Genomic DNA, 57,671 nt, shown 5'->3' on the forward strand with positions numbered 1-57,671 from the left:
CGTAACATGATCTACCGGTTCACATTCGCCGCCTCACTCCTGCTGCCCACAATGGCCATTGCTGCCCACGAACTCGAAGATCGTGATCTTGCACGGGGTCAGACGCTTTACGCGGAACAGTGCGCGTCGTGTCACGGTGCAGCGCTTCAGGGCCAGCCGAACTGGCAGCAACAAAACGATGACGGGACGATGCCCGCCCCTCCTCATGACGAGACGGGGCACACCTGGCACCACGATAACCAACTGCTGTTCACCTACACGAAGCTGGGCGGACAAGGAGCACTGGCGGAGCGAGGCATTACCAACTTCAAGAGTGGAATGCCGGGGTTTGCGGAAGTTATCTCCGATGAAGGAATCTGGGATATACTGGCCTACATTCGCTCAACCTGGCCTGAACGTGTCCAGGAAATTCAAGCCGGACGAAACCCGCCACATCAGTGATGGTTATTTCGGGAGTCTGTATTGGCCTCGGCTCGGGTTTTCCAACCGTCCCTGGCTGACCAGTGTTCGCAGAGCCCTATAGGTCGCCTCGTGGGTCAGCGCGATGCGCTGCGAGAGGTTCATGACCGAGGCGTCCAGCAAACCAGCGACCACCGCCGCATATACTCTTTCCGCTGCGGACCGTATCGACATGACTTCAACGATTTGCCGATAAGCCTGAACCTGACGAGACATGATGCGGTTATACGCAGTGGAAAATTCAGGATCGGCAAACCCAGCCAAGACGACGGACTTGGGGATGCGAATGACCTCACCTTCTACGAGGGCAACCGCGTTGCAATGGTATCTGTCAGCGAACACAGAAGCTTCGGCAAATGACTGACCTTCTTGAACCGTGTGAATTGTCACAGGCTCACCATCCGGGCCGATGCGCTCCATCCTGATCATCGCCGTCAAACTCAAGAACAGACCTTTCGTGGGATCACCTTCTCGGAACAAAACCATCCTTTTGGGGGTAGTGATTTTCTTCAGCCGGTCTGACGGCAGCATATCAAAGGGTGCTGGGATCATATGATCTTGATCATATGTCTTTCGTTTCAGGGGTTGTAGAGAAAAAGAGACAATTGGAGACCCAGATGCTCAGATTTACCCTTGTCACCGCGCTTATTTTTGGAAGCCCCGCGTTGGCGCAACACTCTCATAACCATGCCCACCCAACAGAGGTCGGCCAATCTGCATTCGCCGCTCTGGCTGAAATCGTGGACATGCTTCGACAGAACCCTCACACAGACTGGACAACTGTAGATATCCCCGCCCTACAGAGACATCTGGTCGATATGGAGCTTCTCGCCACCCAATCGGTAGCTGGGCAAAAGGAAGTCGAAGGAGCAGTCCAGTTCAATGTGACCGGAAGCCCAGATGTGATCGAGGCTCTGCATGGAATGGTCCCCGCACATGCTCCGTTTCTTGACGCCGAGACCGGGTGGAGAACGGAAGTCGAACGCCACAAGGCGGGCGTGATCGTCCGAGTGGAAGGCGAACAGCAAATGATCAATGCTCTGGGGTTCCACGGCTTGATGACGATTGGTGCCCACCACCAGGAGCATCACCTTGGCATCGCAACCGGTACGATGACCCATCATTGATCCCACTTGTTGAACTAGGAGACCAGGATGACCAGTAGCGGACCAGTCCTAAGAATATTCGAAGTTCAGGTCAAAGACGGCCATGTCGAAGAACTGCTTGAGAACTTCGCAACCACTTCTTCGAAAGTCGTGGAAGGGCATCCTGGAAATCGAGGATACTTCTTCGGTCGTTGCATCCAGGGCGGCGATAATATGGTGATGTTTGTGTCCATTTGGGACGATCTGGATGCTGTTAAGAAGCGGTTCGGAGACGACTGGCTGGTGTCCTATTTGCCGGATGGCTATGAAGACCTCATCGACTCGTGCTCGATACGACATGTCGATGTCGGTTCTGGATGGAACATCTAGACCCGACATGTGAGGACGAGCGGCCCTTACCGGTCATCTGGGGCCTGGTCGTATTAGCGGGTCAGCTTCCCGGAAGCTGCCACTCGCGCTTTGTTCAGTATTTAGGACCGATATATCGAAGCGTAGTGATCAAGCACAACTTGGTTTGCGCTCAATGCTGGTAACCTTAGAAAGGTCCGTCCCAACTTTTTGTGAAATGAATTCAGAGTTCTTGGTCCACGCTCCAGATTTGACACGCGCACCCAATGCAACCACTCTACCTGAAACAGGGGAGGAAAGCGTGCCAGAAATTCTGTCTAGCGCTCAGATCGCATCGTATAAACAGAACGGATATCTAGTTCTGGAGCGCCATCTCCCAGATGACATCATGGAGAATATCCGGTCTGAAATCGCTCGGTTCGAAGATGAGGCTCGCGGGATCACAGAATCTAACGACAGGCTGGACCTGGAAGATAGTCACACCAAAAAGACCCCGCGTTTGCGCCGCATCAAGCTTCCCCACAAAATTAGCAATATGATACGCGACCTTATGTATTCAGATCATATCCTTGCGCCTGCGCGCGATCTTATTGGGCCAGATCTCCGGCTGCATACGTCTAAGCTCAACATGAAATCGGCTGGTTATGGCGCGGCTGTAGAATGGCATCAAGACTATGCATTTTACCCACATACTAATGACGATATTTTAGCTATCGGAGTAATCATCGACGACATGGAGAGTGAAAACGGCCCTCTGATGGTTTATCCCGGCAGCCATAGAGGCCCCGTCTATGATCACCATGTTGATGGTGTGTTTGCCGGCGCATTCATCCCGGAGGAAGTCGGTTTAGACCCAAAGGATGCTGTTGAGTTGAAGGGACCAGCCGGCTCTGTCTCGATCCATCACGGTCGGATAGTCCACGGATCGGCACTCAACACATCTGATCAGTCACGCCGCATTTTGTTTTACGAAATGATGGCTGCTGATGCCTTCCCGATTATGGGTTCAATGACGGTGTGGGACGGGATCGAAGATTACGATACCCGTATGCTGTGCGGCGAACCTACCATTACGCCAAGGCTGAAAGATATCCCAATCAGGATACCTCAACCGCAACCCGATGTTCCGATCTCAATTTATGAAATCCAAAAGGGACTGAAGAAAAGATCCTTCGGGACGACCATGTAGACGATTTTCACGACCTGGATGAGCTCCAGTACGGCCCATAGCTGCCGTTGATCAACTAGACCTGGTGCTGCGGTGCGGGCCGTGATTCCGGACTTTCGCTACAAATGCGAAATTGTGGCTGCAACCAACTGGCGGACTGCGGACGGAGCCGACCTTTGATTTTCAACCTTCGCTGGCGCAGCACTCATTCGCAGATGCGGCGCGTCCATTGTTGCGGCGCAGCACTCGCCACCAATCCGGTCATTCAGAGGCCAGGATTTGGCGTAACTGAAACTGTACTTTCGCCGCTACCGGGTCAGACCAGCGAGAAGCAGGACTTCGCGGATGACACTACAGTCGGCTATGCATTACCCTTCGCCTACGAGCTAAGGAGTAGTTGCGATGGGCACCTTGGTTGTCACCGAAGCCGAGTTGCGAAATTGTCTTCCGATCGACAACGGATCGCTTGTTGCAACCGAGCGGTCCTTTTCGTGGATTTCGGAAGGGCGTGTTTCAATGCCGCCAGTTATGCATATCGACATTGATGAGGAGAGCGCTGTCGACACGAAGGGCGCTTTTGTGAATGGCCTCGAGCATCTTGCTGTCAAAATTGCCACCGGCTTCTTTCGGAACCCGCAGATCGGACTGCCCAGTTGCAGTAGTATCATTGCTTTGATGAGCGCAAAGACAGGTGCCTTTGATTGTATTTTCCTAGACAACGGATATTTGATGAACTTGCGCACCGGGCTTGCCGGTGCAGTGGCTGCAAAGCACTTGGCACCCCAAGAAATAAAAACTGTCGGCGTGGTAGGCACTGGCGTACAGGCCCGATATCAGATTGAAAGCCTCGCCCTTGTGCGTAGGTTCGAACGCCTTCTGGTTTTTGGGCGCAACGCGGCATCTGTTTCGAGCTACTGTGCTGAAATGGCAAATCTGCTTGGAATTCCCGTGGAACCTTGCCAGTCCCTCGCGGAGTTGGTGACGTCTGCGCAAGTTGTCGTCACGACGACCCCGGCGACGGAGCCAATCATCATGGCCGAATGGCTTCACACCGACTTACACATCACTGCCATGGGGTCGGATTTACCAGGCAAACAAGAACTACATTCGAATGTACTCGAGCGCGCAGACGTCGTGGTTTGTGATGTGATTGATCAGTGCGTTATCGGCGGCGAGCTTCAGAGTTTGGGCGAAGGCAGCAGAAAAGTATTGGAACTCGGTTCAATCATTTCAGGAGCGGACCAATTCTCGCGCCCAGCTGGTGCCGTGACGATCTGCGATTTGACGGGAACCGGCGCACAGGACACCGCGATCGCAGTGGAAGCCTTTTGCCGTGTGAAGGCTACTAAATTGGGAACTTCACTCTGAAAAGAGTTAGAAGCTGACATCCACTTCCACGTGCTGGACGGCAGCTTCCGTCCGCATGCCCGATGTTAACAGATTTCACTGAATGACCGTTCCGGAGCCCCAGGCAGTCCTTCAAATGCTATGTGACGTGTCTGGAATTCAGGCAGAAGCATAGTCACTGCAACCAACGACGCAGACTATGCGCGCTGGTTAAACTGCCGTAACTTAACCACATGCCAAAGCCAAAGATCAGAAAACTTGCTGCTATCGTTTCGATCGATGTCGTAGGTTACTCGGGCCTTATGCAAAGAGACGAAGCAGACACTCTGGCGCGGCTCGGCACGTACTTTGACGGCATCGTTTCACGTCTGGTCTCGACTCATAACGGGCGTGTAGTCAAATCGATGGGCGACGGCCTACTGATTGAGTTTCCTACTGCTGTTGACGCGGTCGCTTGCGCGCTGGAAGTCCAGACAGTTATGGCTGAACGTGAAGCCAATAACGCGGGTAAACAAAAAATCACCTTTCGCATTGGCGTGAATCTTGGTGATATTGTTGTCATAGGCGACGATATCTTTGGAGACGGTGTCAATCAGGCGTCCCGACTTCAAGAAATTGCCAGACCCGGTGAGCTCTGCATCTCCGGGAGCGTCTTGGACCAAGTCAAAGATAAGATTGAGCATTCGTTTGTAGATATTGGCCATAGAAAGCTTAAAAACATCGTTCAGCCTGTTCGCGCCTACCGTTCGACTTTGACAGCTTCCGGTGAAGAGGCAAAGCCAATTGGGTGGCCTTTCCTCACAGCGGCGAAAAGTGAACCGGTCACTGCAGGTGGATGTCTGTGCGGCGCAATTCGGTATCAGGTCTGGTCTCGGATCTGTCGCAAAGTTTCTCCCTGGTTCCGAAACGAATGCTGGAACTTATCGAATTGGGCGAGATTCCCATCGGCAGCTGCTCCGATTTGATCGGAGCAGCTGGTCGAGATGACCAGTTTTCAAACTTTGCGACAGATCCAGTCTGTGTTGTTACGGTTCGACAATCTCTCGGCTTCGCGCCTGTGGCGAAGGTCCGCAATGCGGGCTGCAGACGCAGTATACCAGACTCATGACGTGCGACCGGTTTGGGCCGCGAGCACAAGCCGACTATAGTGCGCAGTGATATGATGCTGCGCTGCCTTCGAGGTCTGCGGCGAGCCCAATCTGTTCCTCGGATGAGTTGCGGCGAACGGCGCCTCTTAAAATCGAGGCTCAAAAAACGGCTCATTACCTAGGAAGCTATGACCTAGATTATTGAGCCGCTGCAGAGTGTGGATTCGGTAGCATCCGGTTGGTCATTCCGACGACATCCGGCCACTTGTACCGGGGTAGAGCCGGTGCTTAAGCTCAGTGTCGCACAGATCATATGGCAATGGCCAGAACAACCAGCCGTGTCAGCTCGCCGACGGTATTTGAGCAACTGGATGAATTCGCTCACAGCGAGTTGTTCGTCCGCTTCACCAATCCGCAGAACTGATTTAAGCCTTCAACTAGAACCAATGCACGTGACAGTGTACAATTGCCATCGGCTGGTTCGCTTCGACAAACTAAGCTCATGTGTGTCGCTCGGTAAATGTTAAGTGAAAGGGTTTGGGAAGTTCTCGAAGAATGCTTTGATCCACTCAACTAGCAACTTTCCTGCGGCACTGACGGTTGCCTTGACTCCCTTTTTTACATCGTCTTTAACCTGTTCTTCGACGCTATTGAGGATTTGTTCCTTGATCGTTGGGTCATCCTCAGAGCCCTGTTCGATGATGACTGTGGCGACCTGTGTGATGTCCCGCCCATCTTTTGTGTAGACGACGATGGTGCGAATACCATCGTCAGGATCAATCTTGTTTTCGATTAGCATCCCGTGTTCGGAAGCGAATGCTCGAAGAGCGTCTACAAAGTCACGCATAGGTGCCTTCCTCCATCAGCCGGTCAGGCATTTGCCATGTGATCACTATAGAAATTATATCATTTATGATATATTGTCAAACATGATATCACCTGCTAAGGACCGGCTATGAAGGAGATAGATATGAACTTGGCATTTGGATTTTCAATCAGGAGGGTCGGGGACAAGGATATGTTCAAATTCCCAAGCTTTCCGGAAATTGTTGTCGCGGTCGACAAAGATGAGATGTCAGAAGCGGACATAATTGCGCGGGCAGAACGACTGGTGAAACACGCGTTGCAAGTGCGACTCGACTATAACCGAGATATCCCATCCGGCGATTGTAGCAAGGCAAAGGATATTGAATACTGCGTCAGGATGAGTCCTCTAGTAACCACAAAAGTGCTGCTATATCTTGAATGCAGGAAGAACGGGTGGTCGAAAGCCCAGATAGCGCGGCACCTAGATGTAACTCCGACCACCGCCGCTAGAATATTGGACTTGTTCCACGAATCCAGAACGGAGGTACTGGCTTACGCCGCTAGTCGTATGGGAAAAGCTCTCGACGCAACTATCTCGTTGGTTCCAGCGGTTGAACACGCTGAGAAGTAGGAACACATCCGCCTCTCTTCCACACGCTATATGTCGACGAGAGGCGGACAAAAGCATCTGGTGCTATGCGATCCGCAGCGCCCTCTGAGTATTCGGATTCCAATTCGCCATCTACATCAATCTGGGCGTCCAACGCCTTGTTCAAGCCAGCTTCGTCCACGATGCCGGCAATAGACCTGGATACTGACTCATGCATGGAATCGAAAACGCGAAGTTCAGGGTTTGCAACCTGTTGCGAAGGCGCGTTTTGCTCCACGTGCCTGAGATAACACAGTAAAATAAAGACATTGTTTAGTGATCTAGCTGCCCAGCTTTCCGCGCCAACCTTATCTTTCGGCTTATCAGATATATGTTGAATTAGTTTCTTTGGGAACTTTGTCTTATGAAAGATGTGCTCCAAGTATGCCATATTTTGAATAAGAGATGACATAATCAATTTACTTCTTACAGTACTTGAATACAAAAAATCGTATATATCCTCATCTTCTGGGTCTGCCGTGATTTCGGCAGCAATCAGATTACTCTTTGTCAGGAACATTAGTAGCGAATAAATGTCTTGGGGCAGGTATCCAAAATTGTTTTTTAGAGCATCTTCAAGCTCCGCTTGAGTCATATTAGCGTTCTCAAGGCACTGAACGACACGGATTTTTTCCAGCAGCGAGTGAGTGTCCAGATTCATCATAGGGCCTTGCTCGTGGTAGTTAAAAATGTTGTCGACAAACCCTTTTGCTCTTCGGTTTTTCCTCACCCTCATTTGCGTTCTGCGAATACCACCTAGCTTTAGTTGGTTCTCGAAGCTGGGTCCCTCAAACAGCAACATTTCTACGATTCGATAGGATTTTCGCCGAAGATAGCCTGTACACTCTCGCTCCACTTCTTCTACGAAAGTGGCTGTATCTCCAAATAGGATTTCACCATCTAAATCTTTCAATGCGATGACTTCATCAATATATCGAGACAAGGAACGCGATATGAAGTCAAACAATTCCCTTAGATTGCCGTCAAAAACACCATAGATGATTGATGCGGCAACTCGCGGCCCGTGACCTCTCGCTATCGCAATAAATATTCGCTGCGAAATACTGACCACTGCCTGAACGAATTTTTTCTTCTCATCTTCGCTAAGGTCCTTCGCGTCACCAATAAATCGTGTTGAACGGGAAACCACTGACACTATGGCTGAGAGTCCATCGATATTTTCAACCTTGTAAACTCTGGTGATGCCGATTGGGTCTTCAAGCTCAGGGTCATTCCGAAGAAAAGCCATCGTGTTTCTACGCATTATGACAATGCTGTCAGCCTTAACCGCAACGCCCATCTGACGAAAACTCTCAGGAACTGATAGGTCCTTTCTTCGTAAAATAATTTCCTTTATGGCAGTCCACTTCTGGGTGTTTTGAACCGCGTCTTCAACGTTCAAAGCATCCATACCATCGAACACAGTCACAAGTGTTCGTCGCTCCCATAGGACTTCAATCAGGCTCTTTCGTTTGGAGTGACGCAGTCCTTGCAAGTAGTCCTTCAAGTGCGCGTTACCCTGCTGGGCGCTCGAAACAACGTGATGTAAAAGTAAATATTCGGGACTACTTTTCACTTTTCTATCGCGATCTCGGTCAGTATCGCCCCCTATTATACCTTCTGTGTCCCTTCCGCTGTTTATGACCATTTCGCGAGCTAGATGGATTAGACATTGTTCGAGGTCGACTTGTTGCTCGAAATTTCTTTTTAATCGGAATCCATTACCTCCAACGAACTGGAAAAAATAACTCAATACAAGATCGCGACAATGAATAAATGACATATAATGTCGAAGTGAAACCGTGATATCACCGCCTTCAACATGCCAGTGATCCCAAAACTTTAAAAACTCAAATCTAGAAAACACTATGTTGCGATGTTCGAGGTCGGCGGAGAATGCCGACATCGCATACTTGACTAACGAAGATTTGCCACAGCCGGGTGCTCCGGTAATCGCTACTTTGTGTCGCCGTGTTCCATCCTGTATCCGGTCCAGAAGAGTGTTTGCAAACCAGTCCTCAAAGGCTGAGGAAGAGCGATTGATCGGATCACCTTCGCTCCAAAACGGCTCACCTTTCGAGCTACGGCTGTTAGGAGACTTGCGTGTTACCGTATCGCGGGAAAACAATATGGTATCGCGCCATTCTTCATTTGCAGTTGCGCCGAAACGCAATTTGTTAGACGCCTGCTCAAGCCCGTCTTTCAATCTTAAAACTGGACTGTTTAGTTTACCCTTTGGCTCACTCTTCTTTGTTTCGGAGTGTTCTTCTTTGTCGCTCTCATCGTCAAGATTTCTCTGATCATCTAAGGTGAGCTTCGGAAATGCTAAGTTCTGAACCTCGTCAATCTCTAATTTTATAAAAGGAAGATATCGAAATATCTCTAAAATTCGTTGTCTTGCTTCTTCTGGTTTCATCATCACACCTATTCTCAAGGTGAAAGATCACAAGTGATATTTTTTTTCAAGCTTGGTGACATAAAATCGTAAAAAAGTTGTCTTCCCTTCTACTTCGAAATCTCTCTTCAAAGGTCAGAACACTAAGAGGGCGCTGCGGATCGCATGGCACTTGATACAATGCAGGCACCGCGCTAGCGGACCTTGGCCGAAGGTCCGCAAAGTCCCGCCATCTGTCAGTTCACCAAAGTCTAGATCTCGCTGGCGCGGCGAATGTCGGCAATGCGGGCTGCGACCGCAGCATTTCGGTTGGCTGCTGGATGTCAGCTCAGGGCCGGTTGGATATGTCGTGGAGAATGGGGCAGGGACTTGTGCTGCTTCTGCACCGAGGTCTGCAGTGGGCTTTGTCAGGTTGTTATTGGCACCCGATCGGGTTAGCGCAGGTCCGTGTTGAATATATCCGATCTTTCCCGCATCAAGGGTTTCCGTTTTCCGCGCTCCGTGATTGGTTATGCTGTCTGGGCATATCATCGGTTTGCCCTCAGTCTTAGAGATGTCGAGGACCTTCTTGCATCGCGAGGGATCCGAGTTTCTCACGAAACCATACGGGCTTGGGTCGCGCGCTTCGGCCGGCAGTTTGCTGCAAAGATACGCCGCGATCGGCCCAAGCCAGCAGATAAATGGCACCTGGACGAGGTGGTGATCCTGATCAAGGGCAGGAAACACTGGCTCTGGCGGGCAATTGATGCACATGGCGATGTGCTCGATATCCTGGTTCAGCCACGCCGAAACAAGCGTGCTGCCAAGCGGTTCTTCCGAAAGCTGTTCCGCCGTTGGGGCCAACCGAGGGTGTTGGTCACAGACAAGCTTCGGTCATACGCGGCAGCCAGGGCCGAGATCGCCCCTAGGATAGAGCATCGCCAGCACAAGGGGTTGAATAATCGGGCTGAAGCCTCGCACCGGCATACCGGCCGGCGAGAAAAGATCATGGGGCGCTTCAGGTCTCCAAGGCAGGCGCAACAGTTTCTCTCCGCCCATGATCAAACCGCCTCATTGTTTCGCCCCAAACGCCACCGCCTTTCGGCCATTTCATACCGCCACGCACGTACGGATGCTTTCAAACTCTGGAGCGAGTATACCCTCGAACTGACCGTATGACTTCTGCACAAACCACACTTCTCAGCTTCGGCAAACTAACCTGACAAAGCCTCCCGAGGCGTTGATGCGAGGCAGGCCATAGGACAGGGTCGCATCCATATGAAAATGCGGATCAACAAAGGGCGGGCTGACCAAATCGCCGGTTGCATCAATGATCTGCCCTGCTTTGGCAGTGCCGAGTTGATCTATGGCGGTGATCTTACTGCCTGAGATGCCGATATCAGCGACGCTGCCGTTCGGCAGAAAGCCACCTTTTACAATCAGGTCAAACATCACCGCTCCCCCTTGTTGAATGGCACCATAAGTGCGGCGGGTACTTCAGCCCGGCGTGACGTTACTACCAATGCCAGAATGGAAAGGATGTAGGGCATCATCAAGAATATCTGATAGGGGACCTGCGCCCCAAGACTTGTCTGCTGAACCCGGATTTGCAGCGCATCGAAGGCAGCAAACAACACTGCCCCAAGCATTGCCTTGCCCGGCCGCCAGGACCCGAAGACAACCAGAGCAATGCAGATCCAGCCGCGCCCATTGACCATCTCAAAAAAGAAGCTGTCAAAGGCGGACATTGTTAGAAACGCGCCACCGACGGCCATCAGCCCGCTGCCAATGATAACGGCCCCCATGCGGATGGCGGTCACCGAAAGGCCTTGTGAGGCGACCGCAGCCGGGTTTTCACCTGCGGCACGCACGGCCAAACCCAAGGGCGTTCGGTAGAGAACCAACCCGACAACTGCAACAAGTACAAAGGCCAGATAGGTCAGCGGCGTTTGCGAGAAAAGAGCGGGCCCAAGCAGTGGAATGTCCGATAGCAATGGGATTTCATAGGGCTGAAACGCGACGATCTTGGGTGGGCTGGTGACCTCTGGCAGCGCCAGCCGATAGGCATAGTAGGTTGACGAAGTCGCCAGAAGTGTTACGCCCAGTCCAACTACATGCTGGGACAGGCCAAAGGGCACTGTCAGCGTGCTGTGCAACAGTCCAAACAACATCCCAACAGCCATTGCAACGCCGACACCAATCCAAAGCCCGGTGCCCGAATAGACCGCCATCCAACCCGCAAATGCACCGGAAACCATGATACCCTCGATGCCAAGGTTCAGGACACCGGCGCGTTCACAGATCAATTCGCCCAGGGTCGCAAAAATCAGTGGGCTGGCGATACGGATCGCTGCGGCCCAGAAACTAGCGGTGAAGAGGATTTCGATGATGTCCATGGCGCTAGTCCCTCACCACGCGAAACCGGGTCAGCATGATTGCCAGAACCATCAGCAAAAGGGAGATAGCCTGCATGATATCGGCTAGGTAGGTTGGTACGTCTGCGGCCCGGCTCATGCTGTCAGCTCCGACAAAAATGCCAGCCACAAACAGAGCTGCGATCACCACACCCAGAGGATTGAGCAGGGCGAGCATCGCCACGATGATGCCGGTGTAACCAAATCCGGGCGACAGATCGAGAGTCAGGCTCCCCTTCAGCCCGGCGACCTCGGAAAAGCCTCCCAAGGCGGCAAGTCCGCCAGACAACAGCGCGGTTTTGACCAACACTAAATTCACCGGAATGCCCGCGAAACCTGCGGCCTGTTTGTTCAGGCCCACGGCTCGCATCTCATAGCCTAAGGTACTGCGGGTCTGGATCAACCAGACGCAAAGCGCCGATATGATCGCCAGGGCGAAACCCCAGTGCAAACGCAGCCCGTCGACGATCCGTGGTAGGCGGGCCTCGGGGATCAGTCGGGCCGATTTTGGCCAGCCCATCCCCATCGGATCTTTCAATGGCCCCTCCAAAAGCATTGAAATAAACAGTAGGAAGATGAAGTTGAAAAGCAGAGTCGTCACCACCTCATCCACCCCAAACCGGGTTTTCAGAAGCGCCGGTACCAGCAGCAAAATCGCACCCGCAAACACGGCAATCAACGCAATTACAGGAAGGATCAGGCCACTTGGCCACGCCAAGGCTCCGGTTCCCAATAAAACCGTGATCAGAGCTCCGGCGTATAGCTGCGCTTCGGCCCCAATGTTCCAGAATTTGGCCCGAAAGGCCACGGCAACGGCAAGCCCCGTAAAAATCAGCGGCGTCGCCCGGTTGAGCGTTTCAAGAAGCGCGAATTTCGACCCAAATGCGCCCTTGATGATCAGGCCCAGAACCGAAAAAGGGTTTGCGCCTGCGATCATTGCCAAAAGCGATGCGATCACAATTGTCGCAGACAACGCCAATGCAGGTGGGACCAGTTTGCGCCCAAAGCTGGGGTTGTTTACCGGTTCAAGGCGCATGCGCATTCTCGTTTTCAAACCCTTGTCCGGCCATCCATAGGCCCAGTTCCGTGGGTGTCATACTGCCCCGGCCGAATCCGGGTGAGAGCTGTCCGTCAGCAATCACATGGATGACATCGGACATGGCCATAACCTCATCCAGATCTTCCGAGATCAGCAGGATCGCGGCCCCTCTGGCGCGGGCTTCCAGCAACTGGCCGTGCACATAATTGACTGCGCCGACATCCAGCCCGCGCACGGGTTGATTGGCCAGAATAACCTGCGGTGCGGCCTCAAGCACGCGCCCCAGGATCAGCTTTTGCATGTTCCCACCGGACAAAAGCCGGATCGGCGTGTCCGGGCCCGGACAACGCACATCGTATTTATTGATGATGGCCTCGGCAAAGGCCCGTGAACTGCGCCAATTCAGCCAACCAGCCTTGCTGAACCCCGCTGAGCGGTATCGTTCAAGAATTGCATTCTCGGTCAGGTCAAAATCCGCAATCGTTCCGGTTTTTTGCCGGTCTTCGGGAATGCGAGCGATGCCACTTTTTACTGCTTCGCGCGGGGTCCAGCGGTCGATGTCAGATCCGCCCCTCTCGATCCGCCCCTCGGCAGGTTTCACCAGCCCGCCAACAACATCTGCGATCGCGGCCTGGCCATTGCCGGAAACGCCAGCCAGGCCGATGATTTGCCCGGCATGCAAAGATAGAGACACCGACTTGAGCCCCGGAGCGTTGCCGACATCCGGTGTTGCGACGCGATCCAGTTTCAATAAAGCAGGCCCGGGCGTCGATTGGGGTACCTTGGGTGGTGTCGCCTCTGTGCCCATCATCAGGGTCGCCAGCGCGTGTTTGTCGGTATCTGCGGTGCGAACGCCACCCGTTATCTTACCGTGCCGCAACACGACAACTCGGTCCGATATAGCCATAACCTCATGTAGCTTGTGGGAAATGAATATGACCGACAAACCATCTGCTATGGCCAGCCGGAGGGTCGCAAACAGATCATCCGTTTCCTGCGGCGTCAGAACTGCGGTCGGCTCATCAAGAATAAGAATGCGCACATCGCGGTAAAGCGCTTTAAGTATCTCGACCCTTTGCCGTTCACCTACCGTCAGCGCCCCGACACGAGCATCCGGCGACACGGATAGGTGATACTTTTGAGACAGCGCCTTGATCCGGTCGCGGGCAGCCGATCGTCCCGCGCTTGTGCTCAATAGTGAACCGACCCCAAGAGTGATGTTTTCCAACACAGTCAGGTTGTCGGCCAGTGTGAAATGCTGGTGTACCATCCCCACACCCGCATCCAGCGCAGCGCGAGAGTTTCCCGGTGGCAGAGTTTTTCCGAACACCCGAACGGTACCGCTATCTGCCGTATATTGGCCAAAGAGGATGTTCATCAGCGTTGTTTTGCCTGCCCCGTTTTCACCGAGCAAGGCAACAACTTCGCCTTCGTTCAAAGAAAGGCTGACTGCATCATTTGCGGTCAGCGTGCCAAAGCGCTTGGTGATAGCATCGAGGGTCAGCGCCTCAACAACAGAGGTGTCCATGGGTGGTTATGACGATGTCGGTTCGTCGTCGTTGATGGTCACAGAGAATGCACCCGATTTGATTTCGGCCTCGCGTTTCTTGACAAGGTCAAGTGCAGGGGCAGGTACCTTGCCGTCGAATGTGCCCAAGGGTGCTAGAGAGGTTCCGCCCTGATTCATAAAGGAATAGATGCCATAGTCAGCGGCTGTAAAGCTACCGGCCTGCACTTCGGCAATGGCCTTATCCAGGGTCGGTTCAAAATGCCAGATCGCCGAGGCGACCACGGTGTCGGGATATTCCGGCTGCGTGTCGATCACGTTGCCAATTGCAAGAATGCCCTTTTCCTTAGCGGCGTCGGAAACGCCGAAACGTTCGGCATACAAGACATCTGCGCCGTTTTCGATCATTGCAAAGGCCGTTTCCTTGGCCTTTGGCGGATCAAACCAGCTGCCGATAAAGCTGACCTGGAAGGTGATATCGGGGTTCATCTCACGTGCACCGGCCATGAAGGCATGCATCAGGCGATTCACTTCCGGGATTGGAAAGCCGCCAACCATACCGATATTGCCCGTCTCGGTCATGGAGCCGGCAATGATACCGGACAAGTAAGAGGCGTCCTGAATATAGTTGTCGAAAACCGCAAAATTGGGCAGCGCCGGGTCTTCCTTGAAGCTTGAGCCCATCAGGAAAGCCACGTCGGGATATTCTGCGGCGACTTCTCGCGCCTCTTGTTCGGCGCCAAATACCTCGCCGATAATCAGCTTGTTGCCCGCCTCGGCATATTCGCGGATCACCCGGGCGTAGTCTGTGTTGCTGACGTTCTCTGAGAAGCTATAGGAAATATCACCGCGATCCTGCGCCGTCAGCGCGGCGTTGTGGATGCGGCTGACCCATTGCTGCTCGACGGGCACGGTATAGATCCCGGCGGTTTTGATAGGTTCTGCGGCAGCAACGCGACCAGCCCCAAGCAAAAGTGACGACGCTGCGGTCGTCATCAGAAATTGGCGGCGGTTAAGAAATAGTGATGTTTTCATGATGTCCTCCCCGTGGCAATTGACGCAAAGTAACACGTAATTTTATCATTTGGTCAAGAATCTTGAGAATGAGGGGCTCGGACGACCAGAGCTTGCTTAGAAAATGTGCTTAGGGTCCGGAATTAGGTCAACTTCATAGATCTGCTGTCCTGGCAACGTCTGCTCTGGCGTATGCAATGCGGCTTGACTAGTTCCGTTGAGCGGCGGCTTCGGGCCGCCGGCGAAGACGGCCCAGAATATCTAGATTTCAATGGCTTCTGCGATAGCCAGAGCGTCTTCGAACTCAACACCGAAATATCGGACTGGGTTGTGTCGCAAACTTTGGACGGGATGTTGCAACTTCGCGCGGTTTAATCCAATGGCTGGTTGGTCTTTGACAGAGTTTAGGAATGTCCGATGATCGACTTCAAAGGTGCGCATTACCCGCAATCTGTGATCCTGTTCGCGATCTATTTCTACGTCCGGTACGGCGTCTCCTACCGCGACCTGGAAGAGATCATGGCAGAACGTGGGGTATCGGTTGATCATGCGACGCTGAATCGCTGGGTTGTGAAGTACTCGCCTTTGGCCGCTCGCGCGGCGCAGAAACGGAAGGCCAATATTGCTGAATCCTGGCGCATGGATGAGACCTACATCAAAGTTTGCGGTGAATGGTTGTACCTCTATCGTGCTGTAGATCGCGACGGGCAAACCCTTGATTTCATGCTTTCCGAGAAGCGAGACACAAAGTCTGCGAAGAAATTCTTCGCCAATGTATTGTGCAACAATGGCATCCCGAAACGGATCACGATCGACAAAAGCAGGAGCAACGCGGCCGGGATCAAAGAGGCCAACAAGATCTTCAAGAGGCTGCAGATACCAGTCAAAATCGACACTGTCAGATCAAAATACCTCAACAACATAATCGAGCAGGATCATCGCTTCATAAAGAGGCTCACGAGGCCGATGCTCGGCTTCAAAAGCTTCGCGTCAGCTGCAGCGGCACTTGCGGGGATCGAGACCACAAACATGATACGAAAGGGCCAACTTGGACCTTCGACAAGCGGATTCCGTCAATTTGCAGAGCTCGCTGGATAATTCTGCCCAATCAGAGCGATAGCTATGATCAACGCCAGATTTTGCGACAAAGCCAAGCCATCTCCTCAGTCATCAAAAGAATTTGCGACAGAACCGTGATCGTTGGACCTTAAGGCACATTGAGCCGGGAGCAAGTTTTCCTGGATCAGAATCTCGATGCGAATCTGTTCCTGTGACCTCATGATCTCTCGCTTGTCGCACCGGGCGCGCAGCAGGCGAACCGAGCTGCGCACCAGATGTCCGGAATCCTGGGCGATTACGGCATCGACCTCGCCGGACACCAATGCCTTGCGCGTTCGGTCCGTTAGTTCATGCGCGATTACTGTCAACGTTTGGGGGTCGGTTTGTCTGGCCACCGCGTTCAATGGCAATCGCGCCTCGGAACTCATGACATAGGCGGCAACGATATCGGGGCTGTTGTTGATCATATTGGAAATAATCTCATACGCACGCGCTTCGTCTCCATGGGTCTCCAACGAGGGCAGGGCGGTCAGATTGGGATAATCCCGGGTTAGGACCTGATCAAAGCCGCGGCGCCGTTCCAGACTGTCGCGCGCATTCATGGTTTCCGAAACCACCATGACTTTTCCCTGTAGACCACAGACAAACCGCCCGATCAGCCGTGCAGCGGTTGCGCCGGCTGCGTGGTTGTCGATGCCAACGAAATCCATGTCAGACAGCTTTTGCTGGCCCGAAATCAGATGGACAACGTGCACGCCCTTCTCCTGAAGCCGAATTGCGGCGTCCCGCACCTGCGGGGATTCGGGCGCCATCAAAGCAATTCCATCAACCTCGTCCCGCCTAATCTTCAACAGGGTTTGGGCGATCAGATGAGGGTCAACCTGGGAGATTTCCTGATGGGTGATCTCCATCCCTTCGGCTGCGAGACCGATGTTTGTTTCAAAGATACGATCGCGCAACTCGGCTATGAATAAGTCGCCCCGCCGGGGCAGCAGAAACCGAAACCTGTATTGCCTGCTTTTGGCCAGATTGGCCGCAGACAGATTCCGAACGAACCCGATTTCCTCAATCGCTTTTTTGACGGCTTCTACAGTTTTCTTGCGTACACCGGGACGTTTGTTGAGGACGCGATCAACCGTCGCAAGGCTAACGCCGGCGGCTTTTGCGAGGTCTTTGGTTGTTGGGCGCATCCAACCGCCTTCGGTTTGAGTTTCAAGGACTATTTGCCCAACTTTCTGCGACATGCAAGCCTTTTGAGGCACGTGCATCAGAAAATGGTTGATCTGAGGTACGTACCTCAGCTATCAAAGCTTCCATCAACGAGTCGCCGTTCACAAAACCGGCGCAAATCAGATGGGAGGAGTTACCAGATGAATGCGAAGCTGAAATTTACCGTGGCCACAGCCGCCTTGATTGGCGCAACCGGGGCCGCCAAGGCCGAAGACCTGACCCTGTGCTGGGCGTCATGGGATCCGGCGAATGCTCTGATCGAACTCAGCAAGGACTTCGAGGAAAAATCCGGCCACACCATGAATTTCGAATTCGTGCCATGGCCCAACTTCGCCGACCGGATGCTGAACGAACTGAACTCGGGCGGCAAGCTCTGCGATCTGATGATCGGGGACAGCCAGTGGATCGGCGGTGGTGCCGAGAACGGGCACTATGTTAAACTAAATGATTTCTTCGAGGCCGAAGGTATCACGATGGATGACTTCATTCCGGCGACCGTGACGGGATATGCCGAATGGCCCAAGAACACGCCGAACTACTGGGCTCTGCCCGCTTTTGGCGACGTCGTGGGCTGGACCTATCGCAAGGACTGGTTTGAACGCCCGGAACTGCAGGCCGAGTTCAAAGAAAAATACGGCCGCGATCTGGATGTGCCCAATTCACTGGGCGAGTTGAAAGACGTTGCTCAGTTTTTCCAGGGGCGCGATATCGACGGCACAACGGTTTACGGCGCTGCGATCTATACTGAACGCGGGTCTGAGGGCATTACTATGGGCGTCACCAACGCCTTGTACAACTACGGTTTCGAATACGGCAACCCCGACAGCCCCTATGAGCTTGATGGATTCGTCAATTCCGAGGATGCTGTTGCTGGTCTGGAGTTTTACAAGGACCTCTATGACACGGCCACGCCTCCGGGGTCTTCGAACTGGTATATGGGCGAGAACATCGATGCCTACAAATCCGGGCAGGTTGCGCTGCAGATGAACTTTGCCTTCATCTGGCCGGGGGTTGAGGCCGACCCCAATGTCGGCGGCGGAAAATCCGGCTATTTTCCCAACCCCGCAGGCCCGAACGGGCAGTTTGCACAGCTTGGCGGGCAGGGGATTTCCGTCGTCTCGTACTCGGACAAGCAGGATGCCGCGCTGGAATACATCAAGTGGTTCGCACAGCCAGAGATTCAGGCGCGCTGGTGGGAGCTGGGCGGCTACTCGGCGCTGAAGGCAGTGGTTGAAGACCCGGGGTTTGCAACCAGCCAGCCTTATGCGCAGACCTTCTTGGACTCGATGGCGATCGTAAAGGATTTCTGGGCGGAACCGGCCTATGCCGAACTGCTTCTGGCCATGCAACAACGTGTGCATGATTATGTCATCGCCGGAAATGGCACGGCGCAAGAGGCGCTGGATGGTCTGGTGGGAGACTGGACCGAAACCTTCGAAGACGAAGGCAAGATCTGATCAATCGCTTCGTCGGGCGGCATTGGCTGCCCGATCCTCCCACTCCGGGCTGGCATCTTGTCTGCCCGGAGCACACAGCCAACTTCGACGTACCACCCCAAGGGCCGTCGATGAGGGATCAAAAAATGATACACACTCCGATGGATAAGATCGCCGAAGCGACACCCGAGCCCATGGCCCGAAAAGTGCGCGGCCTGTCAGATCGGGCCATTGCCTGGATCTTTGTCGCGCCGTCCATATTCCTGCTGCTGGCGGTCAATATCTTTCCGCTGATCTGGACTATCCGGCTGAGCTTTACCAACTACAGGGTTAACCGCCCGAACCGCGACATCGACTTTGTCGGTCTGCGCAACTACGAGCGTATCCTGACCGACAGCGATACGTGGATGACGATGCAGGCGACCGCGCATTTCCTGATCTGGACCATCGTTCTGCAGGTTCTGATCGGTTTCGCGCTGGCTTATCTGCTGAACATGAAATTCAAGGGCAACGATATGTGGACCACAATCATCGTGTTTCCCATGATGCTCAGCCCTGCGGTCGTCGGCAATTTCTGGACCTTCCTCTATCAGCCGCAGATCGGCCTGTTCAACTACGTGGTGACGTTCTTTACCGGCGGTGATCCATCCAGCTTTTCGATGATCGGCGACGTGCAACTGGCCCCCTGGGCCATCGTGATCGTCGATACATGGATGTGGACCCCGTTTGTGATGCTGATCTGTCTGGCAGGGTTGCGGTCGATTCCAGATTCGATCTATGAGGCAGCGGAATGCGACCGCGCCAGCAAATGGCGGCAGTTCTGGACGATCACCATCCCGATGGCTCTGCCGTTTCTGATGCTGGCCGTGCTGTTCCGCGGCATCGAGAACTTCAAGATGTTCGACCTTGTGGTGCAGCTGACTGGCGGTGGTCCGGGCAATACAACCACATTGACCTCGATCGACCTGAAACGTGAAGCGTTCGAGAAATGGCGCACCGGCTATTCCTCGGCCTATGCGGTCATCCTGTTCGTCACCGTCTTTGGCCTTGCGTCGATCTACGTCAAAGCCCTGAACAAGGTAAAAGAAAGATGAGCTTTTCCGTCACAGAACCGTCCATCCGGACGAAGTGGTTCGCGGGCACGGCTGTGGTGCTTTACGCGGTCATCACCATCCTGCCGCTGATGTGGATCATCGCAACCGGCTTCAAGTCGCCTGCAGATTCCATCGCCTACCCGCCCAAGGTCGTGTTCGAGCCGACGCTGGAAGGGTATGTCAACCTGTTCACCCAGCGCACCCGCCTGAATCAGGATGATCTGGACGCGCTGCCGCCGCCAGAAACCTGGTATGATGAAATGGTCCGCGAACAGGGGCAGGTGATCACTGGTCGGTCTCGCTATGGTGAGCGGTTCATGAATTCGATCTTCATCGGGTTTGGGTCCACCTTCCTGTGCATGGTGCTGGGGACGGCTGCGGCTTATGCGTTCAGCCGGTTCCGGGTGCCGCTCAAGAATGATTTGCTGTTCTTCATCCTGTCGACGCGGATGATGCCGCCGATTGCGGTTGCTATCCCGATCTTTCTGATGTTCCGCCAACTGGGGCTGAACGACACCCATCTGGGCATGATCCTGCTTTATACAGCAGTCAACCTGTCGCTGTCGGTCTGGTTGCTGAAAGGGTTCATCGACGAGATTCCGGTGGAATATGAAGAGGCCGCGCTCATCGACGGATACACACGCTTTCAGGCGTTTTACAAAGTTGTGCTGCCGCAGGCGGCCACTGGCATCGCCTCAACCGCGATCTTCTGTCTGATCTTTGCGTGGAACGAGTACGCCTTTGCAGTTCTGCTGACCTCGGGTACCGCCCAGACCGCGCCGCCCTTTATCCCGACCATCATCGGCGTCGGCGGCAAGGACTGGCCCGCCGTGGCTGCCGGGGCAACCATCTTCCTGGTGCCTGTCATGGTCTTCACCATCCTTCTGCGCAAGCATCTGCTGCGCGGCATCACATTCGGAGCGGTTCGCAAATGATTACTTTCATCAATGGCCTGCTGCGGCTGCGCCGTGGCCCTTGGGAAATGATGGCCTCGATCCTTATCGCGTTGGGCGTCATCATGCTGATGCAGCCCTTTGTGCTGGCACTGTTCACCTATTCCTTCATTGTCACGCTGATTGGCACGGTGATGTTTATCATCGTCAGCCACTTCCCGGAATAAACACATGGCACAGATCAGAATTGAAAGTGTGCGCAAGGAATTCGGGGCGTTCACGGCTGTTCAGTCGTCGAGTTTCACCATCGAAGATGGCGAGTTTTTCATGCTGCTTGGCCCCTCGGGCTGTGGCAAGACCACGACGTTGCGCATGATGGCCGGGCTGGAGCTACCCACCAGCGGCGAGATCTATATCGACGGTGAAGAGGTGGGCATGAAGCCCGCCAGCCAGCGTGATATCGCCTTTGTGTTCCAGATGTTCGCGCTCTACCCGCATATGAATGTGGGTAAGAACATCAGCTATCCGCTGCTGAGCCAGGGTATGCCCAAGGCGCAGGTGAAAGAGAAGGTGGATGAGGTTGCCCAGATTCTGGGGATCACCGACATTCTCAAGAAACCTGTAGGAGGCCTGTCCGGTGGCGACCGCCAGCGTGTCGCGCTTGGCCGTGCCATCGTGCGCAATCCCAAGGCGTTCTTCATGGATGAACCGCTGGGGGCGCTGGATGCCGAGTTCCGCGAGCATATGTCCGAGGAACTGCGCGCGCTGCATGACCGGATGGGGGCCACTACGGTTTACGTGACCCATGACCAGCTTGAGGCGATGCAGATGGGTGACAAGATCGTGGTCATGAACCACGGCGTTGTCGAACAGTTTGGCGTCCCACAGGATATCTATGACTGGCCCGCCACGATGTTTGTGGCCAGTTTCATAGGCTCACCCGCGATGAACTTCCTGAACTTCCATGGCATCGTGGGTACGGGCACAACTGCGGTCAAACTGGCGGAAAGCGAAATCAAAGTGCCCGAACAACTCGGCGGTGCGCGCGGCGACCTGGTTCTGGGTGTGCGCCCTGAACATGTACACCTCGACGATAGTGCGGATTACCGAGGAGAGGTCACCGCAACAGAATATCTGGGCACCACGCAAATCGTGACACTGAACACGCCACACGGCGAAATCAAGGCGCGTATCCCGTCCAGCACCCGTGCCGAAGTTGGTGAAAACACTGGATTGCGCTTTGACGAACGCACGATCACGGTCTTTGAAATGGAAAAGGGCAGGGCGTTGCTCTCTGCCGCAAATCAAGGGGTTCTGAACCATGGCTGAGGTCGAGCTTCGCAATGTGACGAAAACCTATGGCGACACGGTCGCATTGGACAACGTGTCGATGACCATCCCGGATGGGGCTTTTGTGGTTCTGCTGGGGCCGACCGGCGCGGGGAAGACAACAACGCTGCGCATGGTGTCCGGTCTGGACAAGCCCGATGAGGGCGAAGTTCTGATGGATGGCCGATCCCTGAACGGGCTGACCCCGGCGCAACGCAATGTGGCGATGGTGTTCCAGCAATACTCGCTGTACCCGCACCTTACCGTGTACGAAAACCTGGCCTTCCCGCTGCGCTCTCCGCTGCTGAAAACGCCGGAGGATGAGATCAAGATCAAGGTACAGCGCGTCGCCGAGACCTTGCAGATTGCGCATAAGCTTGAAAACAAGGCGACCGCCCTGTCCGGTGGCGAGATGCAGCGCGTTTCCATCGGGCGCGCTCTGGTGCGCAACCCCGAAGTGTATCTGATGGACGAACCGCTCAGCTCGCTGGACGCCAAGCTGCGCGCCGATCTGCGGGTCGAGCTGAAAAGTATTCAGGCCGACAGCGGTGCAACGCTGCTGTATGTGACGCATGACCAGATCGAAGCAATGACCATGGCCACCCATGTGGGCGTTCTGGATCACGGTAAACTGGTTCAGTTCGGCACTCCGCGCGAGATATACGAGGATCCGGTCAGCATCTATGCTGCCAGCCGATTGGGGCAGCCCCGGATCAATATTCTGCCTGCGGATATTTTTGGCCACGCGCCGTCGGGTGCCAAATCCATTGGCCTACGCCCGGAACAGATCGGACAGGGCGATGGTCAGGAAAGTCTTGTCACGCGGGTCGAGCATCTGGGTGATCAAACCCGCCTGCACCTGTCGTTCAGGGACCATGACCTGATCACGGTGACGGACACCCACACCCCGTTGAAGTCAGGCGACATCGTCAAAATCGCCCCCAACAACCCGTTTTTCTTTGACGCCGCTGGCGCTCGGATTCAGTGAAAGAGATCAACATGACCCATTTCATCAACAAAAAAGAAGACATTGTCGGCGAAGCCGTGAATGGCGTGATCGCAACCTCGGGTGGGCGCCTGGCACGGCTGGACGGCTACCCGCATATCCGCGTGGTGGTGCGCACCGATTGGGACAAGTCTAAGGTCGCGCTGGTCTCGGGCGGCGGATCGGGACACGAACCGGCCCATGCCGGTTTTGTCGGTGAGGGGATGTTGACGGCTGCCGTTTGCGGCGACGTGTTCGCATCGCCTTCGGTTGATGCGGTTCTGGCGGGAATTCTGGCGGTCACGGGTCCGGCAGGATGTTTGCTGATCGTCAAGAACTATACCGGAGACCGGTTGAACTTTGGCCTTGCCGCCGAGCGTGCGCGGGCCTTTGGCCTGAACGTAAATATGGTGATCGTGGACGACGACGTTGCGCTACCGGATTTACCGCAGGCAAGAGGCGTGGCGGGCACGCTGTTCGTGCACAAGATCGCCGGAGCTTTGGCCGAGAATGGCGCTGACCTAGATGCGGTGACCACTGCGGCTGAGCGCGTCATAGAGGGCACCTCCTCGATCGGGATGTCCCTCGATACATGTACCGTACCGGGGGCCCCGAAAGAGGACCGTATTCCAACCGGCAAGGCCGAGCTCGGACTGGGCATTCATGGCGAAGCTGGCATCGAGCAGGTCGATTATTCCGATGCCAAGACCGCAATCGCGATGATGGTTAAAAAGCTCAGCGCCAATATGAAGCCGGATCAGCGCTATGTGGCGCTTCTGAACAATCTGGGAGGTGCGTCGGTTCTGGAAATGTCGATCCTTGCGCATGAGTTGGCCAATGCGCCCATTGCTGCGCAGATCAGTCACATCGTTGGCCCCGCCGCGATGATGACATCGCTTGAAATGCGCGGATTTTCTATCTCGGTCTATCCTGCACCGGCTGAGGACCTGATGGCACTCCAGGCCACGACGCCTCTGAGCGCATGGCCTGGTGTGAATGCAGTGGTCGACGTGCCTGTTCTGGACCTGCCGGACGGTTTGAAACCAATCAAACCACTGGCCTCAGATCACCCTGAAACGCGGTCGTTCCTGACCCGGTGCTGCGAGATTCTGATCGCCGCCGAGGCGGACCTGAACGCATTGGACGCTAAATCGGGGGATGGCGATACCGGCTCGACCCTGGCAGGTGCGGCGCGCGCATTGATTGCCGCAATGGACAGTCTGCCTTTGGCAGATCATACGCAACTCTACCGGGCCATCGGCCAAGAGTTGAGCCAGACCATGGGTGGATCATCCGGTGTCTTGCTTGCCATCTTCTTTGCGGCTGCAGGCGACGCGGCGTCCAGTGGCCAGACAATGCGGGATTCCTTGCATGTTGGCCTGAGCCGCATGCAAGAGATCGGCGGCGCACAGCCGGGCGACCGGACTATGATTGATGCGCTAAAACCCGCGTTGGAAAAGCTGGAAAATGGCCTGCCGGATGCGGCCGAGGCGGCTCGCGCAGGGGCCGACAAAACCGCTAAGATGCTGCGCGCGCGGGCTGGACGGGCATCATACATTAATGCCGAGCAACTGCGCGGCCATGTCGATCCCGGTGCTGAAGCCGTTGCGCGGCTATTCGAACGGCTAACGGGGTAGATGCAGGAACCGAGGCTGCTAGGTTCTGGACCCACTAAATTGGTTGCCGTCAACTCGGCTGCGTGATTCAAACCGGCGTTGTTGCAGAACTCTTTGTGCGAGGGATTCACAACGTTAAGCCTCATGGTTAGACGGGTTGGATGAGTAAGCCATCATCCGCCCGTTACCGCGTCACGAACTGGTCTGACTACAACGCTGCCCTTAAGAAGCGCGGGTCTCTTCTTGTCTGGCTGGACAAGGATGTGACCTGGTTGGCGGCGCATGAGGGTCGGCCTGGTCGACCGCCGGTCTTTTCGAATGCGGCGATCCAATTCTGCCTGTCGATCAAGGGGATCTGTCGCAAAGTTTCTCCCTGGTTCCGAAACGAATGCTGGAACTTATCGAATTGGGCGAGATTACCATCGGCAGCTGCTCCGATTTGATCGGAGCAGCTGGTCGAGATGACCAGTTTTCAAACTTTGCGACAGATCCCCTCGATCCGGTAACGGGCAAAATCGCCGCGACGGAGTCGACCACTGAACATGTGGGCGATGAAACGGCACTGCCAGCTTTGCTCACTGACATTGATGACGATGTGAGCCGGTTTCTGGCGGATGGTGCGTATGACGGCCAGGGCGTGGCAGACTGCCTGATCGAGAAGTTCGGGCATGAGGTTGAGATCATTATTCCTCCGCCGAAAAACGCGGTTCACGGCAAGAACGCACAACGCAAGCACCACATCGATGTCATCGCTCAAAGTGGCAGAATGAGCTGGCAAACGATGACGGGATACAACCAGAGATCACGGGTCGAAGCCCAGATCGGCAGATGGAAACAAGCTATTGGCGATCGCCTGCAAACGCGTCATTTTGACAATCAAATAGCCGAAGCGAAAATAGCATCAAATGCGCTCAACCGCATGGCTGGCCTCGGTCGTGCGGTGTATGAGCGCGTCGTCTGAAGTGATCAGGCAAGGGGCCAATCCGCCCCAATTCTGATCCATGCAATACACTCCTATGAGATCATTTCCTTTGATTGGGGTCGCCAGGTTCGGGACCTTTCTAGCTTTGTTCCGGTCGACGCGGTGACCTTGTCACGACGGTTTCATATTTCTGTTGAGGCCATAACTGCCGCATTTGGTGAAGATACTGATCAAAAGGTCTGGATTCGAAACCTATGAGTGCATTTAAGCGGCTTTCGATCCGAATTTCTTGGATCTGTCGCAAAGTTTCTCCCTGGTTCCGAAACGAATGCTGGAACTTATCGAATTGGGCGAGATTCCCATCGGCAGCTGCTCCGGTTTGATCGGAGCAGCTGGTCGAGATGACCAGTTTTCAAACTTTGCGACAGATCCCGTGGGCGAAGAGAATAACTGCCAAGCGGAAAGCGCGACCCAACCCAACAGACCAATCAACTTCTGCACGCAGGATCCCCGTCTGGAATAAAACATCTGGACAAAGAAAACATCAGATGTTTACTATCACCTCATGAGTGAACTTCTGTACTACGATCTGAAAGATTCCGCGGGCGTGGCGCCCGGTCTTGCAACGCAAGTGTGTCGGGAACTTGGACGACGCATTGTTGCCGGGCATTTTCCTGAAGGCAGTTTGATCGATGACGAAAACAAGCTGTGTACCCGTTTCGGGGTCAGCAAGTCTGTTGTCCGTGAGGCGATCAAGCTGTTGGTTGGCAAGGGGCTGCTGGAGGTGCGTCGCGGCAGCGGAACACGGGTTCGGCGGCGCGCAAGCTGGAACCTTCTGGATGATGATGTGCTGGCCTGGCATCAAGGCATCGAGCCGAAGCCCGAGTTTCTGCGCCAGTTGATGGATGTCAGGCAAATGGTGGAGCCCAATGCTGCCGGCTGGGCGGCTCAAACGGCAACGCCAGAACAGATCGAAGACATTCGCAAAGCACAGCACGACATGGAGCAGGCGACGTCGATCCAGGACTTCGTGGTCGCCGACGCATTGTTTCACCGCTCCGTCCTGCGCGCTGCAAACAATGAAGTTCTTATCGCTCTGGAGGGCGTGATCTTTTCGGCTCTCCTGAGCTCAATCAAAGTGACAAACAGCGATCCACGCAAAAACGAACGATCTTTGCCACTGCACCGGCAAGTGTTGAAGGCGATAGAGGCTCACGACAGTGAAGCGGCCTCATCCGCGATGCGCGAGCATTTGGCCGATACCTATGAACGCCTCTCAGGAGCTTTGCCAGATTTCAACGCGACACGTGGCGCAAGCGAATAAAAAGGGATGAAAATTCCACTTCCCGGAAAGGTGGCCGGGCTAGTGGTGACGACACGAGACATGCTTCAACCCAGCCTCATGTCGTCAGGTTGGCCCGAATTGTCGGGAGAACTCCACCAGATAATCCGGCGCAATGCGCCAGAAACATCGACGAGGAGGATATGATGTTTTCAAAGCTTTCGAAAGGCCTACTGGCTGGATCTGTCGCGACGTCTGCGTTAGTGGCGGCCGGAACGGCATCGGCGGAAGACATGGTCGCCCTGTTACTGCCAGAAAATGTGAATCCGCGCTGGGAACAGCAGGACGCGGCCGCGTTTGTGCGCACTATGGGTGAGATTGCACCCGACGTGAAAGTTGAGGTGTTCAATGCCAATAATGATACCGCAACGCAGCAGCGTCAGGCGGAACAGGCGCTGACTCAAGGCGCAAAGGTTCTTGTAGTCATTCCCATCGATGGGGAAAGCTCGGCTATCATTGCGGATACGGCTGCCGAAGAAGGCATCCCAACAATCGCCTATGACCGGATGATCAACTCGCCTAACACCACGTTCTGGGTGCAGGCCGATCTGGAAGGCATGGGGTTCGATCAGGCGACCCACGTGATCGAGAACACCAAGGATGGCGATACTCTTGTAATGCTCAAAGGCTCGCCAACCGACCCGAATGCTGCCGTTATCCATAACGGTCAACTGCGCGCGTTGACGCCGCTGTTTGAAAGCGGCGCACGGGTCATGGGCTATGAAAACTGGACACAGGGCTGGGATCCCGCCATTGCGCGCCGCTCGATGGATCAGGCGCTGACTCAGCTGGACAACAATGTTCAGGGTGTCGTGTCTTCCAATGATGGCAATGCTGGTGCCGCCATCGCCGCGATGGAAGAGCAGGGCATGGCCGGAACGGTCCCGGTCTCGGGGCTGGACTGCACGGTGCAGGCGCAACAGCTGATGCTGCTGGGCAAACAGACCCAATGTGGCTGGCGTCCGTTGGAAGACATGGCTGCCGCTGCGGCTAAGGTCACGGTTCGGCTGGTTAGCGGTGAGGACTTCTCGGACCTTGCACCGCAAACCGTCACCAATGGTGTCGGCGCGGAAGTGGCCTATGTGCCTGTTGGTTCTTACTCGGCCATCGGTGCAGAAGGTGTTGCCTATGTGATCGAAAACGATGCTTCGATCACCAAGGACATGGTTTGTCAGGGCGAAGCTGCCTCAACCGACTTCTGCAAGTAACAAGGTCAGGTTATGACGTCTGAAAACAAAGTGGTGGGGCAAGCTGCCCCACCAGCGCACCTTGCTGTGCGTGGAATCCACAAACGATTTGGTGGCGTGCACGCCCTGCGCGGTGTCGACTTCGAGGTCGCACGCGGCGAGGTGATGGCTCTTGTTGGTGACAATGGCGCGGGCAAGTCCACGCTGATGAAAGTACTTGCCGGCGCGCATCTTGCCGATGACGGTGCGTTTTTTCTCGACGGCAAGCCGGCCGAAGTGACATCGCCCAATGATGCGAGTGAGCTGGGTATTCAGATCGTCTATCAGGACCTTGCTTTGTGCGAAAATCTGGATGTTTCGGCCAACCTTTCCCTGGGATCTGAACCCGTTAAACCCGGCTGGAGTTTCCTGCCGCGTCTTCTGCGTCCGCTCGATGACTTGGAAATGGAAGTGAAGGCCAAGAAGGCCATCGACAGGCTTGAAGTCCGCACCCTTCAGTCGGTCCGGGCCAAGGTGGGCGGCCTATCAGGCGGTCAACGTCAGGCCATTGCCATTGCGCGCGCCGTGGGCGCCGAAAGCACGGTGGTCATGTTGGATGAACCCACAGCCGCACTGGGCGTGGCGCAGACCCGTCAAGTGCTGGAGGTCGTCAAGCGCCTGCGCGAGACGAACCACGCGGTCGTCTACATCTCGCACAACATGCGCGACATTTTTGAGGTCTCGGACCGGATCACCGTCCTGCGCCACGGTACCAATGTCGCCACATACACCACATCCGAAACGAATCCGGATGAAATTGTCGTCGCCATGACACGCGGCCTGGACACGGAGAACGGCAATGCAGCCTGATGCCAAATTGACGTTTCTTGACCGGTTCAGCGCCCTACGCGAGACGCAGTTCGGGACCTTTGTTCCAGTCCTCCTCGCGCTGGCAGCAATCTGGGGGTATTTTGGGCTCGTCCTGCCTTTCATTGATTTGATAAGCGGGCAAGCAGACAGTTTTCGCGCGATCTTTCTAAGCCCGCGCAATATCTACAACCTGTTTATGCAATCTGCGGTGATTGCCACGTTGGCGGTTGGGATAACAATCGTATTGCTGCTGGGGGACATCGACCTGTCCGCAGCCGCAACCGCAGGTGTTTGCGCTGCGCTTCTGGGCGTGCTGGTGCTTAGCGGCGTGCCCGGTTGGCCAGCCTGCATCATTGTGATTTTCGTTGGCATCATTATGGGCGCAGCGCAAGGTTTGCTTGTTGCCTATGTCGGCATCCCCTCATTTGTTGTCACGCTAGCTGGGCTTCTTGGATATCAGGGCCTGATGCAGAAGATCCTGCCGACAGGAAACCTGAATGTCGGCGACCCGTTTGTGCGCGGAATAGCCCGGGTTTTGATCCCGGACCTTTGGGGAATCGTGCTGGGATTGGCCGTTGTAGGTCTTTTTGCCTATGCCAATCTGCGCAAGCAAGCCCGGCGCAAGGCGCTGGGTCTGGAACTGGACAGTGCTCTCGCCTTGTGGGGTCAAGTGATCGCCTTCACCGTCATTGTCGTGGCTGTGGTACTGACGCTTAACGCCTATCGGTCCCTGCCGTTGTTGCTGGTGCTGCTTGTTGCGATCACTGCACTCTTGGGGTGGATCACAACCAGCACACCGTATGGTCGATCCCTGTTTGCTGTTGGCGGGAATGCTGAAAGCGCGCGGCGCGTGGGGATGAAGGTCAAACGTATTCGGGTCTCGGCCTTCGCAATTGTTGGCCTTATGGCCGCTATTGGCGGAATTTTCGGAGCGTCCCGCTATGGGTCGGTATCGTATACGGCCTTCGCCGGTGGCTCCTTGCTGCTTGAGGCGATCGGGGCGGCAGTAATCGGCGGCACTTCTCTCTTTGGCGGTCGCGGGTCAGTTTGGAATGCAATCCTTGGCGCCCTGGTCATCGGATCGCTCGGAAACGGGCTGGACCTGACCGGGGCAAGCGCGGCGGACAAGCTGATGGTGTCCGGTGCAATCCTGCTTTTGGCCGTTGCGATTGATGCCTTGTCGCGTCCGAGCAATGGAAGCGGAAGGTAGGAGGCGGCTATGTCAGCGCATAAAACCATCAATCCACAGTTGGCGCTCGATGCGATCCTTGATGTCCTCATTCCCGCAAATCGCGACCGAGACATCCCGGCGGCGGGAGAACTGGGTGTGGCGGCATTCGTCACAGAGGCGGCTGCGCGCAATCCCGCTCTCAACAGCGCGCTTGTAACCTTAATAGCCCGCGCCGGCGAACTGGCGGGCGGTATTACTCCCCATACCGTCCGCCAGCTGGAATCCGAATTGCCCGAGGCGTTCAGTTTGCTGCTCACGGAAACCTACAAAGGTTATTACAGTCGCCCGGATATGCGCGCCAAGGTCGGTGTAGGATCGCATCCTGTGCATCCAGCCGGGTACGAGGTCGCCAGTGATCCGCCCGCGCTTTTGAATGAATTGACCGCGCCTGTGCGCGCTCGTGGGCCAGTGTTTCGCGATCCTACCGGAGGTCAGGCATGAAACTCGAACCCGTTGACGTTCTGATCATTGGTGCGGGGGCATCAGGCGCTGCGATTGCCTGGTCTCTGTTGGAAACACGGATGCGCATTCTGTGCCTGGAACAGGGTGACCATCTGCTGGACAAAGACTTCCCATCGCGCCGCGAGGATTATGAACTCGCTCGGTACGCCGAGTTTTCTTGCGACCCGAACGTACGAGGTCTTCCGCAGGACTACCCGATCAACGCGGAGGATAGCTGCATCACGCCGGTCAACTGGAATGGCGTGGGCGGGTCAACAATCAACTTCCTGGGCCACTGGCCGCGGATGCGCCCGTCGGATTTTCGAACCAGATCGCTGGATGGCGTGGGTGAGGATTGGCCGGTCGATTATCACGACTTAGCGCGGTTCTATGACATGAACGACCGCAACACGGGCGTCTCCGGCTTGGGAGGTAATCCGGCCTATCCCGACTATACACCGCCGCATCCACCCATTCCGATGGGCAAGCTCGGGCAAACTCTGGCGCGCGGGTTCAATGAAAAAGGCTGGCATTGGTGGCCGTCTGATGTCGCGATCCTGAGCGAAAACGACGATGGCCGCCAGAAATGCGTGAATGCCGGGACTTGCGATTTGGGTTGTGCGGCCGGCGCCAAGGGCGGAACCAATTTCACCTATTGGCCGATGCTCGAAAATGCAGGTGTTGAACTTCGCACCAAAGCGCGTGTCCGTGAGATATTGGTGGACGAGGCCAGCGGGTTCGCGACCGGAGTGCTCTATCATGCGGCCGATGGGCAGGTGTATGAGCAGAAGGCGGAACTGGTCATCGTGGCCTGCAACGGGGTGGGAACACCGCGCTTGCTGCTGAATTCAAAGTCCAAGCTGTTTCCCGAGGGCTTGGCGAACCGATCCGGTAAGGTCGGGAAGAACCTGATGTTCCATCCGCTTACCGGCGTTGCGGGCGTGTTTGATGAGCCAATGAAAGGGCACGAGGGGCCGATGGCCTGTTCGATCCTCTCTCAGGAGTTCTACGAAAGCGACCCTGACCGTGAGTTTGTACGCGGCTACGGCTTGCATTCGGGGCGTTCAACCACACCGATGACCTATGCGCTTGGCGGGTATGGGATCGACAATCCCATTCCATGGGGGGCTGAACACCGAGAGATTATGGACAATGTCTACCCCTATCTCGCTGGTCTGACCGTGGTGACGGAAGATCTGCCGGAAGAACATAACTGTGTGACCCTCGACCCAGATCTGACCGATAGCGATGGCATCCCGGCCCCCAAGATCACCTATCGCCTGGGTGAAAACACTCAGGCGATGCTGAAACATGGCGAGGCCCGCGCCCAAGAAGTTCTGTTGGCCGCCGGGGCCAGGCGTATTCTGCCCAAGGGCGACAAGGTCTGGTGGCGGGCAGGGTGGCACCAGATGGGCACCTGCCGGATGGGCAATGATCCCGGGGCATCTGTTGTGAACGGATGGGGGCGCAGCCACGACGTAAAGAACCTCTTTATCGTGGATGGTTCGATTTTCGTGACGGCGGGGGCAGTGAACCCGACCTCCACGATACAGGCGCTGGCGCTCTTTATCGGGGACCGGATCAAAACCAACATCGCAACGCTGTTTGATTGAGGTGGCCATGGAGTTTCCAACGCAAATCTACCTTGATGGGGCGCTGACAGATGGCAGCGGACGCAAAGAGGTCATCAATCCCGCCACTGAAAATCACATCGCCACCGTCACCACGGCCGGCTTCGCTGATGTCGAGCGCGCGCTACGGGCCGCGAAGTCTGCGTTTCCCAGTTGGGCTGCGACATCGATTGCGGACAGGCAAACGTGGATGCGACGGCTGCGCGATGAAGTGATTGCCCATGAAGAGTTTCTGCGCGACTGCGTGCATCAGGAAATGGGCAAGCCTTGGGCCCAAACGCATGAGGATTGGGACAGGCTAGTCGTTTCTCTGGATTTCTATGCCGAGGAAATTGCCCGCGTTCAGGATTATGGCCTAAGCGACCGGGCTGGCACCCATTCACATCGCATGGTCTATGAGCCCACCGGGGTTGCAGTGGCCTACCTTGCGTGGAATTTCCCTTTGTTGAATCTGGCGTTCAAAATTGGCCCGGCCATGGCGGCCGGGTGCCCGATCATCATTCGCCCGTCCGAGGCGACGCCAATTTCGGCTTATGCAGTGGGCGCGCTTTGCGATAAAATCGACCTGCCGAAAGGAGTGGTGCAAATTCTCTGTACGGACGGGTATGACGTCGCTGATGCTCTGACCGCCTCGACCATCCCACAAGTCGTGACCCTGATCGGCTCGACCCGGACCGGGCAGCACATCATGCGCACCGGTGCCACATCGATCAAACGCTATTCGATGGAGCTGGGCGGCAACGCTCCGGTTGTTGTGTTTGAAGACGCCGACCTCGACTTGGCCGCAGACATAGTGACCGGGGTAAAGTTTACCAATGCCGGCCAGATTTGCGTCTCGCCTAACCGTGTATTTGTGGCCGACGCGGTTCGTGAGGCGTTCACCGAAAAAGTGGTGGCTAGGGCAAATACGGCGACCGTTGGGTTTGACAAAACTGCCGACATCACAACGGGGCCCGTCATTGATGGCCGCGCATGGGCGCGCATCAAGGGTTTGATTGACGATGCAATCGCGGACGGCGCGACCCTGCTTGCGGGGGGGGACAGACCCCCGCACCTGAACAAGGGCTACTACATCGCTCCTACCGTTTTGGACAACGTGACCGAGACGATGGAAGTCTATCGACAGGAAACCTTTGGCCCCATCGTCAGCCTAATCCCGTTCACGGATGAAACCGGGCTTTTAGAAATGGCCAATGACTGCGAAGAAGGTGGGCTGACGGCCTATTTGTTCACGCGCGATCTGGGGCGGGCCGAACATTACGCCGCGCATCTGCGCTATGGCGAAATTCAAATCAACGGGGTGAAGTACGATATCGACCTGCCGCATGGCGGGATCGGTCAGTCGGGGATCGGGCATGATTGCTCGAGCCTCGCGCTACACGATTATCTTGTAAAAAAGCGGATCACGCGCGCCCTCGATAACACCGGATTTGGAGGGTTGAACCCATGAAGATCACCCGTGTCTCCAGCCATGTTCTCAGCTACGATTTGCCCGAGCCGCTAGGCTATTCTCAGCAGTATTACCATAAGCGCACAGCCCATCTTGTCGAGGTGGAGACTGACGAAGGCGTCACAGGCTGGGGCGAGTGTTTTGGTGCGGGTAATATCGCTGTGGCCAACAAAGGGATCGTCGAGCAGGTGATCCAGCCAATGGTTCTAGGTATGGACCCACTAGACCGGGATGTGATCTGGCACAAAGTTTACAACCTGATGCGCGACCATGGCCAGAAGGGAATGCCTTTACAGTCACTTTCTGGCGTCGACATCGCACTGTGGGATATCGCAGGCAAAATCGCAGGCTTACCTCTGCATAAACTCATCGGGGGTACCCATCGCGACCGCATTCAGGTCTACGGCTACGGCATGATGCTCCGTCCTGAGGGTACGGACAGTCTGGTCGCCCGCTTCACGGACGAAGCCGCTTCAATCAAGGAAATGGGATTCAGCGCGACGAAAATGAAAGTGGGGCTTGGCCCAAAGGATGACGTACGTCTGATCGAAGCAGTGCGTAAGGGCATCGGCGATGACTATCGCTTTATGGTCGATGCGAACCACGGCTACACGACGCATGACGCATTTTACGTCGGTCGCGCGATGGAAGAGTTCGCCCCATACTGGTTTGAAGAACCCGTCGCCCCGGAAGATCTTGATGGATATCGAGAGCTGCGCGCTGGTTTGAACGTCAACATCTCGGGAGGCGAGGCTGAATTCAACCGATGGGGCTGGCGCGCCTTGTTGGAAAGCCGGGGTTTAGATATCGCGCAGCCTGAGGTCTGCGCACTCGGAGGTATCACAGAATATCTGCGCGTTTTGGCCTTGTGCCACGCACATTTCACTCCGGTTGTAAATCACGTATGGGGTTCAGCCGTCGCTGTGGCCGCCAATATGCACCTGCTCGCAGCAATGCCGCCCCTGCCAGGCGGGTTGTTCCCGTGGGAACCGATGCTCGAGTTTGATACGACCGACAATAAGTTCCGAGATGAGCTGCTTGTGAATTCACTAAACATTCAATCCCAAGTCGCATCGACGGGTGGTTTTGTAGAAATTCCAAATGGGCCCGGCCTGGGGGTGGAGCCGGACCGGAACTTCATCCGCCAATACGATATCTTCAGTTGAATCCCGCTATGTCTCACCCTTCCTTCATTGCAGTTGACTGGGGAACCTCTGGCTTTCGTCTATGGGTGTTGGATGCTTGTGGAAAGACTCTTGCCGAGACCGATGGCCCATTTGGCATGTCAAATCTTGAACCCAGTGATTTTGGTCGCGTACTTGAAGAAAACTTGAATGAATTGGGCATAGGTCAGGACGTTCCAGCCATTATCTGCGGCATGGCTGGGGCCGCACAAGGTTGGTGTGAGGCCCCATACCTAACGGCACCAACACGTCTCGATAAGCTAGGGGCGGGTGCCATCAGGGTAAGTGACGCATCGCGAGAGGTGCGCATATTGCCGGGTGTTAAGCAGCAATCACCAGCCAATGTGATGCGCGGTGAAGAAACTCAGATTGCTGGGTTGCTTCATCTTGTTCCCGATTTTCGCGGCATCGTTTGCTTGCCAGGAACACACACGAAATGGGTCCGAGTCGCAGATGGAGCCATTATCGAATTCGAAACGTGTATGACCGGCGAACAATTCGCGTTCTTTTCCAGAGCTTCCGTCTTGTCACACTCGATGGTTAATCATGGGTGGAGTGATAGCGCCTTTGAGGCGGCAATCCGCTTGGCAGCAGACGACCCTGCCGCTTTGCCGCGCCGCCTTTTCGCAATTCGTGCGGGTATGCTGGTTGGAAAGCAAACTAGCGCGCAAGCCCGTGCCACTCTTTCAGGTCTACTGATCGGTCAGGAATTGATGTCAGTAAGACAGTATTGGACGGATCAAACGGTGACTTTGATTGGTGCGTCAACGCTGTGTGAGCTTTATCTGACTGCTTTGGGTTTCATGGGCGCCAGTGGGAGGGTCACGGAGGTCTCAGAAATAACTTTGAGCGGGCTTACGGCAGCTTATCAGCACCAAAGAAGGTGTTTCAGTTCTTAGTTTCCACGCATTGGAGCAATCCCTTTAACTGCTAGAGGGTAGGTTGGGTGGATCATCACGGTGTTTTTCTCGCCGTGTTTGGCAGCCAGGCAAACCATCATCTGGGCGAAGAGGCCTTTCTCGCTCCAACGTTTCCACCGACTGTAGAGTGCCTTGGGAGGTCCATAGGCTTCAGGCGCGTCTCGTCATCGCAATCCATTGCGTTTGATGAAAATAATCCCACTCAGCACCCTTCTGTCATCGACCCGTGGCCTGCCGTGCGATATCGGGAAGAAAGGGGAAAGCTTTGCCATCTGCTCGTCGGTCAGCCAGAAAAGGTCGCTCATGTCACCGCTGCGTTTTCCAAGCCGTGAATCATGCAGCGCATCGAAAATCGATGCATCCTGACCCTAACTTTCCGGGGTGCGGGACAGGATCGTGCCGCCATCTCCGCAGGCAAAGTAGTGACCTTGCGCGTCCACTGCGACTGCGCGCAGTCCGGCTGTGGTCCCTGTGGCGTCCAGATGCCAGCGTTGACCGTCGAACCGGGCCGCTGCCCCGGCAGCGCCCACGGCCATCGCATCCTGGTTGGTTCCAGTGACTGCCAGCAGATCGCTTCGGGCGCGCACCGGCGTGATCGTCCAGCGGGTGCCGTCGAAATGCCCGATCGTGCCCGACAGGCCAACGACAAAGATATCGCTCAGCGAGCGGCCCCAGACGTCAAACAGGAAATGCTCGGTTCCGGCGCTGAACTCATCCCAGCGCTGGCCATTCCAGCGCATGACCTGACCGAAATCACCCACGGCCAGCAAATGTTCGGCGTCCATTCCCCAAAGCCCGTATAGTGCGCTTTTGGTGCCGGACGGCATACGCTGCCAATCTGTTTCGTTCCAATGCAGTACCAGACCCTCGTCACCAGCGGCGAAAATCTGGCCTGCACCGTCCGACCAAAGTGACAGAAGGGTGACATCCATGTGCAGGTCGAAATGCTCGCGCCATTGGGTGCCGTCGAATTGGTGAATCTCACCTAACTGCCCGGCGGCCAGCAACCCGCCATCGGACGCGCAGGTCAGGTCGTGGATGCCAAGGTCGCCGACAGGGGGCAGGGCCTCCCACTTGCCGCGATCCTGCACCAGCACTGTGCCTTCCTCACCGCAGGCATATAGCTGGTCATGGGTCGGGTCGTGCCACATCCCCCATAACTGCCGATCCGTACCGCTTGTCTTTTCGGCCCAGACTGAAGGCTCGGCCCCGGCTTGAACAGCCGGAGCGAAACAGGTCAGCGCCTGATCGTCGCCGACAAGCACGGTGCCGAAATCACCTACGGCCATCGCCTCACCCGAGGGAAGAGAGACAAGGCCTAACAGATCGTGTCCGGTGCCACTCTGAACCCGGTCGATGCGGGTGTCGCGGATCAGGTGGATATGTCCGCTATCGCCCACGGCAAGCGTGCCCTGACCCGAGCGTCCGAGCGCACGAAAGCGGCTGAATTCCTGGTCGGTGAATAGCTTCTCAAACGTCTCGCCATCCCATCGGACCAGATCACCGCGAAAGCCATTTGCATCCACAAAATAGCGTCCGCCACAGAGCAGCGCGCCGCCATCCTCCAGTGTAAACGCCCCGGTGAAATTCGAGGCGACGGAGCATGGGAGGGGCGCCCAGCACCCTTCGGTGTCACGCAGCAATACGGTGCCGTCCCCGCCTGCCGCCAACAACCGCCCGTCGTTCAGGCGGATGACGCTGCGCAGATGTGCCCGGGTGCCGGAGACTTCGGCGGCCCAATCTGTCCCGTCGAAATGCAGGATTGTCCCCCGATCCCCGACAACCCAAGCCTGGCCAGTGTCTGAGCCGCAAATGCCAAACAACGGCGTGTTCTCTGGGGTTGAGGGGTATTTGCCACCCGCATCCACCACGCAGCCGCGGATTTTGTGCCATTCGGCACCGTCAAAACGCAGGATCAACCCCATCCAGCCTACGGCCCAAAGCTCGGACCGGTCCCGGCCCCAAAGCGCATGAACAGGCACCGGAGCGGGGCTAGACATCCGTTCCCACACCTCACCATCGAAATGAGTTATGACGCCATCATCGCCAACGACGAACAACCCGTCGTCGTCGGCCCAACCATCCCAGAACACGTTGCCCGGCCCGGTCGGCAGCCCTGCGACAGCATACCATCCCCTTGCCTCGCGCGGTCGGGACCCGAACTTGCCGCGCAGCAGGCCCCGGCGGGAAATCATCTCAGGTGATCCATCCATTTATCCGTTGTCCCTCTCGGCTCCGGCATGTTTCACGCGTTCCGCCTCGGCGCCCATCAACTCAGCCAGTTCGGCGCTCAAGCCATGGGCCACCAACGCGTTCTGCAGGTCCTGGTCCTGCAGGTTCTCGGCAAAGACATCGGGCAGAGATGCCGCGACCGAACGGTGAAAGTCGCGCTGTCCAAGCGCCGCCACCGCACGGATTGCTGGGGTGAAAGATTGCGCCACCACGCTGTCGGGCTGGTCGGCCACAACTGGCACGCCGCTGTCCGATCCCATAGCCAGTTCGGGTGACAGGGGGATCTCGGCCAGCTTGTCGATCCCGAGCGTGCTCAAGGCCTGCGTCACACCTGCATCGGGGAACAGGTGGAATTCTTCCCGGCAATGGGGACATTGCACACCGGCCATATTCACGACTGCGCCCACCACCGGTAGTCCGCGTTCATTGCAGAACCGTCCGGCCTTGAGGCTGTCCATCTGCGCCACCGCCTGCGGCGAGGTCACCAACACGGCCGAGGTATTGCTGCCCTCAAGTATGTCGCACAGGGTTATAAGTTCATTCCCTGTTCCTGGCGGCATGTCCACGATCAGGAAATCCAGCGCGCCCCAGTCGAAGCTGCCGATCAGGTGGTGAATAAAGTCGTGCTTATAGGCATCGCGCCAGACAATCGGGGTTGTGTCATCCTCAAGCATAAACGCCAGCGAGCCAATCCGTACCGGATGCGTGATCCCGTCACCCTGATAATCATGCGTCTCCAGCCCGGATTGCGAGGTGCGGATTTTGGCACCGGCAAAGCCGAAGAACCGGCTTTGATTAGGGCCGTGAATATCCGCATCCGCCACGCCTACGCGGAACCCGTCGCGGGCCAGCCCGGCGGCAAGATTGGCGCTGACGGTGCTTTTGCCCACGCCGCCCTTGTTGGCCAGAACCACGATGATCTGGTCGATCTGCTGCAGGCGGTATTCGATCAAAACCTTGTTGTGGTGGGGCTTGTCCAGTGTGCACTCGGCCTCACGCGGGCAGAACTGGCAGGCGTGGCCCAGACCGCAATCGGTTTTGACCACACTTGCCTTTTCTTCCGGGGTCAGGAAATCCACGACTTACTCCGACGTCATATCAAGCAGAATCCAGCCGTCCGATACGCGTTTCAGCCCATCGCGTTCCTTGTCGGCGCCCTGCCAAACGGCAAAGGCTATCGGCACTGTGTCGCGGGTCAGAGAGGCGTTATGCGCGCCCTCAGATTGGATCGGGCGCGACATGACGACCGTCCATTCGTTCGGATCACCTTCGTTGTTGATATACTGGCTGTCGCCGCTGACCGGCTGCTCGTCCAGCACCGTGGTGCTGCCCGGCCCCCCGGCGGCAAGGTTCTGGACGGTGTTACCACCGGGAAGCCAGTACCAGATGTTGACCGCACTGTCCGGTCCGTCGCCCATGACATATGAGGTATCGTCGCTGCCAAGGGCAAATTGCACCGCCGCGCCATCGCGGAACTTGTCGAACGCAGTCGCCGCGTTCGGGGTGTCATCGACCCAGCGCAGGCGCACATAGAAGCGCTCGGACGTGCGGGCCAGCGTCATGTACAGAAAGCTGGGCTCGGCCTCGTAGTTGACCCGCAGCTCGACAGATTCATGCACTGCTGGGGCGGGCGACATCGACACGCGGTATTCAGGCAACCGCTCCCAGATGATGTCATCGGGGTCATTGACGCGGCGCAGGTAAATCCCATCGGGGATGGTCGAGACTTTGACGCCGTCATACGCTTCGAGCAGTTTGACATTGGCATCCGCCAGCGTTTCCGAGACCGCGATCAGCGGGGTGGACAGCAGTGCAAGGGCGGTCAGGCATGTGATCGTTTTGTACATCTTTGATCTCCTTATCCCCATAGGTCTTGGGCGGGTGTCGCGGTCTGAGAGGTGTCGGCGCGGGGTGCATCCGGGTCGCGGAACGGGCCAACACGGGCCTCAAGCTCGTGAATTTGCGCCTCGGCCCAGCCGTGCAGGTCCTGGGCCAACTGCATCAGCGTGGGGTCCAGCAGCGGCACAGTATGATGGCGCAGCAGCCCGGCCACTGCGTCCAGCGTCGGGCCAAGATAGCGACACAGGAAGTCCCGTTGCGCCCGCCGATAGCCCGAGGCATCCTTGCCTTCGCGAAGCGCGCGCGCCTCAAGATGGCAGAGCACCGACATCAGTTCGAACATGCTTGCCATGTGGTCGGGTTCGTCGTTGCGGCCCTCGTCCGAGGTTGCCGCCTGGAGCCCGAAATGACGGTAGAACGCAGCGATGTTCAGCATTAAAACAGGCCGCGTCAGCCCGGCAAGGATATGTTCGTGATCCCCGGCCAGAAGGGCAGCTGTGGGTTTGCCTCCGACCCCGTGCAAAAAGGCGCGGATATATCCCGCCTCGAAGCTGTCGTAGTCGGGTGAGGACGGCATTTTCGGCCAGCCTGCACCGGTGACATCCGTCCAGGCCGCGCTGAACGCCGCCTGAAACTCGCCCGAAGTGATGGCCGCATACAGGTCACGCGAAGGATGCCCAAAGGCCAGAGCCGCCAGACGCCAGATCGTTTCCTTGGCCTGCGCCCGTGCGGGGCTGTCACCTTTGGGCGGGGGACATGAGAATGAGACCGACATCAGCTGAGCTTGAACATTTCGGCGTGGCGATAGCCGATCAGGGTATCCATCAGCTCACTCTCGCCGCCTTCGGCCTTTTTGGCACGTTCGGCGGTTATGGTGTCCAGCGCAGCACTCACGCCATCGCCGAACAGGCTTTCCAGATACTCCAGCGGCACGCGGGATTCGGTGGTGGTGCCGCCGTTTTCGTCCAGCTTGGGTGGCGAGAGCGGCGGAACGTAGAACACGTTGGGTTTTGTTCCCATCTCGGGATGCAGCGGCAGCGCCACCTTGTATTTGTCGACCAGAGTGTAAATCGGGCCTTCTTCGTCATCGCGGTACCCGATCCAGCGGATGCGGCCGACACATTGTTTGGCGCAGGCCGTGGGCAGGCCCTTTTCGATACGCGGATAGCAAAAGATGCACTTCTCGGATTTCGAGATTTCCTCGTTGAAATACACCTTCTTATAGGGGCAGGCCGACACGCAATAGCGGTAGCCGCGGCAACGCTCCTGATCGATCAGAACGATCCCGTCCTCTTGGCGCTTGTAGATCGCATTGCGCGAACAGGCGGCCAGACAGGCGGGGTTGTCGCAGTGATTGCAGAGCCTTGGTAGGTAGAAGTAGTAAGTGTTGGGGTATTCGCCCTCACCCTCATCCTCGTCCCAGTTGGCGCCCCAGGTCGGCTTCACATTCGGGCGCAACCAAGGGTCGGTGCCGGTCATCAGCGCCTCTTCGTAGTTGTAGTCCCAAGGGACCCCGTAATCCTCGGCGCTGGGTTCGGTGCCCAGCCGCAGGGCGCCGTCTGCGTCAAACCCGCCACCCATCTCGGCATAGTTCTTGGGATAGCCGGTGCCGGGCATGGTTTCGACGTTGTTCCAATACATATATTCGCGACCATTGCGGTTGGTCCACTGCAGCTTGCAGGCCGATGTGCAAGTGTGGCAGCCAATGCATTTGTTCAGGTCCAGCACCATGGACAGTTGACGTTTCACAGCCATGTCTTAATCCTCCCTCTTGCGCGGCGCTTATGCCGGCTCCACGTCAATGCCGCTTTCATGGGCAAGCTGGTTTGCGTTCCATTTGAACAGCTTGAACCCCAGATGCCCCCAGCCCCCCGCCAGTTCGAGCGGCTGGATCAGCGTGGCCATGGTGTTGTTCATGGGTTTCATCTGCTGGTACTGATGCGGTTCCCAGCCATGCTCCATCATGATCGTTTTGTCGGGTAGGCTGGGGTAGAACTTGGCCTGGGCAAAGAACTCGCCTGCGCTGTTGAAGATGCGCACGTTCGATCCGTCGGTGATACCCTTTTCGGCGGCCAGTTTGGGATTGATGTAGATGTTCGGCTCCCCCCGTTGCAGGCGCATCATGAACTTGTTCGAGCGCCAGTTTGAATGGATGCCCCAGCGGGTGTGCGGCGAATAGAACGACAGCGGGAAGTTCGACGCCTCGGCCCCCGCGTGGTGCCGTGCCGTCGGGACGGTCGCGCCCATCTTCTCGAACGTCGGGTGGTCGCAGTAAAACGTCACGCGACCCGTCAGCGTCTCATAGGGTTTCTTGTCGACAGTTTGGGCGACGAAGGGGTTATAGGGCTCATCCGGCGGGATGGGTTGGTTGTTTCCGCCCTCAGCATTCATCACGATAAAGCCCTGCTCGGCAGCCTCTTCCAGGGATATGCCACCCATTTCGGGGCTGTTGTCGACCAGCCATTTGGTGGCGTCATAGTCGGTCAGCAGGGTCTGGTTCATCGTGTAGTCATCGTAGATCGTGTGCAGATCGCGGGTGACGTCGCCGTCCTGATAGCCTTCGGTGATCCCCCGCGCGATGGCGCGTTCCTGAATCTTCTGGCTAAGCAGGGCCATGATCTCCCAGTCGGGCTTGGCCTCGCCGATCGGGTCCACGGGCCTCGAGAAAACGTTGATGAACCGATGGAACCCGACCGAGCGCAGATCCCATGCCTCATAGTGGCTCGCGGCGGGCAGCAGATAGTCGGCCCACTGCGCTGTGCTGTCCATCCGGACGTTGATATCGACAAACAGCTCTTCGACCTCGTGCAGAATGCGGTCGCGGTATTTGTCGGCGAACTTGTTGCGGCGAAATTTGTTATCCGCGATCGAGATCAGCCCTTTCACGTCGCCGCTATAGGGCATCCAGCCTTCCGAGATGCTTTCATTGATCATCTCTTCCATCTCGTCGACGTTAAAGCCCACGCGCTTCTTCAGTTTTTCGGCGTCGAAATACTCGCGTGCATGTTCGATCATGTGGCCGCGCTGAAATTCACCCAGCCCGCCGGGTTCCAGCCGCGGGAATTTCTCGAACCCGTAGAGCGCAAGGCTGAGCCACGGCACGTGTTTCCAGTCGATCCACGAAGTGTCCATGCCGCCGGTCTTGCCGCCATGTCCGGTCAAGGCCAGCACCAGCGCCTGCGACCAGCCGGTGAAGATGCCGTTCGAATAGCGCCCGACATTAAACCCCAGCATCAGGATCGCCTTTTTGGCGGCGGCAATGGCACGGGCCTCGCCACGCACGGTTTCGGCGGCGATCCCGGTGGTTTCTACCATCGCCTCAGGCGTATACTTCGCAGCCTCTGCCCGGACGTTTTCAAAAACGGTCGTGACCTCGATCCCTTCAACCGTGAACGTGCCTTCCAGCGCCGGGTCGATGCCCTCAAGCGCGATGGTCTTTTCCTCGGACCCCATCGAGCCCTTCAGCATCACGGCGGCGTTGCTGTTCAGATCCCAGTGGTAAAAGTTCTGGTTCGAGCCCCCATCGACCAGATCGGCCTCGCGCAACAGCTTGCCGTTATCCGTGCGCACCAGCACCGGAAGGTCGGTTTGTTCCTTGACGAAATCGGCCTTGTACAGCCCTTCTTCGAGGATCACATTGACCATCGACATGGCCAGAAACGGGTCTGCCCCCTGCTTGATCGGCATCCACAGATCGGCATGAATCGAGGATGGGTTATAGTCCGGTGCCACCGACACGACCCGCGCGCCGTTATATTTGGCCTCCCACAGGTAGTGGGCGTCAGGAATGCGTGTCGCGTTCGGATTGAACAGCGACATCAAGATATAGTCGGCATCAAACCATGCATCCGAGGTAAAGCTCTCAAGCGGGTTGCCATAGGCTAGATGTGCGCCGGTGTTCAGGTCGCCTACATCGGTGAAAATGTCCAACTGCACCCCGCCCACCAGTGAGGCGAACCGGTAGGGCGCTGCGAACCTGACCATGGACAGGTTCCCTGACCCGGTATGCGTCATTAGCTGACCCGGCCCGTGGTTTTCAAAGATGTCGATGATCTTGTCGGCAATTTCCTCGGTGATCTCGTCCCATTCCATGCGCTGCCATTTGCCCTCGCCGCGCTCTCCGACACGTTTCATCGGATACCGCAGGCGGTCGCCTTCATACATCGCGGCCGAATGGATCGAGCCCTTCTGGCACCCCCGCGGGTTGGCATCGGGCACGTTGGGATTGATTTGCGGGTACTTGGCCAGCTGTTCCTCGCGGATGACAATGCCGTCCTTGACGTAGACGTCGAAGGCACAGTTGCCGACGCAATTGATACAATGCGCCGCCTTGCCGATCTTGTCCCAGGTGAATTCGCGCCGATAGAGGTCTTCCCAGTCACGATAGGGGTATTCATCGGCGAGAGTGTCCTCGATCGGTTCCAGCCGGTTCAGGGACCATGCCTGATTTGCAGCCAGCACTCCGGCCCCTGCAAGTGATGATGTCTGCAAAAACTCACGACGCTTCATGCGCAGCATAGTCTTCCTCCCTATGGCTGGTCGCCCATTTCAATGGGTCGCGTTGCTGACATTCACGATAGCGAATGGCAGGCGCGCAAAGGCAGCGAAGTTGTTAAGAGATGTAAACGAGTTGTTAACATCGGTCCATGGGGGTTCCCGGAGACTAATAATAGTGCTGTTATTGATGCCAAGACCTGCGTGAAGGGCGGGCCAAAGTATTGACGGCACATGACAACCGACACAGATCAAGCCACCTCGCCCGGGTTCGGGCGAAACAGCCAGATCACAGCGCTGACGGATTTTCTGACACAGCGCCTTGAGCCGTTGGTGGATCAGTCTATCGAGATTGCGAAATCAAACGGTTATGCGCCGTTCACCACCACGATCCGGGCCGCCTGGGTCGAGGCTATTGTCAGCGTGACGGATTCACTGGCGCAATATCTTGCTCAGTCTACGGACTTGCCAGCAGGTCCCATAGCAACACTGAACTATGCGCAGGATCCCCGATTTTCCCGCATGCGCATGATTGCGCGACAGCATCGAGCCCTCGGTATAACGCTTCAGATGTATCTGGGCTTGTTCAAACATTTCCGGAACCTCTATCTCCTAGAACTCAGTCAAATGCCCGGCGGCGTCAGTGCCCAGGAGATGGATCGGGTCAGGGATTATTTCGATGAGGTTGAGCTGAGTGTAAGCGCAGACTGGAACGACAAGAGCGACAATCTGCGCCTGCGGGAGCTTCAGGAACGGTCGCGCGCGATCACGTTGGAAAAGGACCGGTATTTTGCGATTTTCGAGAGCTTGCAGAACGCGGCTTTCCTATTGGATCGCGACGGTCGTCTGGTGAACGCCAATCAGGCGTCGGCCGAGCTGTTTCTCGGGCGCGATGCCCAGGCCGGAGAGATCATCTATTTGCGCTCGATGCGCCGTGAAAAGAAAAAACTGCAATCTGTTGTCGATCAGGTCATGGCACTTGGTCAGTCTTCGGATGGGCCTGTTTGGCTGGACACATTGGGTGGGTCGCGATGTTTCGACATTCTTATGCGGACGCTGCACGACTCGGTCGAGAATACGGCAATTGGCCATGTTGTTCTGTTGAACGACGTTACCGATTTGCAGCGAAAGGCCGAGCAGGCGCGCCAGTCCGAACAGGGAATGTCGCGCTTTCTGGCGACAATGAGCCATGAAATCCGCACACCGCTGCACGGCGTTCTCGGGGCTGCCGAATTGTTGCGGACAGCGGACCGGACCGGGGCCTCGACTTATTTGGACATCATAGAGGGGGCAGGCAAATCGCTGCTGCAGACTCTCAGCAATGTGCTGGACTATTCCAAATTCGAGAACGAACCCCCAGTGCCGCGGCCAACGGAAACCGACCTGCAGGAGGAGATCCGAGTTTTCCGAGATATAGCCACAGTTGGGCAGAACGTTACGCAATCTCCACTCGAGGTGAAAATCGACGCCAATGTTCCAAAGTCCGTTCGCATTGACTGGGGGATGACACAGCAGGTTCTTAGCAATCTCGTGTCTAACGCACAAAAAGCCGATGACGGACAGGGTGTTATTGTGGCGCTGCGATGCGCAATCGACGAGACTGGTGGGAATCTGTTGCACTGCGAGGTTACGGATCACGGTCCGGGTATTCCCCCCGCCGCTGCCGCCGCCTTGCAAAGCTCGTTTCAAAAGGCCATCGCTCGGGATACCGGAAACGGTGGTTCAGGGCTGGGATTGGCGATCTCTCGATACCTGGTCGAGGCGATGAAGGGTCAAATCAGCTATGAGAACCGCCCCGACGGTACATGTGTTTCGTTTCAGATACCGCTGATGCAGGCGCGGAGCCGTTCGACCGATGATCCGAATGTTGCGAAGCAATCAGACGACACGGGCCCAGAGGTCCGGTTCTGTCTTCTAATAGATGACGACCCGATAGGTGCCCTTGTCACTTCGAGACAGCTGGACCGCATCGGTCTTGTGGTCACCAGAGCAGCATCGGTGCGCGAAGCGCTGGAAGTGGCGGGGCATGCTGAGTTCGATGTGTTTGTCGTCGACTATTTGTTGCCGGATGGCGACGGCCCCTCTCTGGTGAAAGAGCTTAAGCGTCAGACAGGAACGGCGGCGCGTTTTCTTGCGCTGACGGCGAACGTGGACGGGCTGGCCGGGCAGAAAGCCGAATTTGACGAAGTTCTTGCCAAGCCCGCCGGTCAAATGACTTTGGCGTCAGCGATTTTCGGATCGCGATCCCGCGCCTACGCGACATTATCCACAACCCAAGAGGAGTTCGAGGGTCTGCAGGGGTTGGCACAGGAAACGGTCGCAGCCATGATCGCTGCTTTCGAAGTAAGCTGGTCGAATTTTCGCGAAATGCTGGTCGGATCCGGTTCGGGCACGTCACGGGAGGCATTGGCCTTAGCGGCGCACCGTCACGCCGGAAGCTGCGCGGTTCTTGGCTTGACGGAACTGGAACCCTTGCTGCGCAGGCTTGAGGAGGCTTACAACACGGATGCCGTAGCCAGCCTTACCTCTTTTCTTCCTGCGCTGGACAAGGATTTGGATCAGATTCCATCTTGGCGTCGGCTGAAGTCGGCCTGGGAGGCAGAATGACGACGGAAATTCTATCGGCGCGGCAATCGAATACCTGTAAAAGCAAGGTGTTATGCATTGAAGACGACCCCATCGTCCAACTCATGCTGCGCGATATTGTCGGAACAGCAGACGCAGAATGTTGCATCGTTTCATCGGCCCGTGATGCCGAAGATCAGCTAGCAAATGAACAGTTTGACCTTGTACTACTGGACCGCAGGTTGCCAGACAGTGACGGGCTTTTGCTCCTGCAGACCATCAAGCAGGCGAATGATTGCCCCGTCATGATTCTCAGCGCGATGGATGAAACGCGAGACAAGCTCCTGGGTCTTGGTTTGGGTGCCGAAGAATACATCACCAAGCCATTCAACCCGCTGGAACTCTGCAGCCGGATACGGCAATTACTTGGCGCAACAGCCAACATGAGCTCCAGTCCGGGTCATGAACGTTTTGAAACAGCGGGGATGACTTTCGATCCGCGCAGCCGCCGGCTTGAGGCTGACGGTTCTGCGGCCATCTTGGCCCCGGCGGAAGCCCGTCTTCTGCATACTTTGCTGCTGAACGCGGGAGAGGTCCGAACCCGGGACGAATTATCTCAGTTTGTGTGCGCCCGCGAGTGGAGCCCGGGCGATCGTACTATTGATGTGCTAATCAACCGGTTGCGGCGGTATATCAAAGGCTTGCCGGCCGAAATCACGACAGTCCATCGCACAGGCTACATGCTGAGTATCGAGAACGAAGCTAAAGGCGCGAAAGGGCCATAACCCGTCGCGCAGGGTTCTGTTGCAGTCTATCTGGCTGTGTCCCAAACTTTGGTCGGCGTGTTGCACCTTCGCGCGGTTTGATCCAATGGCTGGCTGGTCTTTGACAGAGTTTAGGAATGTCCGATGATCGACTTCAAAGGTGCGCATTACCCGCGATCGGTGATCCTGTTAGCGATCTACTTCTACGTCCGGTACGGCGTCTCCTACCGTGACCTGGAAGAGATCATGGCAGAACGTGGGGTGATGGTTGATCATGCGACGCTGAATCGCTGGGTTGTGAAGTATTCACCCTTGGCCGCTCGCGCAGCTCAGAAACGGAAGGCCAATACCGCTGAATCCTGGCGTATAGATGAGACCTATATCAAAGTTCGTGGTGAATGGGTGTACCTGTACCGAGCCGTAGATCGCAACGGGCAAACCCTTGATTTCATGCTTTCCGAGAAGCGAGACACAAAGTCTGCAAAGAAATTCTTCGCCAATGCGCTGTTTCACAATGGCATCCCGAAACGGATCACAATTGACAAAAGCAGGAGCAACGCGGCCGGGATCAAAGAGGTCAACAAGATCTTCAAGCGATTGCGGATACCGGCTAAGATCGACACTGTCAGATCTAAATACCTAAACAACATTGTGGAGCAGGACCACCGGTTCATCAAGCGGCTCACGAGACCTATGCTCGGTTTCAAAAGCTTCGTCTCAGCAGCAGCGAAACTTGCAGGCATCGAGACCGCCAACATGATCCGCAAGGGCCAGCTGGGAGCTTCGACAAGCGGATTCCGTCAATTTGCAGAGCTCGCTGGAAAACGGCGGCCTGCCAATGCGATAGCTTTGACCGACGCCAGAGTTTGCGACAAAGCCCCAAACCGGTGGTGATCGAAGAGATGATCGCACGCCTGACCACTCATGTGATCAACGCGCGGCTGCTGAAAAGCGCCCGACAGGCCATAGATGCTTTTGACCGGTCGGTGCTCGCCTTTGACACGGATGCAGCACTGCTCTGGGGGTCGGACAAGGCGATGCAGATGGTGACGCAGAGCGGTCTGGATCTGGACAGTACAGAATTCAGAATGTGGCTGCGCGACTGCGTCGAGCAACCCGTCTCGGCGGTGAGCCCTTGCTTGACGCATTCCCTGGCGGTACAGTTCATCGGATTTTCTGCTGCGCGCGAAGTGCTGGTCAAGCTGGTACCGCAACGGACCGATAGCAACGAAGACGTGTTGCGCAGCGCATTCAACCTGACAATCCGCGAAGCCGAAGTGCTGTACTGGTTGACCCTAGGCAAGACCAACCGCGACATCAGCGCAATCCTATCACAAAGCGCCCGGACCGTGAACAAACACCTCGAACAAGTCTTTCAGAAAATGGGTGTGGACAACCGTAGGTCGGGTGCAGTCCTTGCCGACCGAAAGCTTCATGTCACTGCTCAATAACGGAGAATGAAAGCAGGTGCAGACTTTGCTGGCGCGGCGAATGTCTCCTTTGGTGGGTGCACCTCGGCATCGAAGAAGGATTCTGTATGGCGGCCAAAGTTTGCGACACAGCCCTCTGAACAATACTTAGAGACAAAGCCGATCCGAACAGCTTGATCCCCACATTCTTTCCACTCCTCAGTGGCAACAGATCGCCTTCGCCGGGGTGAACGGGGTGAAGTTCAACAAAACCAACCGAAGGCGCTCAACACACTATCGTCATCGAGTGGCGAACCACGCGGTATCACTCGGTTAATCGGGCAGTGAACGGGTCCGGGGATGCTTGAATTGCCGCCCTTCCGGGCCCGCGGCGTGCATATCTAGCTCACTTATCGGCAGTGACCGGCAGGAAATCGTCGAAGGTCAGCTTCGGCTTTTTGGTTGGACCGGCGATATTCCGGTCGCGGCCAATCCAGAAGTATACCTCGTCATCGCTTCCTCGTGCAAAGCGATGGAGGCGCCGCACCCTGACTCCTGACCGTGGAACGTCTTCCTCGTTCAAATATAGGCTCTCGGCAACTATCTCGCCCCGGTACTGGGGATTTTTTGACGAGTAAGCCTCGCTCGACCGCGCCCTGCGAAGCGCGATGTCGCCATCGACCGCAGGGACACCGGCTGTCTGTCGCGGCAGGTACGGGATGAACGACCGGGCAGTTTCGGACTTCAACCGGAATCTAAGATCTGCGGTTGAGGCTAGCGCGTCAGCTTCATCCGCATGGATCGCCTCCCCGGGCTCAAGGACGGTTGCAAAGAGCCCGTCCGAGCCAGTCAGTTGCCGTTCCCAACCCCAGACCAAATTCGCGGCCTCGTCCCGCAGGAAGCGTACCTCTTCGATAAGATCATTTTCACCTACACGGGCTGCAGTGTTGAGACACAACAGCGTCGAGGAATTTGTCCGCTCCTCGTCGCCGAGATCCATAGCGTAGATCGACCAAGGATCGTCTCTGGGCGCTGACCGGGCTCCGACGGGGTCGACCGACGACACAACGCCAAAGCTGTCGACGACACGAACGTCTTGAATCTCGCGCACAGCGCCTGACGGCATTGGCGCGGGGATTGTGTACCAGTTTTTCATGTCGGTGTAGAAAAACTCCGGCAGCAGAAGGGAGAGTATGTTTGGTTCCGCACCCTCTCCTGAATCGAAGTAGGCTTCGCGATCCTCGATCTCCCAGAATCGTGGTTCGGGCACCCCTCGAATCTGAAGCTGACCGGGAACCATCTCTAGCCTTTGTTCTTCACCCGGCGACCCGCCCTGGAGCGTCAGGCTGAAATCATGCCAATCCATCGCGCGGCCATCGTAACCCCGCGCCTCCATTTTGTGCCGATCGGTTGAGAGGCTAAAACCATACTCAAGCGCAGACGGCTTCCAGCCGTCGGGCCGCACCGTCGGGCCGGTTGGTTCGGATTCTACAAGGTACTCTAGCGGAGCGTGCGCCGAAACATCCACACTTCGGCCGCCAACCCGGCAGGTCTCCAGCGGATATATGCGGGCCTCTACGTGAACCTGCATCGGCAAACCGCCGGTTTCAGCCTCAAATTCCCCCAGCTGCCACTGCCGGGCCAGGTACCAGAGCGGGTCCTTGGTGCGCGCCTCCAAAGCCGTGTTCAGATCAGCCGATACATTGGTGCTGAAAAGCTGCTGTGATCCCGAGGTGCTCATGATCCCTGCTTCCTATTGCGGCCAAAGCGATTGGTTTGGTTCCAGTTCTCACCGATGGTATGCAGATTGCTCACGTCAACCACGTTGTGCACGCCGGGCGCAGAGAACCATTCGTGCAACACGGACTTGAATTTCGCCTCCGGAATGCGCGGGCGTTCGTCAGCACCGCTACCGACATGGGCCACGAGGTTGGAAAGCGGAAGAATCGTGTCGGTCAGAGGGGTCGACTGCGTGGTGAGGGCGCGGATGCGCAAGAGGTCAATCATCTCGCCAACCATTGCAGCGGCGTGTGAAGTGTCCCAGCGCGGGGCAAATGGATCTTCTGGGACGGCGAGCACCAGTGCATTGGGCGCCTCCGCTTGCGGCGTATCATAGTTGATTGCGATGGCGGCGTCCTGCTGGGTACTGGGTCGTTTCTCGACCCATTCATCAACGACAAGTCCGCTGATCGTCGCCGCGCCCAGATCATCTGTTTTCGACAGAAAAATACCACGGTGGTAAGCGCGTGGTGCAAGGGTCTCGTCGCGCGTATCACTCAACTCGTCGTCGGCGTCGTCCGCAGTCGCGCCAGCACTCACCGCATAGCCGGAATGGCTTTGGCCAACCTCTTCAAGAAGCGCCGCAAGTCGTACGCGGTACTGCGGCCAGGGACCAAGCGCATCACTCGCCGCCTGCTGTGCCTCCAGCAGCGGCCTCAACGGCGCGCTTTTGCCATAAACCGGGAACAGCGCCAACGTCTCGACACCGGTGATCAAGCGCACTGCTGCCATCGAGGCGTTCAGTTCGGCCCGCGCCTCGGACAGGTTCGCTGCCGAGCCGGCCCGGCCTTTGCGTGCTTTTGAGAGGTCGCGAAGCCGCGCGTCGAGCGCTGACAGACTCTGCCTTAGGGCTGTTTCCCAACCGACCATGTCCTTGGTCAGACGTTCCGGCGCCGGACGCTGGCCCGCGCCGTTAACAGACCATCGTTCCAGCGCGGCGAGAGACCTATGCAGCTTTACCACCTGCAGGCGTAAACGCCGATCGTTCGACCGGGATTCGCCCCACGCCGCTCCCGGCTTCTCGTAGCGCTCGGCAATAGCGAGAAACATGCGTTTTAGCAGCGAGGCATATTTTCTCCGTTCTGCCCTCAGGGCCGTTTCCAACCGCTCGGCGCGCGCCCACATATCGACCGCAGCACCCATCAGCGCAGAAATATGCTGAGTTTCGTCCAGCGGATGCGCGGGATCAGCGGCGTTGGAAAGGTCGCCGGGCGATAGTGGCTGGCCTGCATGTGCCATGCGCCAGAGTCCCGCTGCCTTTTCCGTTGCCTCGGCCGCCTTGCCCAGTTCGGTTTCGATTACGATGCCTGCCGCCACAAGGCCCTGACGGTCAGGCATCCAACCCTGTTTGTACATCACTTCGACCCGGGTATTCGCCACATAGTGAGCAATTGCATACGCCTCGATACGCCGTTGCAGTGCGTCCACGCCAAGCTTGCCCAGATGGACACCGTCGAGTTCCAAGTGCTTGCCGATCGAAACGCTGACCTTGTGCAGAACCTCGCCATCCCGAATGAGCGATGCGGTAGCAAGGACCTCGTCCAGCCTCGGAACCACTTGGTTGATCATCGCCGCCAGACCGTATTCCGCCATGGCAAGTGGCGGGCCCATCTTCGCCGGCGCCGTCTGTGGCAGAAGTAGTGAAACCCGGTAGTCCGATGCGTGACCGCTGCGTCGTGTCCGCAGAAATTCGGGTCGGTGCGGGATCGGTCCACCGGACAAGACGCGCAACCATGCCGCAGCGACCTCAGCCGAGCCGCCGGCACGGGCGTGCACGGCCTCGGCCACAACCACGTCTGAAAGCGCATCCAGATCATTTGCAAGCCGGGTTTTGACATCTCTTTGCTCTGGCGTGAGCTCGCCTGTAGCCTCGACCAGAGCAAGACCGTCAAAGCACCGCCGCCCGATCGGGCCACGCTTGCCTTTTCCGTCCGCGTCGACATTTTCCAGGGGGAACTTCTCGCGCAGCTCGTAAGTCACCGACGTCTTGCCCCGATCGCGCAAGAAACGCTCACCCCGCAGGCCAAGTGCTTCGGGCAGCGGCACGCCGTGACGGATGTGGTCCATCAGCTTCAGCGCAGAGCGCATGCGTCGGGCGCTGAGGTCAATCTCGAACGCACCCTCTGCCCGGTTGCGCAGATATGCGGATCGCAGGATCGCCGCGCTCACGGCCTGCGCCTGCCCCGGCGCCTGAATGTAGCCGTCGCTGCCGCCGGTGGCCGAGGTTTCGCGCAACTTCCCGAGCATTCCGTACCAGCCGAGTTTCAGACCTGCCTCTGGATGATCGTCGCGCAGGTGCTTGAGCCGGATCGAAGCCAAACCGGTGATCCACGCGTCCAGGCGATGCTGGAACAAGTCCACCACCTCCATCATCAGTGTCTCAAGCTCTGCCGCACCATCACTGCGCGCCGCGACCCCCCGCAGAGTCAACAACGCATCACCGAAGCGGGCATTCACCGAGCGCAACTGCGGCAAAATCGCACTCGGGATTGTATGCAGTGTCTGGTTTGAAGCCTGCCTGAAACTCGCTACCGAATGGCTCAGCGACGTGTTCACGGCGGCACGCTGCGAGGGGCTCAGGCCAGATTTCCAGCCGCCCTGAACTTGGCGCAGATTGCCGCGCCCGACAAATCCGGTGGTGCCTTTCACTACTTCAAGCACGCGATTACGCATCGCACTCAGATGCGCCAGCCGGTAGAGTAGGGGCCAAGCAGTGTCATTTTCATCAGGCTCGGGCAGATCGTCCAGCTCCTCTTCTGCAAGATCGCGTAGGTATGCGGATGGCATGTGTTCGTCGCCGACGCCTTCCACATAAGGACACCCCAAGCCGCTCACCTCGTGCTCACCCTCGTCAGCCACATCAATCCGCCGCGACACCCGCGAGGTCTGGAGGATATCCGTCAGTTTTTCCGAGGCGTCCGGATCATCCGGTTCAATCCGCAGCGTCACCCCGTCCGAGGCCCGCATCAGCAGGGTTTTCACACCCTCTGTGTACTGGCGGATGAACTCCTGATATGCCTCTTCGGCGCTCGTCAGTTCGTAGTTGCCAGCCGGGCTCACGAGAGTGTCGGTCACTGGCTGCACGCCATAGGCACCATTGCCTACTTTCAGGCTGGGAAGGAGGCCGCGAACGTGAACGTGCTGCGCCAGAAGCTCTATAAAGCTAGTGTCGGTCACGTTGTTCATTGCCGAGGTTGCCGCCAGCGCATCATCCATCAGCGCCGGGCCAACGACACGGATCATTGCCGCCGCCTCGGCGTGGCCAGCCTCGTCGGCGCCCCTGGCCTGCATCGCGGCGCTCTCCTCAAGGCCGAGCGCGTCCGCTAGCAAGGACGCGCCAAGTCCTTCTTTCTGTGTGAGTCCGAGTTCCCACCTCGTGTGGGGGCTCAGTTTAGCGTAGGCGCTTTCGCCATCATCAGGACCCGCCAGCGCGTTCGGTGTGTTATTGGTGGGCGTGTCCTGTGGCAGGTAACTGATCCCGCCACCAGCGACGCGGTCGGCCAGCCACTGGGTGATCGTCTCGGTTCCGCTTTCGTCGCTCAGGCCGACGCATACAAGCCAGCTCGCCTCAACTGCCTGTTTGATCGCGCCTGGATCGCGCAGCTTGACTCCCATACCAAGCGCCACTGCAGCTTCGAAATCCGATACCCAGCTTGCAGTACCGAGAGCGGTCGGAGAGTAGGACACCTGACCTGCGCCCCAGTCCTTGTTTGGCGAGATCTTTGCTCCTTCACCCAGCTGGATCATATCGCCCTGGATCATCGCGAACACCGCCACCCGGTTGGGTAACGCAGGAATGCGGCCGATCCGGCTTGTCCACAATGGATCGCCGCCCTGGCCCTGCGTACGCATCAAATGCACTGCGCGAGACATTCCAGTCATCGCGACCAGCTCAGACCAGACGGCGACCAGTCCGGGATCGTCAACTTTCGGCCAATCATTTGCAAGGGGATGGTCCAGCACCGCCTTTAGCGCTGTCATTTCGTCTTCGGAAATTGGCGCTATGCCAGCCTCCGCGAAATTGTCGTCCGGGTACCAGCGTATCCACAGTTCGCGCTCGGCTTGAAGCTTGGCAGGCTCAATAACTGGCTTCGCCTCGCTGATCGCCGCCGAGAGCTCGGCGATATCCGCGCTCATTGCGTCCATCGCTTTCTCGTCCCTCGGATCCGTCAGGCTGAGATTCTCGCGCATGTCCATCAGCCTCTTAGCGTCAGGGTGCGGGCTCAGCACGTTCAGATTGTCCTGCACGCTCACCAGCCGGTACTCGAGACGCATCGGCATCAGCATCAGAGGCGCCTTGACCAGCTTGGGTCCGTTGCCCCCAGGTTTGCGCTCGTCGCCTGACGGCGATACGCCGCCTGTGGTTTTTCCTTCGCTTTGGGCTGGCTTTTTTGGGGAACTCGGTTTGCGGCTCGGTCGTTTCATCACAACACCCTCCCGAGCGGCAGCAAGGCGGCCAGCGGCTTTTGCCAGAAAGAGCGCGCCAATCCGGCCGATTGCTTGTTCTGGTTCCAATAGTTCTTCGTCTCTTGCGCTGGCTTTGTCAGCCTCTTGCTGAAATCCACGTAATCCGCGTCGGTGATCCGCATATGTGCCCAGGATAGGTCATCCCAGGTTTCAAGCGCCGGCGGGGTCTCCATGGCAAGCACCTCGTCCGGAACCAGCGGACGAGAGGCGCGGATGCCTGTGTTGCCAACGTCGAGGCCGAAACGCAGCCTGGCTGGCGGTTCGTAGATGGCAAAATAGGCGCGGTCCCTTATCGGGTCGGACGTAATGAAGTCGCGGCTGACGTCGAACCCGTAATAGACGCAATCTCGCCCGATCTTTCCGAAAAAGACCGGGTCGTGATCCTCCGCCGTGTTTGGGTCCCATTCGTCGCCAGCCGCAATGCTGATCACGACCAGCGGGTCTTTTAGCTTGCGCACGACCTCGCCCTTAATGACAGCGACCAGGTTGGCTTTGCCATCGGCGTCAGCCGGGTTCGAGTGAGTGCCAAGTTTCTTGGTCCACTCCCGGATTTCGATGATGTCGTCCATTCCGGAATCTTCAGGCGCTGCGCCACGGTTCCAGAACCGGGAAAAGACGGTGCCGCGCATGTCTGTGGGGTACTCGCGCCAGCGCAGCTCTTCATTCATCGCATGGTTCGCACCGACCATCAGCGCCTCGACGAAATGACGGTTTTCTTCGTAGAACGACACGGTGTTTTCGGGCAATGCCGCTGCGTTCGACAGCACACCGTCGCGGCTGATGCGCATCAGGTAGTCGATCAATGGCTCCGGCACGCGCGGCGTACGCCAGATAATGCCTCCGACCTCTTCCTCCGTCGCCGTGCGGCCGGCGATCAGGTGGTCGGCCTTCTGCCGGGGCAGGGCGACCAGTTTGTCGCCGACCAGCTTTGCCATCTCAGCCGACGCATAGCTGCCGACGACAGCTCCAGGTACTTGCGGCCGCGGTTTTTGACCAAGCGTTTCGGGGTTGAAGATCCCCTCCATCGCCTTCGCCACTTCGCCGCGTGCACCGCCCTCTGCCAGCCGTTGCTCGCGACGCCACAATGCGCCATCCTCACGCGGCTTGGCGCTGGCGCTGGGGGTTTCATCGCCCGGCAGCGCAGCCATCGGCACAACCCGTCCGCCCCCGTCACTGCGCTGGGGCTTGCGGGAGAGCGTGCGGCGCAGCGACAGCGAAGTGAAGCCCTCGGGCAGCCGCATTTGCTCAAAACGCATCCTGACCGAAGGTGCGGTGTCATCTGACGGGTCCACCCGTACGAACGCCGTCAACGGCTGGGAAAGCTGGACCGCCGTCTCGGACGCCAGACGGCTGAAATGCTTGGCGTCCAGTCGCCTGGCCAGAATGCTTGCCACCTGTAACTGCTGCAAGGCCTGATTGGCGGCCAGGATTTCGTCGTACTGCTCCCAGCAGAGTTGTGCGAAATGCTCGTCATTGGCGCGAACGATGTCGTGACCCAGCCCTGCTGCGGCACGGAACTTGAGGTCCAGATTGACTCGGTCAAACCAAAACCCCAGCCTTGCCCGCTGTTTCGATACTTCTTCGGCTGCTGCGTAACGTGCGCCGTAGGCCGGGAAGGTCAGCAATGGGTCCTCACCCTTGCCGTCGACATCTCCATCGCGATCTGTCAGTACGGTGGCAAGCGTGGCGACCATCCGATCCTCAAGATTGTCCGGCGTGTCCGTCTTGGGCACGACCGCATCCGGCTGGCGCAGCGCCGCTTGGGCGGGAAAGATGTAGCCCGCCGAGACAAGCCCCTCATAATACCCAACATTCTCGCCAGAGACCCAGAGCGGTGCGCCCGCTTCGTCGGCCTCATCGGCACGGATGGCTCGGAGTTTGCGCAGCAGCGCCTCCAGATCCTGGCCGCCTTCGGTCTTGAACGTGTGTCGGTAGTAGTAGGACAGGATCACCGCGTTACCACTCGCGTGATTCCAGGCCAGAGCGGCGCCATCACCGGGGTC

General features: G+C 56.9%; 46 protein-coding genes and 4 pseudogenes (1 of these 50 running past the window's edge). 31 read left to right on the forward strand and 19 right to left on the reverse strand.

The genetic code is table 11. From position 1 onward, the window contains the following. Positions 1-6 precede the first annotated feature (6 nt). Positions 7-441 carry a c-type cytochrome gene (locus tag Q5Y75_RS23480; protein WP_371933302.1) on the forward strand — a complete coding sequence of 145 codons (435 nt, stop codon included), beginning with the start codon at positions 7-9 and terminating at the stop codon, positions 439-441. A 3-nt stretch (positions 442-444) separates the two neighbouring features. On the opposite strand, the gene Q5Y75_RS23485 is transcribed toward Q5Y75_RS23480, so the two are convergent. Further along, positions 445-1,011, reverse strand: coding sequence for a Crp/Fnr family transcriptional regulator (locus Q5Y75_RS23485; protein ID WP_306202104.1), 567 nt, complete (start codon positions 1,009-1,011; stop codon positions 445-447). A gap of 65 nt (positions 1,012-1,076) precedes the next feature. On the opposite strand from Q5Y75_RS23485, the gene Q5Y75_RS23490 reads away from it, so the two are divergent. The 5 genes from Q5Y75_RS23490 (at position 1,077) to Q5Y75_RS23510 (ending at position 5,393) form a co-directional block, all read left to right on the forward strand. Further along, a complete protein-coding gene (locus Q5Y75_RS23490) occupies positions 1,077-1,586 on the forward strand; it encodes a hypothetical protein (RefSeq protein WP_306202106.1) in 510 nt (169 codons plus the stop codon). A gap of 27 nt (positions 1,587-1,613) precedes the next feature. Continuing rightward, positions 1,614-1,934 (forward strand): antibiotic biosynthesis monooxygenase family protein, encoded by a 321-nt coding sequence (locus tag Q5Y75_RS23495; RefSeq protein WP_306202109.1) that lies wholly within the window; start codon positions 1,614-1,616, stop codon positions 1,932-1,934. Between the two features lie 280 nt (positions 1,935-2,214). Next, the gene (locus Q5Y75_RS23500) at positions 2,215-3,102 is read left to right on the forward strand and encodes a phytanoyl-CoA dioxygenase family protein (RefSeq protein WP_306202111.1); all 888 of its coding nucleotides are present in this window, start codon (positions 2,215-2,217) and stop codon (positions 3,100-3,102) included. A 381-nt stretch (positions 3,103-3,483) separates the two neighbouring features. Next, on the forward strand, positions 3,484-4,449 hold the full coding sequence (locus Q5Y75_RS23505; protein WP_306202113.1) for an ornithine cyclodeaminase family protein: 966 nt from the start codon (positions 3,484-3,486) through the stop codon (positions 4,447-4,449). Between the two features lie 212 nt (positions 4,450-4,661). Further along, the gene (locus Q5Y75_RS23510) at positions 4,662-5,393 is read left to right on the forward strand and encodes an adenylate/guanylate cyclase domain-containing protein (RefSeq protein WP_306202114.1); all 732 of its coding nucleotides are present in this window, start codon (positions 4,662-4,664) and stop codon (positions 5,391-5,393) included. A 646-nt stretch (positions 5,394-6,039) separates the two neighbouring features. Here the strand turns inward: Q5Y75_RS23510 and Q5Y75_RS23515 are convergent. Next, complete coding sequence (locus Q5Y75_RS23515) at positions 6,040-6,363, reverse strand: hypothetical protein (protein WP_306202116.1); 324 nt, start codon at positions 6,361-6,363, stop codon at positions 6,040-6,042. A gap of 108 nt (positions 6,364-6,471) precedes the next feature. Here Q5Y75_RS23515 and Q5Y75_RS23520 point away from each other — a divergent pair, with 108 nt between their 5' ends. Further along, positions 6,472-6,954, forward strand: a complete 483-nt coding sequence (locus tag Q5Y75_RS23520) for a helix-turn-helix domain-containing protein (RefSeq protein ID WP_306202118.1) — start codon at positions 6,472-6,474, stop codon at positions 6,952-6,954. Here Q5Y75_RS23520 and Q5Y75_RS23525 read toward each other — a convergent pair. Continuing rightward, entirely contained in the window at positions 6,914-9,391 is a 2,478-nt protein-coding gene (locus Q5Y75_RS23525; RefSeq protein ID WP_306202121.1) for a P-loop NTPase family protein, read from the reverse strand. The two genes, Q5Y75_RS23520 and Q5Y75_RS23525, sit on opposite strands and share 41 nt — an antisense overlap. Before the next feature lie 426 nt (positions 9,392-9,817). Between Q5Y75_RS23525 and Q5Y75_RS23530 the strand changes: the two genes are divergently transcribed. Continuing rightward, on the forward strand, positions 9,818-10,525 hold the full coding sequence (locus Q5Y75_RS23530) for an IS6 family transposase (protein WP_371933300.1): 708 nt from the start codon (positions 9,818-9,820) through the stop codon (positions 10,523-10,525). Between the two features lie 51 nt (positions 10,526-10,576). Here Q5Y75_RS23530 and Q5Y75_RS23535 read toward each other — a convergent pair. The 5 genes and pseudogenes from Q5Y75_RS23535 to Q5Y75_RS23555 form a co-directional block, all read right to left on the reverse strand. After that, positions 10,577-10,798 (reverse strand): annotated as a pseudogene (locus Q5Y75_RS23535) (cytosine deaminase); the annotation flags it as partial. Then, positions 10,798-11,742 carry an ABC transporter permease gene (locus tag Q5Y75_RS23540; protein WP_306202124.1) on the reverse strand — a complete coding sequence of 315 codons (945 nt, stop codon included), beginning with the start codon at positions 11,740-11,742 and terminating at the stop codon, positions 10,798-10,800. The gene Q5Y75_RS23540 and the pseudogene Q5Y75_RS23535, both read right to left, overlap by 1 nt. Positions 11,743-11,746: 4 nt before the next feature. Continuing rightward, positions 11,747-12,796 (reverse strand): ABC transporter permease, encoded by a 1,050-nt coding sequence (locus Q5Y75_RS23545; protein ID WP_306202128.1) that lies wholly within the window; start codon positions 12,794-12,796, stop codon positions 11,747-11,749. Continuing rightward, positions 12,786-14,327: an ABC transporter ATP-binding protein gene (locus Q5Y75_RS23550; RefSeq protein ID WP_306202129.1), complete on the reverse strand. Its 1,542-nt coding sequence runs from the start codon at positions 14,325-14,327 to the stop codon at positions 12,786-12,788. Before Q5Y75_RS23550 ends, Q5Y75_RS23545 begins: the two co-directional genes overlap by 11 nt. A gap of 6 nt (positions 14,328-14,333) precedes the next feature. Next, positions 14,334-15,341 carry a BMP family protein gene (locus Q5Y75_RS23555; RefSeq protein WP_306202131.1) on the reverse strand — a complete coding sequence of 336 codons (1,008 nt, stop codon included), beginning with the start codon at positions 15,339-15,341 and terminating at the stop codon, positions 14,334-14,336. A 396-nt stretch (positions 15,342-15,737) separates the two neighbouring features. Here Q5Y75_RS23555 and Q5Y75_RS23560 point away from each other — a divergent pair, with 396 nt between their 5' ends. Beyond that, positions 15,738-16,418: an IS6 family transposase gene (locus tag Q5Y75_RS23560; RefSeq protein WP_306202133.1), complete on the forward strand. Its 681-nt coding sequence runs from the start codon at positions 15,738-15,740 to the stop codon at positions 16,416-16,418. Between the two features lie 65 nt (positions 16,419-16,483). Here the strand turns inward: Q5Y75_RS23560 and Q5Y75_RS23565 are convergent, their stop codons facing one another. Then, positions 16,484-17,569, reverse strand: a complete 1,086-nt coding sequence (locus tag Q5Y75_RS23565) for a LacI family DNA-binding transcriptional regulator (RefSeq protein ID WP_306202135.1) — start codon at positions 17,567-17,569, stop codon at positions 16,484-16,486. 180 nt (positions 17,570-17,749) lie between these two features. On the opposite strand from Q5Y75_RS23565, the gene Q5Y75_RS23570 reads away from it, so the two are divergent. From Q5Y75_RS23570 to Q5Y75_RS23655, 18 genes and pseudogenes are all read left to right on the forward strand, one after another. After that, positions 17,750-19,066 (forward strand): ABC transporter substrate-binding protein, encoded by a 1,317-nt coding sequence (locus tag Q5Y75_RS23570; RefSeq protein WP_306202136.1) that lies wholly within the window; start codon positions 17,750-17,752, stop codon positions 19,064-19,066. Positions 19,067-19,191: 125 nt separating this feature from the next. Further along, positions 19,192-20,139: a carbohydrate ABC transporter permease gene (locus Q5Y75_RS23575; RefSeq protein WP_306202138.1), complete on the forward strand. Its 948-nt coding sequence runs from the start codon at positions 19,192-19,194 to the stop codon at positions 20,137-20,139. Further along, complete coding sequence (locus Q5Y75_RS23580; RefSeq protein ID WP_306202140.1) at positions 20,136-21,074, forward strand: carbohydrate ABC transporter permease; 939 nt, start codon at positions 20,136-20,138, stop codon at positions 21,072-21,074. The genes Q5Y75_RS23575 and Q5Y75_RS23580 overlap by 4 nt, the downstream gene beginning before the upstream one ends. After that, positions 21,071-21,259, forward strand: a complete 189-nt coding sequence (locus tag Q5Y75_RS23585) for a hypothetical protein (protein ID WP_306202142.1) — start codon at positions 21,071-21,073, stop codon at positions 21,257-21,259. The genes Q5Y75_RS23580 and Q5Y75_RS23585 overlap by 4 nt, the downstream gene beginning before the upstream one ends. A gap of 4 nt (positions 21,260-21,263) precedes the next feature. After that, a complete protein-coding gene (locus tag Q5Y75_RS23590) occupies positions 21,264-22,361 on the forward strand; it encodes an ABC transporter ATP-binding protein (RefSeq protein WP_306202145.1) in 1,098 nt (365 codons plus the stop codon). Then, complete coding sequence (locus tag Q5Y75_RS23595) at positions 22,354-23,349, forward strand: ABC transporter ATP-binding protein (RefSeq protein ID WP_306202147.1); 996 nt, start codon at positions 22,354-22,356, stop codon at positions 23,347-23,349. Before Q5Y75_RS23590 ends, Q5Y75_RS23595 begins: the two co-directional genes overlap by 8 nt. Positions 23,350-23,360: 11 nt before the next feature. Continuing rightward, the gene (locus Q5Y75_RS23600) at positions 23,361-24,983 is read left to right on the forward strand and encodes a dihydroxyacetone kinase subunit DhaK (RefSeq protein WP_306202149.1); all 1,623 of its coding nucleotides are present in this window, start codon (positions 23,361-23,363) and stop codon (positions 24,981-24,983) included. Between the two features lie 140 nt (positions 24,984-25,123). Next, a pseudogene (locus Q5Y75_RS23605) lies at positions 25,124-25,312 on the forward strand (transposase); the annotation flags it as partial. Between the two features lie 38 nt (positions 25,313-25,350). Further along, positions 25,351-25,923 (forward strand): transposase, encoded by a 573-nt coding sequence (locus Q5Y75_RS23610; RefSeq protein ID WP_306202151.1) that lies wholly within the window; start codon positions 25,351-25,353, stop codon positions 25,921-25,923. Between the two features lie 526 nt (positions 25,924-26,449). Further along, the gene (locus Q5Y75_RS23615) at positions 26,450-27,208 is read left to right on the forward strand and encodes a FadR/GntR family transcriptional regulator (RefSeq protein WP_306202153.1); all 759 of its coding nucleotides are present in this window, start codon (positions 26,450-26,452) and stop codon (positions 27,206-27,208) included. A 251-nt stretch (positions 27,209-27,459) separates the two neighbouring features. Next, complete coding sequence (locus Q5Y75_RS23620; protein ID WP_306202155.1) at positions 27,460-28,434, forward strand: ABC transporter substrate-binding protein; 975 nt, start codon at positions 27,460-27,462, stop codon at positions 28,432-28,434. 12 nt (positions 28,435-28,446) lie between these two features. Next, positions 28,447-29,262: an ATP-binding cassette domain-containing protein gene (locus Q5Y75_RS23625; protein WP_306202156.1), complete on the forward strand. Its 816-nt coding sequence runs from the start codon at positions 28,447-28,449 to the stop codon at positions 29,260-29,262. After that, positions 29,252-30,472: a sugar ABC transporter permease gene (locus Q5Y75_RS23630; RefSeq protein WP_306202158.1), complete on the forward strand. Its 1,221-nt coding sequence runs from the start codon at positions 29,252-29,254 to the stop codon at positions 30,470-30,472. The genes Q5Y75_RS23625 and Q5Y75_RS23630 overlap by 11 nt, the downstream gene beginning before the upstream one ends. A gap of 9 nt (positions 30,473-30,481) precedes the next feature. Continuing rightward, a complete protein-coding gene (locus Q5Y75_RS23635; protein ID WP_306202159.1) occupies positions 30,482-30,934 on the forward strand; it encodes a hypothetical protein in 453 nt (150 codons plus the stop codon). Next, entirely contained in the window at positions 30,931-32,547 is a 1,617-nt protein-coding gene (locus tag Q5Y75_RS23640; protein WP_306202161.1) for a GMC family oxidoreductase, read from the forward strand. Before Q5Y75_RS23635 ends, Q5Y75_RS23640 begins: the two co-directional genes overlap by 4 nt. A 7-nt stretch (positions 32,548-32,554) precedes the next feature. Next, complete coding sequence (locus Q5Y75_RS23645) at positions 32,555-34,015, forward strand: NAD-dependent succinate-semialdehyde dehydrogenase (protein ID WP_306202163.1); 1,461 nt, start codon at positions 32,555-32,557, stop codon at positions 34,013-34,015. Next, positions 34,012-35,181, forward strand: a complete 1,170-nt coding sequence (locus Q5Y75_RS23650) for a mandelate racemase/muconate lactonizing enzyme family protein (RefSeq protein ID WP_306202165.1) — start codon at positions 34,012-34,014, stop codon at positions 35,179-35,181. The genes Q5Y75_RS23645 and Q5Y75_RS23650 overlap by 4 nt, the downstream gene beginning before the upstream one ends. A gap of 8 nt (positions 35,182-35,189) precedes the next feature. After that, positions 35,190-36,098, forward strand: coding sequence for a 2-dehydro-3-deoxygalactonokinase (locus Q5Y75_RS23655; RefSeq protein WP_306202166.1), 909 nt, complete (start codon positions 35,190-35,192; stop codon positions 36,096-36,098). 38 nt (positions 36,099-36,136) lie between these two features. Here the strand turns inward: Q5Y75_RS23655 and Q5Y75_RS23660 are convergent. The 7 genes and pseudogenes from Q5Y75_RS23660 to Q5Y75_RS23690 form a co-directional block, all read right to left on the reverse strand. Then, positions 36,137-36,424: pseudogene (locus Q5Y75_RS23660) on the reverse strand (transposase); the annotation flags it as partial. A gap of 63 nt (positions 36,425-36,487) precedes the next feature. Further along, positions 36,488-38,332 carry a beta propeller repeat protein gene (locus tag Q5Y75_RS23665; RefSeq protein ID WP_306202168.1) on the reverse strand — a complete coding sequence of 615 codons (1,845 nt, stop codon included), beginning with the start codon at positions 38,330-38,332 and terminating at the stop codon, positions 36,488-36,490. Then, the gene (locus Q5Y75_RS23670) at positions 38,333-39,430 is read right to left on the reverse strand and encodes a P-loop NTPase (RefSeq protein WP_306202169.1); all 1,098 of its coding nucleotides are present in this window, start codon (positions 39,428-39,430) and stop codon (positions 38,333-38,335) included. It lies immediately after the preceding gene. Positions 39,431-39,433: 3 nt separating this feature from the next. Further along, entirely contained in the window at positions 39,434-40,198 is a 765-nt protein-coding gene (locus Q5Y75_RS23675; protein WP_306202171.1) for a DOMON domain-containing protein, read from the reverse strand. 11 nt (positions 40,199-40,209) lie between these two features. After that, positions 40,210-40,965 carry a molecular chaperone TorD family protein gene (locus tag Q5Y75_RS23680; RefSeq protein WP_306202173.1) on the reverse strand — a complete coding sequence of 252 codons (756 nt, stop codon included), beginning with the start codon at positions 40,963-40,965 and terminating at the stop codon, positions 40,210-40,212. Next, entirely contained in the window at positions 40,965-41,945 is a 981-nt protein-coding gene (gene clrB, locus Q5Y75_RS23685; RefSeq protein ID WP_306202175.1) for a chlorate reductase subunit beta, read from the reverse strand. Before clrB ends, Q5Y75_RS23680 begins: the two co-directional genes overlap by 1 nt. A gap of 27 nt (positions 41,946-41,972) precedes the next feature. Further along, positions 41,973-44,708, reverse strand: coding sequence for a molybdopterin-dependent oxidoreductase (locus Q5Y75_RS23690; RefSeq protein ID WP_306202177.1), 2,736 nt, complete (start codon positions 44,706-44,708; stop codon positions 41,973-41,975). A 210-nt stretch (positions 44,709-44,918) separates the two neighbouring features. On the opposite strand from Q5Y75_RS23690, the gene Q5Y75_RS23695 reads away from it, so the two are divergent. From Q5Y75_RS23695 to Q5Y75_RS23710, 4 genes and pseudogenes are all read left to right on the forward strand, one after another. Then, positions 44,919-47,291 carry an ATP-binding protein gene (locus Q5Y75_RS23695; protein WP_306202179.1) on the forward strand — a complete coding sequence of 791 codons (2,373 nt, stop codon included), beginning with the start codon at positions 44,919-44,921 and terminating at the stop codon, positions 47,289-47,291. Next, positions 47,288-48,034, forward strand: coding sequence for a response regulator transcription factor (locus Q5Y75_RS23700; protein ID WP_306202181.1), 747 nt, complete (start codon positions 47,288-47,290; stop codon positions 48,032-48,034). The genes Q5Y75_RS23695 and Q5Y75_RS23700 overlap by 4 nt, the downstream gene beginning before the upstream one ends. Positions 48,035-48,157: 123 nt before the next feature. Next, positions 48,158-48,832, forward strand: a pseudogene (locus Q5Y75_RS23705) (IS6 family transposase); the annotation flags it as partial. A 107-nt stretch (positions 48,833-48,939) separates the two neighbouring features. Next, on the forward strand, positions 48,940-49,464 hold the full coding sequence (locus tag Q5Y75_RS23710; protein WP_306202184.1) for a helix-turn-helix transcriptional regulator: 525 nt from the start codon (positions 48,940-48,942) through the stop codon (positions 49,462-49,464). 364 nt (positions 49,465-49,828) lie between these two features. On the opposite strand, the gene Q5Y75_RS23715 is transcribed toward Q5Y75_RS23710, so the two are convergent. The 3 genes in view from Q5Y75_RS23715 to Q5Y75_RS23725 are tightly spaced (each overlapping or abutting the next) and all read right to left on the reverse strand, a layout consistent with a single transcriptional unit that may run on beyond the window. Beyond that, complete coding sequence (locus Q5Y75_RS23715; protein WP_306202185.1) at positions 49,829-51,163, reverse strand: hypothetical protein; 1,335 nt, start codon at positions 51,161-51,163, stop codon at positions 49,829-49,831. Then, positions 51,160-55,626 (reverse strand): hypothetical protein, encoded by a 4,467-nt coding sequence (locus Q5Y75_RS23720; RefSeq protein ID WP_306202187.1) that lies wholly within the window; start codon positions 55,624-55,626, stop codon positions 51,160-51,162. Before Q5Y75_RS23720 ends, Q5Y75_RS23715 begins: the two co-directional genes overlap by 4 nt. After that, positions 55,626-57,671: the 3' portion of a hypothetical protein gene (locus Q5Y75_RS23725; protein ID WP_306202189.1), read on the reverse strand. The gene runs 639 nt beyond the window's last position; only the last 2,046 of its 2,685 coding nucleotides appear in the window; its start codon lies off the right edge, out of view — the gene reads right to left on this strand; it ends in the stop codon at positions 55,626-55,628. Before Q5Y75_RS23725 ends, Q5Y75_RS23720 begins: the two co-directional genes overlap by 1 nt.

This window comes from Ruegeria discodermiae (assembly GCF_030758345.1).
Lineage (GTDB): Bacteria > Pseudomonadota > Alphaproteobacteria > Rhodobacterales > Rhodobacteraceae > Ruegeria_C.

Bases quoted from the DNA above. Each gene is read 5' to 3' on its own strand.
- Q5Y75_RS23635 (WP_306202159.1), top strand. From the start codon at position 30,482: ATGTCAGCGCATAAAACCATCAATCCACAGTTGGCGCTCGATGCGATC.
- Q5Y75_RS23495 (WP_306202109.1), top strand. From the start codon at position 1,614: ATGACCAGTAGCGGACCAGTCCTAAGAATATTCGAAGTTCAGGTCAAA.
- Q5Y75_RS23600 (WP_306202149.1), top strand. From the start codon at position 23,361: ATGACCCATTTCATCAACAAAAAAGAAGACATTGTCGGCGAAGCCGTG.
- Q5Y75_RS23650 (WP_306202165.1), top strand. From the start codon at position 34,012: ATGAAGATCACCCGTGTCTCCAGCCATGTTCTCAGCTACGATTTGCCC.
- Q5Y75_RS23690 (WP_306202177.1), bottom strand. From the start codon at position 44,708: ATGCTGCGCATGAAGCGTCGTGAGTTTTTGCAGACATCATCACTTGCA.
- Q5Y75_RS23565 (WP_306202135.1), bottom strand. From the start codon at position 17,569: ATGCGCCCAACAACCAAAGACCTCGCAAAAGCCGCCGGCGTTAGCCTT.
- Q5Y75_RS23505 (WP_306202113.1), top strand. From the start codon at position 3,484: ATGGGCACCTTGGTTGTCACCGAAGCCGAGTTGCGAAATTGTCTTCCG.
- Q5Y75_RS23680 (WP_306202173.1), bottom strand. From the start codon at position 40,965: ATGTCGGTCTCATTCTCATGTCCCCCGCCCAAAGGTGACAGCCCCGCA.
- Q5Y75_RS23610 (WP_306202151.1), top strand. From the start codon at position 25,351: ATGCTGGAACTTATCGAATTGGGCGAGATTACCATCGGCAGCTGCTCC.
- Q5Y75_RS23640 (WP_306202161.1), top strand. From the start codon at position 30,931: ATGAAACTCGAACCCGTTGACGTTCTGATCATTGGTGCGGGGGCATCA.
- Q5Y75_RS23555 (WP_306202131.1), bottom strand. From the start codon at position 15,341: ATGAAAACATCACTATTTCTTAACCGCCGCCAATTTCTGATGACGACC.
- Q5Y75_RS23715 (WP_306202185.1), bottom strand. From the start codon at position 51,163: ATGAGCACCTCGGGATCACAGCAGCTTTTCAGCACCAATGTATCGGCT.
- Q5Y75_RS23515 (WP_306202116.1), bottom strand. From the start codon at position 6,363: ATGCGTGACTTTGTAGACGCTCTTCGAGCATTCGCTTCCGAACACGGG.
- Q5Y75_RS23490 (WP_306202106.1), top strand. From the start codon at position 1,077: ATGCTCAGATTTACCCTTGTCACCGCGCTTATTTTTGGAAGCCCCGCG.
- Q5Y75_RS23665 (WP_306202168.1), bottom strand. From the start codon at position 38,332: ATGGATGGATCACCTGAGATGATTTCCCGCCGGGGCCTGCTGCGCGGC.
- Q5Y75_RS23545 (WP_306202128.1), bottom strand. From the start codon at position 12,796: ATGCGCCTTGAACCGGTAAACAACCCCAGCTTTGGGCGCAAACTGGTC.
- Q5Y75_RS23480 (WP_371933302.1), top strand. From the start codon at position 7: ATGATCTACCGGTTCACATTCGCCGCCTCACTCCTGCTGCCCACAATG.
- Q5Y75_RS23510 (WP_306202114.1), top strand. From the start codon at position 4,662: ATGCCAAAGCCAAAGATCAGAAAACTTGCTGCTATCGTTTCGATCGAT.
- Q5Y75_RS23595 (WP_306202147.1), top strand. From the start codon at position 22,354: ATGGCTGAGGTCGAGCTTCGCAATGTGACGAAAACCTATGGCGACACG.
- Q5Y75_RS23485 (WP_306202104.1), bottom strand. From the start codon at position 1,011: ATGATCCCAGCACCCTTTGATATGCTGCCGTCAGACCGGCTGAAGAAA.
- Q5Y75_RS23645 (WP_306202163.1), top strand. From the start codon at position 32,555: ATGGAGTTTCCAACGCAAATCTACCTTGATGGGGCGCTGACAGATGGC.
- Q5Y75_RS23615 (WP_306202153.1), top strand. From the start codon at position 26,450: ATGAGTGAACTTCTGTACTACGATCTGAAAGATTCCGCGGGCGTGGCG.
- Q5Y75_RS23695 (WP_306202179.1), top strand. From the start codon at position 44,919: ATGACAACCGACACAGATCAAGCCACCTCGCCCGGGTTCGGGCGAAAC.
- Q5Y75_RS23655 (WP_306202166.1), top strand. From the start codon at position 35,190: ATGTCTCACCCTTCCTTCATTGCAGTTGACTGGGGAACCTCTGGCTTT.
- Q5Y75_RS23575 (WP_306202138.1), top strand. From the start codon at position 19,192: ATGATACACACTCCGATGGATAAGATCGCCGAAGCGACACCCGAGCCC.
- Q5Y75_RS23550 (WP_306202129.1), bottom strand. From the start codon at position 14,327: ATGGACACCTCTGTTGTTGAGGCGCTGACCCTCGATGCTATCACCAAG.
- Q5Y75_RS23580 (WP_306202140.1), top strand. From the start codon at position 20,136: ATGAGCTTTTCCGTCACAGAACCGTCCATCCGGACGAAGTGGTTCGCG.
- Q5Y75_RS23520 (WP_306202118.1), top strand. From the start codon at position 6,472: ATGAAGGAGATAGATATGAACTTGGCATTTGGATTTTCAATCAGGAGG.
- Q5Y75_RS23625 (WP_306202156.1), top strand. From the start codon at position 28,447: ATGACGTCTGAAAACAAAGTGGTGGGGCAAGCTGCCCCACCAGCGCAC.
- Q5Y75_RS23720 (WP_306202187.1), bottom strand. From the start codon at position 55,626: ATGAAACGACCGAGCCGCAAACCGAGTTCCCCAAAAAAGCCAGCCCAA.
- clrB (WP_306202175.1), bottom strand. From the start codon at position 41,945: ATGGCTGTGAAACGTCAACTGTCCATGGTGCTGGACCTGAACAAATGC.
- Q5Y75_RS23560 (WP_306202133.1), top strand. From the start codon at position 15,738: ATGATCGACTTCAAAGGTGCGCATTACCCGCAATCTGTGATCCTGTTC.
- Q5Y75_RS23620 (WP_306202155.1), top strand. From the start codon at position 27,460: ATGGTCGCCCTGTTACTGCCAGAAAATGTGAATCCGCGCTGGGAACAG.
- Q5Y75_RS23570 (WP_306202136.1), top strand. From the start codon at position 17,750: ATGAATGCGAAGCTGAAATTTACCGTGGCCACAGCCGCCTTGATTGGC.
- Q5Y75_RS23540 (WP_306202124.1), bottom strand. From the start codon at position 11,742: ATGGACATCATCGAAATCCTCTTCACCGCTAGTTTCTGGGCCGCAGCG.
- Q5Y75_RS23585 (WP_306202142.1), top strand. From the start codon at position 21,071: ATGATTACTTTCATCAATGGCCTGCTGCGGCTGCGCCGTGGCCCTTGG.
- Q5Y75_RS23630 (WP_306202158.1), top strand. From the start codon at position 29,252: ATGCAGCCTGATGCCAAATTGACGTTTCTTGACCGGTTCAGCGCCCTA.
- Q5Y75_RS23590 (WP_306202145.1), top strand. From the start codon at position 21,264: ATGGCACAGATCAGAATTGAAAGTGTGCGCAAGGAATTCGGGGCGTTC.
- Q5Y75_RS23525 (WP_306202121.1), bottom strand. From the start codon at position 9,391: ATGATGAAACCAGAAGAAGCAAGACAACGAATTTTAGAGATATTTCGA.
- Q5Y75_RS23675 (WP_306202171.1), bottom strand. From the start codon at position 40,198: ATGTACAAAACGATCACATGCCTGACCGCCCTTGCACTGCTGTCCACC.
- Q5Y75_RS23700 (WP_306202181.1), top strand. From the start codon at position 47,288: ATGACGACGGAAATTCTATCGGCGCGGCAATCGAATACCTGTAAAAGC.